At 58.8% G+C, this 57,671-nt stretch carries 52 protein-coding genes and 1 pseudogene (2 of these 53 cut by a window edge); 19 read left to right on the top strand and 34 right to left on the bottom strand.

The window, feature by feature from the left end:
* A protein-coding gene (locus JTJ32_RS11490; protein ID WP_210042089.1) for a TetR/AcrR family transcriptional regulator crosses the window boundary here: on the bottom strand, positions 1-543 show its 5' portion. It extends 114 nt beyond the left edge of the window; only the first 543 of its 657 coding nucleotides appear in the window; the start codon lies at positions 541-543; its stop codon lies off the left edge, out of view.
* Between the two features lie 112 nt (positions 544-655).
* On the opposite strand from JTJ32_RS11490, the gene JTJ32_RS11485 reads away from it, so the two are divergent.
* Both JTJ32_RS11485 and JTJ32_RS11480 read left to right on the top strand, forming a co-directional pair.
* On the top strand, positions 656-1,753 hold the full coding sequence (locus JTJ32_RS11485; protein WP_099228666.1) for an aldo/keto reductase: 1,098 nt from the start codon (positions 656-658) through the stop codon (positions 1,751-1,753).
* Positions 1,754-1,756: 3 nt separating this feature from the next.
* Positions 1,757-2,887 (top strand): metallophosphoesterase, encoded by a 1,131-nt coding sequence (locus JTJ32_RS11480; protein ID WP_099228667.1) that lies wholly within the window; start codon positions 1,757-1,759, stop codon positions 2,885-2,887.
* Positions 2,888-2,969: 82 nt separating this feature from the next.
* On the opposite strand, the gene creC is transcribed toward JTJ32_RS11480, so the two are convergent.
* Genes creC through rloA2 form a run of 3 tightly spaced genes read right to left on the bottom strand, consistent with a single transcriptional unit; the run spans position 2,970 to position 5,640 of the window.
* Positions 2,970-4,397 (bottom strand): two-component system sensor histidine kinase CreC, encoded by a 1,428-nt coding sequence (creC, locus tag JTJ32_RS11475; RefSeq protein ID WP_210042087.1) that lies wholly within the window; start codon positions 4,395-4,397, stop codon positions 2,970-2,972.
* A complete protein-coding gene (gene creB, locus JTJ32_RS11470; RefSeq protein WP_210042086.1) occupies positions 4,397-5,077 on the bottom strand; it encodes a two-component system response regulator CreB in 681 nt (226 codons plus the stop codon). The genes creC and creB overlap by 1 nt, the downstream gene beginning before the upstream one ends.
* A 59-nt stretch (positions 5,078-5,136) precedes the next feature.
* Positions 5,137-5,640 carry a retropepsin-like aspartic peptidase RloA2 gene (gene rloA2, locus JTJ32_RS11465; protein WP_024685145.1) on the bottom strand — a complete coding sequence of 168 codons (504 nt, stop codon included), beginning with the start codon at positions 5,638-5,640 and terminating at the stop codon, positions 5,137-5,139.
* A gap of 192 nt (positions 5,641-5,832) precedes the next feature.
* Between rloA2 and JTJ32_RS11460 the strand changes: the two genes are divergently transcribed.
* A complete protein-coding gene (locus JTJ32_RS11460) occupies positions 5,833-6,726 on the top strand; it encodes a 1-acylglycerol-3-phosphate O-acyltransferase, YihG family (RefSeq protein WP_184322253.1) in 894 nt (297 codons plus the stop codon).
* A gap of 74 nt (positions 6,727-6,800) precedes the next feature.
* On the top strand, positions 6,801-7,865 hold the full coding sequence (locus JTJ32_RS11455; protein ID WP_210042085.1) for an RHS repeat-associated core domain-containing protein: 1,065 nt from the start codon (positions 6,801-6,803) through the stop codon (positions 7,863-7,865).
* On the opposite strand, the gene JTJ32_RS11450 is transcribed toward JTJ32_RS11455, so the two are convergent.
* Positions 7,859-8,425, bottom strand: a complete 567-nt coding sequence (locus JTJ32_RS11450; protein ID WP_099228672.1) for a DUF2780 domain-containing protein — start codon at positions 8,423-8,425, stop codon at positions 7,859-7,861. The genes JTJ32_RS11455 and JTJ32_RS11450 overlap by 7 nt on opposite strands.
* Before the next feature lie 236 nt (positions 8,426-8,661).
* On the opposite strand from JTJ32_RS11450, the gene JTJ32_RS11445 reads away from it, so the two are divergent.
* Together JTJ32_RS11445 and JTJ32_RS11440 are read left to right on the top strand one after the other, a co-directional pair.
* Complete coding sequence (locus JTJ32_RS11445) at positions 8,662-9,693, top strand: RHS repeat-associated core domain-containing protein (RefSeq protein ID WP_210042084.1); 1,032 nt, start codon at positions 8,662-8,664, stop codon at positions 9,691-9,693.
* Positions 9,694-9,717: 24 nt separating this feature from the next.
* Positions 9,718-10,794 carry an RHS repeat-associated core domain-containing protein gene (locus tag JTJ32_RS11440; protein ID WP_210042083.1) on the top strand — a complete coding sequence of 359 codons (1,077 nt, stop codon included), beginning with the start codon at positions 9,718-9,720 and terminating at the stop codon, positions 10,792-10,794.
* Between the two features lie 37 nt (positions 10,795-10,831).
* Here JTJ32_RS11440 and JTJ32_RS26750 read toward each other — a convergent pair.
* Positions 10,832-10,933, bottom strand: a pseudogene (locus tag JTJ32_RS26750) (hypothetical protein); the annotation flags it as partial.
* A 220-nt stretch (positions 10,934-11,153) separates the two neighbouring features.
* Between JTJ32_RS26750 and JTJ32_RS11435 the strand changes: the two are divergent.
* Positions 11,154-12,230 (top strand): RHS repeat-associated core domain-containing protein, encoded by a 1,077-nt coding sequence (locus JTJ32_RS11435; RefSeq protein ID WP_210042082.1) that lies wholly within the window; start codon positions 11,154-11,156, stop codon positions 12,228-12,230.
* Positions 12,231-12,336: 106 nt separating this feature from the next.
* Here the strand turns inward: JTJ32_RS11435 and fdhA are convergent, their stop codons facing one another.
* The 9 genes from fdhA to JTJ32_RS11390 all read right to left on the bottom strand — a co-directional run bounded on the left by fdhA (position 12,337) and on the right by JTJ32_RS11390 (position 23,886).
* Positions 12,337-13,536, bottom strand: a complete 1,200-nt coding sequence (gene fdhA, locus JTJ32_RS11430; RefSeq protein WP_210042081.1) for a formaldehyde dehydrogenase, glutathione-independent — start codon at positions 13,534-13,536, stop codon at positions 12,337-12,339.
* 224 nt (positions 13,537-13,760) lie between these two features.
* Complete coding sequence (purU, locus tag JTJ32_RS11425) at positions 13,761-14,618, bottom strand: formyltetrahydrofolate deformylase (RefSeq protein WP_043305535.1); 858 nt, start codon at positions 14,616-14,618, stop codon at positions 13,761-13,763.
* A 71-nt stretch (positions 14,619-14,689) separates the two neighbouring features.
* Positions 14,690-15,322 (bottom strand): sarcosine oxidase subunit gamma, encoded by a 633-nt coding sequence (locus JTJ32_RS11420; protein WP_099228676.1) that lies wholly within the window; start codon positions 15,320-15,322, stop codon positions 14,690-14,692.
* Between the two features lie 119 nt (positions 15,323-15,441).
* The gene (locus JTJ32_RS11415) at positions 15,442-18,462 is read right to left on the bottom strand and encodes a sarcosine oxidase subunit alpha (protein WP_210042080.1); all 3,021 of its coding nucleotides are present in this window, start codon (positions 18,460-18,462) and stop codon (positions 15,442-15,444) included.
* Positions 18,459-18,755, bottom strand: coding sequence for a sarcosine oxidase subunit delta (locus JTJ32_RS11410; RefSeq protein ID WP_210042078.1), 297 nt, complete (start codon positions 18,753-18,755; stop codon positions 18,459-18,461). Before JTJ32_RS11410 ends, JTJ32_RS11415 begins: the two co-directional genes overlap by 4 nt.
* Positions 18,756-18,770: 15 nt before the next feature.
* Positions 18,771-20,021, bottom strand: coding sequence for a sarcosine oxidase subunit beta family protein (locus JTJ32_RS11405; protein ID WP_002555602.1), 1,251 nt, complete (start codon positions 20,019-20,021; stop codon positions 18,771-18,773).
* Positions 20,022-20,038: 17 nt separating this feature from the next.
* Entirely contained in the window at positions 20,039-21,292 is a 1,254-nt protein-coding gene (glyA, locus tag JTJ32_RS11400; protein ID WP_099228679.1) for a serine hydroxymethyltransferase, read from the bottom strand.
* 398 nt (positions 21,293-21,690) lie between these two features.
* The gene (alaC, locus tag JTJ32_RS11395) at positions 21,691-22,908 is read right to left on the bottom strand and encodes an alanine transaminase (protein ID WP_004880202.1); all 1,218 of its coding nucleotides are present in this window, start codon (positions 22,906-22,908) and stop codon (positions 21,691-21,693) included.
* A 231-nt stretch (positions 22,909-23,139) separates the two neighbouring features.
* Positions 23,140-23,886 (bottom strand): TraX family protein, encoded by a 747-nt coding sequence (locus JTJ32_RS11390; RefSeq protein WP_210042076.1) that lies wholly within the window; start codon positions 23,884-23,886, stop codon positions 23,140-23,142.
* A 98-nt stretch (positions 23,887-23,984) separates the two neighbouring features.
* On the opposite strand from JTJ32_RS11390, the gene JTJ32_RS11385 reads away from it, so the two are divergent.
* A complete protein-coding gene (locus JTJ32_RS11385; protein WP_184322261.1) occupies positions 23,985-25,025 on the top strand; it encodes a threonine aldolase family protein in 1,041 nt (346 codons plus the stop codon).
* Between the two features lie 21 nt (positions 25,026-25,046).
* On the opposite strand, the gene gbcB is transcribed toward JTJ32_RS11385, so the two are convergent.
* Positions 25,047-26,147 (bottom strand): glycine betaine monooxygenase reductase subunit, encoded by a 1,101-nt coding sequence (gene gbcB, locus JTJ32_RS11380; protein ID WP_099228682.1) that lies wholly within the window; start codon positions 26,145-26,147, stop codon positions 25,047-25,049.
* A 310-nt stretch (positions 26,148-26,457) separates the two neighbouring features.
* On the opposite strand from gbcB, the gene gbcA reads away from it, so the two are divergent.
* Positions 26,458-27,756 (top strand): glycine betaine monooxygenase oxygenase subunit, encoded by a 1,299-nt coding sequence (gene gbcA, locus JTJ32_RS11375; RefSeq protein ID WP_184322508.1) that lies wholly within the window; start codon positions 26,458-26,460, stop codon positions 27,754-27,756.
* Between the two features lie 214 nt (positions 27,757-27,970).
* Complete coding sequence (locus JTJ32_RS11370; RefSeq protein WP_210042074.1) at positions 27,971-29,740, top strand: fibronectin type III domain-containing protein; 1,770 nt, start codon at positions 27,971-27,973, stop codon at positions 29,738-29,740.
* Between the two features lie 639 nt (positions 29,741-30,379).
* On the opposite strand, the gene etfB is transcribed toward JTJ32_RS11370, so the two are convergent.
* From etfB to JTJ32_RS11340, 6 genes are all read right to left on the bottom strand, one after another.
* Complete coding sequence (gene etfB / locus JTJ32_RS11365) at positions 30,380-31,186, bottom strand: electron transfer flavoprotein subunit beta (RefSeq protein WP_210042072.1); 807 nt, start codon at positions 31,184-31,186, stop codon at positions 30,380-30,382.
* Positions 31,176-32,396, bottom strand: coding sequence for an electron transfer flavoprotein subunit alpha (gene etfA / locus JTJ32_RS11360; protein WP_210042070.1), 1,221 nt, complete (start codon positions 32,394-32,396; stop codon positions 31,176-31,178). Before etfA ends, etfB begins: the two co-directional genes overlap by 11 nt.
* Positions 32,396-34,360 (bottom strand): dimethylglycine demethylation protein DgcB, encoded by a 1,965-nt coding sequence (gene dgcB / locus JTJ32_RS11355; RefSeq protein WP_210042068.1) that lies wholly within the window; start codon positions 34,358-34,360, stop codon positions 32,396-32,398. Before dgcB ends, etfA begins: the two co-directional genes overlap by 1 nt.
* A gap of 247 nt (positions 34,361-34,607) precedes the next feature.
* Positions 34,608-36,668 carry a dimethylglycine demethylation protein DgcA gene (gene dgcA / locus JTJ32_RS11350; RefSeq protein WP_099228688.1) on the bottom strand — a complete coding sequence of 687 codons (2,061 nt, stop codon included), beginning with the start codon at positions 36,666-36,668 and terminating at the stop codon, positions 34,608-34,610.
* A 15-nt stretch (positions 36,669-36,683) separates the two neighbouring features.
* Positions 36,684-37,214, bottom strand: coding sequence for a DUF5943 domain-containing protein (locus tag JTJ32_RS11345; protein WP_004880220.1), 531 nt, complete (start codon positions 37,212-37,214; stop codon positions 36,684-36,686).
* A gap of 84 nt (positions 37,215-37,298) precedes the next feature.
* Positions 37,299-38,276 carry a dipeptidase gene (locus tag JTJ32_RS11340; protein ID WP_025993273.1) on the bottom strand — a complete coding sequence of 326 codons (978 nt, stop codon included), beginning with the start codon at positions 38,274-38,276 and terminating at the stop codon, positions 37,299-37,301.
* A gap of 227 nt (positions 38,277-38,503) precedes the next feature.
* Between JTJ32_RS11340 and JTJ32_RS11335 the strand changes: the two genes are divergently transcribed.
* Together JTJ32_RS11335 and JTJ32_RS11330 are read left to right on the top strand one after the other, a co-directional pair.
* A complete protein-coding gene (locus JTJ32_RS11335; RefSeq protein ID WP_210042066.1) occupies positions 38,504-38,914 on the top strand; it encodes a lysozyme inhibitor LprI family protein in 411 nt (136 codons plus the stop codon).
* Positions 38,915-38,968: 54 nt separating this feature from the next.
* Positions 38,969-39,388 (top strand): DUF3010 family protein, encoded by a 420-nt coding sequence (locus JTJ32_RS11330; protein WP_210042064.1) that lies wholly within the window; start codon positions 38,969-38,971, stop codon positions 39,386-39,388.
* Between the two features lie 160 nt (positions 39,389-39,548).
* On the opposite strand, the gene fba is transcribed toward JTJ32_RS11330, so the two are convergent.
* The 7 genes from fba to tkt form a co-directional block, all read right to left on the bottom strand.
* Positions 39,549-40,613, bottom strand: coding sequence for a class II fructose-bisphosphate aldolase (gene fba / locus JTJ32_RS11325; RefSeq protein WP_099228692.1), 1,065 nt, complete (start codon positions 40,611-40,613; stop codon positions 39,549-39,551).
* Positions 40,614-40,727: 114 nt separating this feature from the next.
* Positions 40,728-41,054 (bottom strand): MliC family protein, encoded by a 327-nt coding sequence (locus JTJ32_RS11320; protein ID WP_004880229.1) that lies wholly within the window; start codon positions 41,052-41,054, stop codon positions 40,728-40,730.
* 54 nt (positions 41,055-41,108) lie between these two features.
* On the bottom strand, positions 41,109-41,300 hold the full coding sequence (locus JTJ32_RS11315) for a hypothetical protein (RefSeq protein WP_210042061.1): 192 nt from the start codon (positions 41,298-41,300) through the stop codon (positions 41,109-41,111).
* An 86-nt stretch (positions 41,301-41,386) separates the two neighbouring features.
* A complete protein-coding gene (locus JTJ32_RS11310) occupies positions 41,387-41,620 on the bottom strand; it encodes a hypothetical protein (protein WP_004880233.1) in 234 nt (77 codons plus the stop codon).
* A 28-nt stretch (positions 41,621-41,648) separates the two neighbouring features.
* Positions 41,649-42,812 carry a phosphoglycerate kinase gene (locus JTJ32_RS11305; protein ID WP_210042059.1) on the bottom strand — a complete coding sequence of 388 codons (1,164 nt, stop codon included), beginning with the start codon at positions 42,810-42,812 and terminating at the stop codon, positions 41,649-41,651.
* A gap of 16 nt (positions 42,813-42,828) precedes the next feature.
* Positions 42,829-43,878 carry an erythrose-4-phosphate dehydrogenase gene (gene epd / locus JTJ32_RS11300; RefSeq protein ID WP_210042058.1) on the bottom strand — a complete coding sequence of 350 codons (1,050 nt, stop codon included), beginning with the start codon at positions 43,876-43,878 and terminating at the stop codon, positions 42,829-42,831.
* 133 nt (positions 43,879-44,011) lie between these two features.
* Positions 44,012-46,009 carry a transketolase gene (tkt, locus tag JTJ32_RS11295; RefSeq protein WP_210042057.1) on the bottom strand — a complete coding sequence of 666 codons (1,998 nt, stop codon included), beginning with the start codon at positions 46,007-46,009 and terminating at the stop codon, positions 44,012-44,014.
* A 258-nt stretch (positions 46,010-46,267) separates the two neighbouring features.
* Here tkt and JTJ32_RS11290 point away from each other — a divergent pair, with 258 nt between their 5' ends.
* The gene (locus tag JTJ32_RS11290; RefSeq protein WP_099228696.1) at positions 46,268-47,263 is read left to right on the top strand and encodes an ArsR/SmtB family transcription factor; all 996 of its coding nucleotides are present in this window, start codon (positions 46,268-46,270) and stop codon (positions 47,261-47,263) included.
* 20 nt (positions 47,264-47,283) lie between these two features.
* On the top strand, positions 47,284-48,474 hold the full coding sequence (gene metK, locus JTJ32_RS11285) for a methionine adenosyltransferase (protein ID WP_004880242.1): 1,191 nt from the start codon (positions 47,284-47,286) through the stop codon (positions 48,472-48,474).
* Positions 48,475-48,561: 87 nt separating this feature from the next.
* Here metK and JTJ32_RS11280 read toward each other — a convergent pair whose 3' ends face one another.
* On the bottom strand, positions 48,562-48,909 hold the full coding sequence (locus JTJ32_RS11280; RefSeq protein WP_210042213.1) for a type II toxin-antitoxin system ChpB family toxin: 348 nt from the start codon (positions 48,907-48,909) through the stop codon (positions 48,562-48,564).
* Positions 48,906-49,160 carry an AbrB/MazE/SpoVT family DNA-binding domain-containing protein gene (locus tag JTJ32_RS11275; RefSeq protein ID WP_184322268.1) on the bottom strand — a complete coding sequence of 85 codons (255 nt, stop codon included), beginning with the start codon at positions 49,158-49,160 and terminating at the stop codon, positions 48,906-48,908. Before JTJ32_RS11275 ends, JTJ32_RS11280 begins: the two co-directional genes overlap by 4 nt.
* Positions 49,161-49,406: 246 nt before the next feature.
* On the opposite strand from JTJ32_RS11275, the gene ligB reads away from it, so the two are divergent.
* Both ligB and JTJ32_RS11265 read left to right on the top strand, forming a co-directional pair.
* On the top strand, positions 49,407-51,089 hold the full coding sequence (gene ligB, locus JTJ32_RS11270) for an NAD-dependent DNA ligase LigB (protein WP_210042056.1): 1,683 nt from the start codon (positions 49,407-49,409) through the stop codon (positions 51,087-51,089).
* A gap of 54 nt (positions 51,090-51,143) precedes the next feature.
* Positions 51,144-51,551, top strand: a complete 408-nt coding sequence (locus tag JTJ32_RS11265) for a DUF1090 domain-containing protein (protein ID WP_099228700.1) — start codon at positions 51,144-51,146, stop codon at positions 51,549-51,551.
* A gap of 213 nt (positions 51,552-51,764) precedes the next feature.
* Here JTJ32_RS11265 and JTJ32_RS11260 read toward each other — a convergent pair whose 3' ends face one another.
* The 3 genes from JTJ32_RS11260 to JTJ32_RS11250 all read right to left on the bottom strand — a co-directional run bounded on the left by JTJ32_RS11260 (position 51,765) and on the right by JTJ32_RS11250 (position 54,325).
* Positions 51,765-52,166 carry an MAPEG family protein gene (locus tag JTJ32_RS11260; protein WP_099228701.1) on the bottom strand — a complete coding sequence of 134 codons (402 nt, stop codon included), beginning with the start codon at positions 52,164-52,166 and terminating at the stop codon, positions 51,765-51,767.
* A 96-nt stretch (positions 52,167-52,262) separates the two neighbouring features.
* Complete coding sequence (locus JTJ32_RS11255) at positions 52,263-53,654, bottom strand: heavy metal sensor histidine kinase (protein ID WP_210042055.1); 1,392 nt, start codon at positions 53,652-53,654, stop codon at positions 52,263-52,265.
* Positions 53,651-54,325, bottom strand: coding sequence for a heavy metal response regulator transcription factor (locus tag JTJ32_RS11250; RefSeq protein ID WP_099228703.1), 675 nt, complete (start codon positions 54,323-54,325; stop codon positions 53,651-53,653). Before JTJ32_RS11250 ends, JTJ32_RS11255 begins: the two co-directional genes overlap by 4 nt.
* Positions 54,326-54,569: 244 nt before the next feature.
* Here JTJ32_RS11250 and JTJ32_RS11245 point away from each other — a divergent pair, with 244 nt between their 5' ends.
* The 3 genes from JTJ32_RS11245 to JTJ32_RS11235 form a co-directional block, all read left to right on the top strand.
* Positions 54,570-55,793, top strand: coding sequence for a TolC family protein (locus JTJ32_RS11245; protein ID WP_210042212.1), 1,224 nt, complete (start codon positions 54,570-54,572; stop codon positions 55,791-55,793).
* A 69-nt stretch (positions 55,794-55,862) separates the two neighbouring features.
* Positions 55,863-57,140: an efflux RND transporter periplasmic adaptor subunit gene (locus JTJ32_RS11240; protein ID WP_210042054.1), complete on the top strand. Its 1,278-nt coding sequence runs from the start codon at positions 55,863-55,865 to the stop codon at positions 57,138-57,140.
* Between the two features lie 24 nt (positions 57,141-57,164).
* Positions 57,165-57,671, top strand: the beginning of a protein-coding gene (locus JTJ32_RS11235; protein WP_099228705.1) for a CusA/CzcA family heavy metal efflux RND transporter. 2,646 nt of this gene lie beyond the right edge of the window; only the first 507 of its 3,153 coding nucleotides appear in the window; it begins with the start codon at positions 57,165-57,167; its stop codon lies off the right edge, out of view.

Here is a 57,671-nt window from a genome sequence, read left to right as displayed (position 1 = left end):
CGGAAGCACCTGGGACGCGGCCTCAATATCGGCGTTTACCGAGATTTCTCCGCGCTCCAGCGCCCTTCGCATCAACATGCGGTTTACCGCAGCCCAAGGTTCGACAATTGCGGCATCTCCGGCTTCAGCCAATTGCGGATGCAGCAGTAATACAGAGGCCAGTCCAGCCATCACGCGCATTTTTTGCTCACCCTCCTCAGCCGACTGCGGCTTGAAGAGAGCCAGCAGATCGCCTCTCAATGTACCGGTATCAGGAAGGCTTTCGATATCGACCTGACCACGTTTGAGATGGGCAACAGCATCAATAATCAGCTCCGCCTTGGAGCTCCAGCGCCGATAAACAGTTGCTTTTCCGGCTCGTGCTCGCGACGCGACCATATCCATGGTCATACCGTCGTAACCAGATTCAGCCAGTACCTCTATTGCGGCATCGAGAATGGCTGCGTCACGAGCAGGATCGCGCTTGCGACCCCGCGTAGGCAAGGCTCCTGAAGCTGTTTCTTCATCGCCGTTTTGAGTGGCTTTTTGGTCTTTGCGGGTCAACCTGTTTATCCCTTCACTCGATGATTTACCGTACCGAAATAATTCGGAACTTGCCAGTCTCGTATATCTGTGGCCTGATGATTGTAACCGCTCATCACGAAAGGCACTCCCTATGCGCTACAACAGACTCGGCAACACCGGCTTATTCGTATCCGAATTCTGCCTCGGGACAATGACCTTTGGTACGCCTGCGCCGCAATACGCGGCAGCTGGAGGCGTTCAGCAGGAAACGATGGATCAGATTACTGCCAGCGCCTTTGATGCAGGAATCAATTTCATCGACACCGCCAACGTCTACTCGAGCGGACAGGCCGAGACTATGGTTGGGGCGACGCTCAAGAAGCATGGAGTCGCCCGCCACGATGTAGTGCTTTCGACCAAAGCAGGGCATGCCACCGGTAGCGGCCCTAATGACGGCGGCTCATCGCATCGCCATCTGATCCAGCAGGCCAAGGAAAGCCTGAAAAGGCTGGGTACTGATTACATCGACCTTTACCAACTGCACGGCTGGGATCCTGTAACCCCTGTCGAAGAGACGCTACGGGCGCTTGATGATCTCGTACGACAAGGACATGTCCGGTACGTCGGCGTTTCAAACTGGGCGGCCTGGCAGGTCAGCAAAGCGCTGGGCATCTCGGATAAGTTGGGTCTCAGCCGGTTTCAGTCATACCAGGGTTACTACTCATTGATCGGACGCGACGTAGAACGCGAAATCATACCGATGCTTGAATCGGAAGGCCTGGGACTGATTGCTTTCAGCCCGTTAGCTGGCGGCTATCTCACCGGCAAGTATCGCGTCGACGCAAAGACTGGACGACGCGCATCTATCCAATTTCCACCGGTAGATGAAGTGCGAGGTCAGTCTCTGTTGTCGGCAATGGATGCAGTCGCCTCAGCTAGCGATGTGTCGTTGGAATCTGTGGCACTGTCCTGGATGCGTCACAAGCGAAGTGTCACCAGCACGATCCTGGGTGTAAAGAGCGTGGATCAGCTTGAGCGTAATCTTCAGGCCATCGGTCTCAGTCTTTCATACGAAGAGATCAATGCCCTTGAAGCGACGAGCTCATTGGCATTCGAGTATCCGGGCTGGATGATTGCTAACGACAGTGCTGCTCGCCATCGACTACTGGAGACCGGAATCCCGGAACAAACACAGGTGCCGCGCTCTGACGAACCCGCAACGCACGCCCTTTTGTCCGGCGGGAAGTAGTTCATGTTTCATGTCATTTTCAGCATGCCTTGCCTGTATGTCATCACGCGGTTTGTCTGGCCAATGCCGTGGGCACCATCAGCTAAAATTGCGGTGGCGCTCCTAATGCTGCTTGCCTCGCAATACCATTTGTTTGCGCGGATTTCATCGGGGAGCGTCTTCTCTCCGGAGTTTCCACGTTACCTGGTGATGCTTTTCAACTGGGCATTCGGTGCGATCCTGTTGGTCGCCGTACTCCAGCTTGTCGTAGACCTGAGCACCTTGCTGATCGCTCTGATTCGACAGAATTGGGTCACCGTACCGGGATGGCTGCGCTATGGAATAGGCATAATTGCAATGGTACTGGCAGCCATCGGCGTTCAACAGGCGGTGCGCGTGCCGCCGGTTAAAGACGTCGTCATTGCAGTCAAAGGCCTGCCCTCTCAATTCGAAGGGTACAAGGCGCTGCAGCTGACTGACCTGCATATCAGTCGTCTGTATGACGAGACCTGGACGCAGGCAGTCGTGAAGGCTTCGAACGCTCTCGGTGTTGATCTGATTGTGGTGACGGGTGATCTCATTGACGGATCGATTGACGACCGAAGGCAGGATATCGAAGCACTGCGTGAGCTCCGGGCACCCGATGGCGTTTATGTCATTCCCGGGAATCACGAATACTTTTTTGATAACAAGGCTTGGATACAGCACTTTGTCTCTCTGGGGATGATGCCTCTGTCCAATAGTCACACCGTGATAGAACGCCAGGGTGCCCAGGTTGTGTTGGCGGGGGTTACAGATGTAACGGCTCCTGAGACAGGCTTTCCGCCCCCCGATCTGCCGCACGCTCTCGCAGGTGCGCCAAAAGATGCGCCAGTCATTCTGCTTGATCATCAACCCAGGAATGCGCGTGACGCCGCGAGCCATGGAGTAGCACTGCAACTTTCGGGTCATACCCACGGCGGAATGATCCTGGGTCTAGACCGACTTATAGCGCTAGCTAACGGCGGATTCGTTTCGGGGCTCTACACCATTGGAAACATGCAGTTATATGTCAACAACGGCACCGCACTCTGGCCTGGGTTTGCCGTTCGCCTGGGTAAGCCATCGGAACTTACACGTATGACACTTCGACGTGCAGCTGACCTGAGTCCTTGATGAAGCGTCGATTTGCGCTGTCGTTCATCCTGGCCAACCGCAACAATCCACCTGACAGGAGCCCGAAACGTCACATTTGCCCTTACTCAACCGTAGGCAGCAACAGACTCACCTCGACCCCGCCCTCGACATTCCCGATGCGCATTTCCCCTGCATGCAACTGCACGACTTCTTCCACGAAATTCAGCCCCAGCCCGGTGCTTTTCCGACCGTTGTGAGGACGTGGCAAGGAGTAGAAGCGCTCGCAAAGACGCGGCAAGGCGTAGTCGGGAATCGGGGAGGCGTCGTTAAAGAGCGTGAAGCGGATCCGCTCACCCTCAGGCTTGGCGGTCAGGCTCAGCCTTCCATTGACGGGGATGAAGTCCAGAGCGTTATCGATCAGGTTGGCCAGTGCCTGACTCAGCAGAAAGCGCTCACCCAGCAGCCGCAGACCTGGATCGATCTGAATGTCGATGCGTAAACCTTGCCGCTCGATCCGGGTGCTTCTGGTCACCAGCAGTTCATCGATCAGTTCCGTCAGGGCAATTGGAAGCCGTTCTTCCAAGCCCTGGCGCTGTTCGACCATCGCCAGGTTAAGCAAGCGCTCGATCAGTTGCTGCAAACGGGCACTCTCGCCCTCGATGTTGCTGACGAAACGCTGTCGCTGTTCGCGTGGCATTTCATCCTGCAACAGCTCGGCAGCGCCGCGAATGGCCGCCAACGGGCTTTTCAGTTCGTGGGTCAGCGTATACACGTAGCGCTCGACGTAGGCTTTGCCTTCCAGCTGCGTGCGCATGTGTTCGACCGCCGCAGACAGTTGCTCAAGCTCGCCTCCACGGTAATGCGGCAGTTCGACACGGCGCCCTTCGCTGACCGCCTGGGCGTAACCGGTCAGACGCCGCAAGGCCGACCCCAGCCACCAGGAAAACAGCACGCCCAGCAACAGACCCAATCCCATCAGGCCAGCGCCATACCAGAGCAATCGCCGCTCGGCGCGGTCGACATAGGGTTGCAACGAGCTGTTGGGCTTGGCGACCGTGACCACACCAATGATCCGGCCGTTGTCTCGAATCGGCGCGCCAACGTGCATGACGGACGAATTCGGATCGTCGGGATCGCTGCGGGTCGAACGCGCGCCATACTCGCCGCGCAGGGTCAGATACACATCGTTCCAGCGTGAATAGTCCTGCCCCACTGCCTGCCCGCTGGAATCGAGCAGGACGATACCGTTGGCGTCGGTCACGTAAATACGGTTGTTGACCTGATTTTTCGGCAAGCCCCAGATCGTCGCCGCGGGCTGACGCAGACCATAGGCCTTGAGCGCGCCAGGCAGATGACTTTGGTCCAAGGTGCCGTTTCTCACATCATCGTGAATGATCTCGGCCAGCAGATTGGCGGTGTCGACCAGGGTTTCTTCGGTGGACTGACGCACGCCGGGGCGGACTTCCTTCATCACCGTGCTAAGCACGAAATAGCCGGTCAGGGCGATGAACACCGCGTAGACCAGAAAGATCCGGATGCTCAACGGCATCAGCTGTGGCCCGGGCTGAAACTGTAACCCAGCCCGCGATGGGTCTGGATCGGCTCTGCATCCGCCGCCACAATTCGCAGCTTGGCGCGTACGCTCTTGATGTGGCTGTCGATACTGCGCTCGTACCCGGCATCTGCCGACACGCCCATCGCGTCGAGCAACTGTTCACGACTGAACACGCGCTCGGGCTGAGCCAACAGGCATTGCAGCAGGCGGAATTCGTGACGGGTCAGGCTCAAGGGGTGGGCACGGTAGCTGATCTGAAAACGCTCAAGATCGACCGTGAACGGCTGGTTTTCTGAAACAGGTGCAGTACGCGGCTGCATACGCTTGAGAATGGCCCGGACCCGCGCCGCCACCTCTCGCGGGCTGAACGGTTTGACAACGTAGTCGTCGGCTCCGATCTCCAGCCCCACGACCCGGTCGATTTCCCCATCACGCGCACTCAGGAACATGACAGGCACTTCGCTGAAGCGCCGCAGCTGCTTGCACGTCTCGAAACCGGTGATGTCCGGCAGGCCGATATCCAGAATGATCAGGTCGGCGGGCGATGCGCGCTGATGATGGATAGCGTCCTGCCCCAGGCTGAGCCATGACGTGGTAAAGCCCTCGCTTTGCAGCGCATAGACCAGCGTATCGGCAATTGCGGCTTCGTCTTCGACAATCAATATGTGCGGCATGGCATCCGAGCGCTGGGAGAGAGGGCGAAACGTTGCGCGATTTCAGCCCTCTGCGTCAATCAGCAATCGGGCTTGTCGGCGGTATAGCGGCGTGCCGGATTGACGGCTGCGTCGAACTCGCGAAGCGCCTTGGCACCGATCAGCAGCGGGTAGTTGAAGTGACTGCGGTCCACCAGATTGACTTCGACGGTACGCTTCTTGTCGCCCAGGCAAAGCTCCATGTCCACGACAGGACGCTTGGTCGGGTCGATGACTTCATCGTCTTCGTCATCGCCTTCGGAGCGGCCCTTGATCTTGCTGATTCGCGAAACCTTGTGCTCGTAGACCTTGCTGTCGGCGTCCTTGGTCGCCAGACGGAAACGCACCCAGTCATCGCCATCACGCTTGAACAGCTCGATATCTTTGGCCGACAGCGAAGCGGTCAACGCACCGGTGTCCATCTTGGCCTTGAAGGTCTGGCCGACGTCCACCACCTTGATGTTCTCGTAACGACCATACAGCGTCGGTTCGGCTGCCATGACAGGCAGAGCGAGCAGGGACAACAGCGCCAGAATCGGTTTCACGTGCAAGGTTCCTCACAATGGACAACGCCTGATTGGCGCCCGGTTTTAGACAGCGAACCTGCCGTTGGTTCGGCAGCTCGGGGTTTTGTGAGCATAATCCCCCGCACATGAAACATTTGTAAGTACCTGTGTAATTGGCGGCAAACGTGATGATCTTTATCATTGGCGCCCCAGAACGCTCAAGAGTCTCTTATGCGCCGTGTGCTTACCGGCTGTTCAGTCGCCACGCTCCTGCTGATCAACACACTCATATTGATTGGCCCATTGCTGGTTTTTGCTCTGCTCAAACTACTGTTCAGAGGCCGAATGCGTGATCACTGCTCGCATGCGGTCATGTGGATTGCCGAAACCTGGGCCGAGATCGACAAGCTCATCTTCGCGGCCTGCATTCCCACGCAGTGGGATATCCGTGGCGACGAAGGCTTGCGCAATGACACTTCGTATCTGGTGATCAGCAACCATCAGTCCTGGGTCGATATCCCGGCGCTGATTCAGGCACTCAACCGGCGCACCCCGTTCTTCAAGTTTTTTCTGAAAAAAGAACTGATCTGGGTGCCGCTTCTTGGCCTGGCTTGGTGGGGGCTGGATTATCCGTTCATGAAACGCTACACCAAGGCGTTTCTGGCAAAGAACCCGGAACTCAAGGGCAAGGATCTGGAAATCACCAAGGCAGCGTGTGAGTTGTTCAAGCGCCAGCCGGTGACCATCGTCAACTATCTGGAAGGCACGCGCTTCACGCCCGCAAAACATACGGCTCAATCCTCACCCTATACCAGCCTGCTCAAGCCCAAGGCAGGTGGTGTGGCGTTCGTGCTGGCGGCGATGGGTGAACAACTGGATGCGATTCTGGACGTCACGGTCGTGTATCCCGGCTCCAGCATTCCAGGCTTCTGGGACATGCTGTGCGGGCGCGTGCCGAAAGTAATCGTTGATATCAAGACCCGCGAGCTGGAGCCCTGGCTGTGGCAGGGTGACTATGAGAACGATCCAGTGTTTCGCGAGAAGATTCAGGGCTGGGTCAACCAGCTGTGGATCGAGAAGGATGCACGGATTGCGGCGTTAAGGCTGGAAGCGACAAAGCACTGACTAGCAGTTTCGACAGGTAGACGACTTTTCGCGAGCGATTGAGACTGATCCCAAGAGGACAGGAGAGCTCGACCGTGCTGCCACCCACTTATACCCCGCTGGGTACCTATCGCTATGATGCACTGGATCGCCTCGCGGCTTGCACGCCTGAGCTTCAGGCGAGTGTCAAAAAGTTTTACCTGAAAGACCGCCTGCTCACCGAACTGAAAGGGCCTCAGCGACTCACCCTTTTGCAGGCCGAAGAGAGGCTGCTGGCCGTCATGCAAACGAATGACAGCGGACCGCGCAACCACCTGTTGGCCACAGATCGATCAGGCTCGGTACTGTACGGTATCTCTCCTCAGCAGCATCAGGCGTTCAACTACCCTCCTTACGGAGCCCCCGCAAAAGAGCGCTCGGACTACCTTCCGGGTTACACAGGCCAGATACCCGACCCGATCACAGGCCATTATCTGCTGGGTAATGGAGCACGTGTCTTCAACCCGGTACTGATGCACTTCAACAGCGCCGACACTCTAAGCCCCTTCGGTGACGGAGGTCTCAACGCCTACGCCTACTGCAAGGGTGATCCCATCAACCACACGGATCCCACAGGGCACTACTCAATACTGGGAATGGCAGGCATGGCCAGCGTGCGACTCAGACGGTTCAACCGCACCGCCGCCGTCACGTCCAGCCTGATTACCGAAGACGGCATGATTCGGACCGTGGACAGGGCCCTGAGCAGGAATACCCTTTCGTCCGGGACAATGTCCGAATCCAGAAAACATATCGAAGAGACGGTCAAGAACTTCAACAAGGATTCGCCTTTCATCGAGAAACTTGCCTCAGTCAATCGTAACCTTGCCAGCCACGGGGACACCGATCTCACCTTGCCCCATGCGAAATATTACGCGGACCTGGCCGTGAAGGTGCAAGTCGGCGAGTTAAGCAATACAGCAGCACACGTCGAAGCGGCCCTGAAATGGGCCAGCATGGTAAGCGCGCGAGGGGGAAGTTCAACGCCGATAGTTGGCCTGACATTCAACCTGCTTGGAGCGCTGACCTCTGGCACCGCAGACCAGCATCTATATAAAACCGGCAAGGTGTTGCTTCAGAAGAATCAGTCAGTACGCCGAGTTGATCGCCTCAATCAGTGACCCGCGCCCCAGATTCCACTCAGACTCTGCAACGCCGAACCGCCCGCACCTTGTTGACCGAGGTATTGCAGAATCACTGGCACAAACTGGCTGACCATGCTGCTGTCCATGCCCAGTGCCTTGAAGGCATTGTTCACATCGCCCATGCTCTGCACGTTGCCCAAGGCACTGTTGAGCATCGAATTGTCGCCTGCCTTGCTCCCGCCCAACAGCTTGCCCAGGCCGTTGGCACCGCCCAGGCTGTCGAGTGCCGAAGTACCGGAGAGTTGCTCCAGACCGGGAACCGATTTAGCCAGTTGCGAGTAATCATTGCCGGCCAGTTTGTTCTTCGCCAACCCCAGCAACGCACCTGTCCCGCCAACCGCCTGTTCCGGGGTCACGTTGAGCTGAGAGCCCAGCGCGTTGAGCAGGCCTGCGGCTTCAGGCGCAGCGGTGGCTTTCTGATTCCCGCCGGTGGCGTTGGAAACCGCATTCGCTGCGTCATTCAGGTTGAAGGCAAACACCGGGCTTGCCGCCAGGCTCATCAACGTTGCCAGTGCCATCACGCGTGCAGTCTTCATTCGGTCAACCTCATCAAACCTGAACCGCCCGTGAGTGGGCGGTAAAACAGACTTTTTGACTGAATGGACCATGGCTTGTTCCCGAAGCCTCACGGGAGATAGCGGTTATTTCCGATTGCGACGCTTGAGCGTGACGTCCAGACGGGCTTTACCTGACAGTCTTGATAGCTAGGCTGCGAACCGGGCTTCGAGCAGGCTCAAACCTGAGTGATTCACGTCAGAGAAGGTTAAGCCCCATGAGCTCGATCGCACAGGTACAGCTTTGCCGTTATCACTATGACGCGGTAGATCGCTTGGCACGCAGCGAACTTCAAGGTCAAATCAGCCTGAAGCTTTTCTATGAAAAGAACCGTCTGACTACGCACATTCAGGGACACACACAGCGCACACTGCTGCACGCCGATGAACAGTTGTTGGCGCTTCGGGTTGGGCAGAACCAGACGACAACATGTGTGTTGCTAGCGACCGATCAGCAGTCATCGGTCATCGCCACACCCGGGGAGGGGGCTTCATTTACGCCGTACGGTCATCGGCATCCACAAGCCAATTCCATGAGCCTACCCGGCTTCAATGGCCAACCGGCAGATCGGGTAACCGGGCACTATCTTCTGGGCAATGGTTACAGAGCGTTCAATCCGGTATTGATGAGGTTCAACAGCCCGGACCGTTTGAGTCCGTTTGGCGAGGGCGGGTTGAATGCGTATGCGTACTGTGCAGGTGACCCGATCAATTTAGTCGATCCTGAGGGTCACCTGTCATTTCCAGCGGCGGTGTGGGTACTGAGCGCTGTCCAACGGTTCAGGAAACGACCTTACGCTGCTTGGCTAGCTCCTAAAATGAAGTACATCACCACGCCCATTTCCACGGCGTCGGAAACGCTTCCCAGCTTGCAAACATTGAGCTTCAGCGCGGTAAGAGGCGAAACGCTGGATGCACTGAAAAACACAGTGCCTTATAAAAACGTTATAAGAAAATTCAATGCCGAATTCGGACGGGAAAACCTGGAACGCTTCGTCTTGAAAGGTGGTAACGCCAAAGAGTCAGTGGCGCAATGGGTTGAAACCGCTATTGCAGGTAACGGGAAAGGATTTCTCCCTGAAATGGCTTTGCCTTATCGACAGGCCCCCTCTCACTCAACAAACAGTCGCGCGTTCAATGACATTGATCAAGGCATGCTGGAAATTCGAGGCCTGGATTATCTTACCCATTCCCGCAAACGCGCAGTCGGTCGACGGTACGGGCCAAGAGACTCTGATACCTCGGACTGATGCGCTTGTTGGAAAAACAAAACCATGACTTCCCGCAACCCTGTAACGCTGTGCCGTTATCACTATGACGCTCTGGACCAAGTGGCAATCAGCGAATTGGCCAACGATGACCGCGTGCAACGGTTCTATCAAAAGAATCGCCTGACTACGCAGATCCAGGGGCATATCCAACACACGCTGCTTCATGCAAATGATCATTTACTGGCGCTGCAGCGTGCGCATGATCGGGGGCTGAACTGCGCTTTGCTCGCGACCACGCGCCAGGACTCTGTGATTGGAACACCGCAGTTGGCGTTTTCCTACACGCCTTACGGTCATCGGCATCCGCAAGCCAATTCCATGAGCCTACCCGGCTTCAATGGCCAACAGGCAGATCGGGTAACCGGACACTATCTTCTGGGCAACGGTTACAGAGCGTTCAATCCGGTATTGATGAGGTTCAACAGCCCGGACCGTTTGAGCCCGTTTGGCGACGGAGGATTGAATGCGTATGCCTATTGCAAGGGGGACCCGGTTAATCAGGTTGATCCGACAGGGCTCATACCTTCGTTCATGAAGCCGTTTCGCAAATGGCTGGCGCGTGTGAATACACCGCCTTCGGAGGCCAAAGACGCCTTCGTGCGCCTGGAACTAAGTAATAAACGAACCATAAGGAAAGAGATTGATATCTATGACCGCGATATAGGGCCAGGGCAAAAGCAGCTGGTCGTCAACGCACATGGCGCCCTCCCCGGTATTGCCGATAACAGCACACTGTATGCCGACCATCAATACATAGGTGCAGAGCATCTGAGCGCCGAATTAAAGAAACAAGGCACCGTGTTCGAAAACTACAAAAGTGCTCACATCATCGCGTGTCATTCTGCTGACACCCGTATGCCTTTCGCAGAACAATTCTCACGTCAAACGGGCCTCCCCACGCTGGGCTATCAGGGTATTGTAAATGCTGCAGAAAAGCTAAGTGGCGATGCCATCACCATCGAAATCATGCATAAAAATCTTTACGCACGCTCTTCCTCAAAAAAAGATAAAGCGCGTGGTGCAAGATTTAGCTATTCACCCGTCTGGTTTGGCCAACGCGACTCGTCTACTGAGCTGTAATCTGGAGCGGGCAGCCTGAGCTGCCCGCTCACTCACATCACGCCGCGCTGAACAACCTGTGCGGATCGATCACAAACTTCTTCGGCACACCCGCATCGAACTCGCCATAGCCATGCAGCGCATCAGCGATTTTGATCACTACACCACGTCTGACCACTGTATCTAACGACCCTGAAGATACTCACAAAAAATCTGTTTACAACGCTGTCAGCGTTTTCATAACGGTGCTTATTCAGCAACACGATTCTGCCTCACTACATTGAGCACACTCACACCTGACGATTCTGATAGCTAGGCTGCGAACCGGGCTTCGAGCAGGCTCAAACCTGAGTGATTCATGTCAGAGAAGGTTAAGCCCCATGAGCTCGATCGCACAGGTACAGCTTTGCCGTTATCACTATGACGCGGTAGATCGCTTGGCACGCAGCGAACTTCAAGGTCAAATCAGCCTGAAGCTTTTCTATAAAAAGAACCGTCTGACTGCGCACATTCAGGGACACACACAGCGCACACTGCTGCACGCCGATGAACAGTTGTTGGCGCTTCGGGTTGGGCAGAACCAGACGACAACATGTGTGTTGCTAGCGACCGATCAGCAGTCATCGGTCATCGCCACACCCGGGGAGGGGGCTTCATTTATGCCGTACGGTCATCGGCATCCGCAAGCCAATTCAATGAGCCTACCCGGCTTCAATGGCCAACAGGCAGATCGGGTAACCGGACACTATCTTCTGGGCAACGGTTACAGAGCGTTCAATCCGGTATTGATGAGGTTCAACAGCCCGGACCGTTTGAGTCCGTTTGGCGAGGGCGGGTTGAATGCGTATGCGTATTGCGCGGGCGATCCGGTCAATCGAGAGGATTCCACAGGGCACACGCCTGTCTTCATCAAAAGGGCTTTTCGGTTCATGGGGCTCATTAAGAAATCCCCTCGTGCAAGCAATCCAAAGATGAAGAATTTCACCCTTCTGAATAAAGGTGCTTATGCCTTTGATGATGTGATCGAAGGACAGAGGAGGTTGAATATTTCAGCGCATGGGGGACGGTCTGAAGGGTCTGACACTTGGAAAATGGTTGTGGATGACAAGGTCTTCTCAGCAGAACAAGTCCACAGTGCGCTCAAAACAAAGGGCTATGACTTTGAGTCGTATGACCGTATACGTTTGATCTTCTGCCACTCGGCAGATGCAGGCCCGAATTCATTTGCTGCCCAGTTTGCAACGCTCACCCAGAAGCCCGTTACCGGCTTCACGGGTAAAGTTGCAGATAACCGGAGTGTGGAAGGCGTTGCGAAGAAGGTCGCTGATCTTCGAAAAGAATACCCGAAGCAGACAGATCACTATCTGGCCAAGTACTACTCAAAGAGGAAGCAGACCATTCTCCGCCCAACAGATCAAGACGAAATTGTCGATTTCCTTCCGGTGATGAGTCGTTGATCAATGACCCATCAGTGGGAGATGTCACGGCGACCGGACTTGAGAAACACCCACCTTTCTCAAGCCCGGACACAACACATGCATCGCACTCATGCCGCCGTCGAGATCACGCCGCGCTGAACAACCTGTGCGGATCGATCACAAACTTCTTCGGCACACCCGCATCGAACTCGCCATAACCACGCGGCGCATCATCAAGGCTGATGACCTCGACCCCCACCACGTCAGCGATCTTGATGCGGTCCCACATGATGGCTTGCATGAGTTGACGGTTGTACTTCATGACCGGCGTCTGGCCGGTGTGGAAGCTGTGGGATTTCGCCCAGCCCAGGCCAAAGCGAATGCTCAGGCTGCCCATTTTCGCGGCGGCATCCACGGCACCCGGATCTTCGGTGACGTACAAGCCCGGAATGCCGATCTTGCCTGCGACGCGCACCACGCCCATCAACGAGTTGAGCACCGTGGCCGGCGCTTCTGACTGCGCACCGGCATGGCCGTGACCACGCGCCTCGAAACCCACCGCATCAATGGCGCAATCCACTTCAGGCTCGCCCAGCAGCGCAGTGATCTGTTCATGCAAGGGCGTGTCCTGCGACAGGTCGGCAATCTCGAAACCCTGAGCCTTGGCGTGAATCAGACGGGTCGGGTTGACGTCCCCTACGATCACCACCGCAGCGCCCAGCAGACGCGCCGAAGCCGCCGCTGCCAGACCCACCGGCCCGGCACCGGCCACGTACACCGTGCTACCCGGCCCGACACCTGCGGTCACTGCCCCGTGGTAGCCGGTGGGCAGAATGTCGGAGAGGCAGGTCAGGTCGCGGATCTTTTCCATCGCAGCATCGCGATCCGGCAGCTTGAGCAGGTTGAAGTCGGCGTAAGGCACCAGCACGTATTCCGCCTGGCCGCCGACCCAGTCGCCCATGTCGACATAACCGTAGGCACCACCCGCACGAGCGGGGTTTACGGTCAGGCAGACGCCCGTATGCTGTTCCTTGCAGCTACGGCAGCGGCCGCACGCCACGTTGAAGGGCACGGACACAAGATCGCCCACTTTCAGATGTTCCACATCACGACCGGCTTCAAGCACTTCACCGGTGATTTCATGACCGAGTACGAGCCCGGTCTGGGCAGTGGTGCGGCCGCGAACCATGTGCTGGTCCGAGCCGCAGATGTTGGTGGACACCACGCGCAGAATCACGCCGTGTTCGATACGCTTGCCGCGTGGGTCTTCCATTTTGGGGAAAGGAATGCTTTGCACTTCGACCTTGCCAGCGCCGAGATACACTACACCGCGATTACCAGACATGCTTTCACCTCGCTTTTATTGTGTTGTAGCGGAGAAATGCGCTGCTTTGATTGAGTGTTGCGGCAACGCACCGATTGCTCTGGGTTGCTTGTGTCGTACTTGCCGATAAACCATGACTGTGGAAGGCGGCTTGCCCGCGATGCGTGCTTAAGGGCGACTTGTACATAACCGGTCTGACGCCCTCGCCGGCAAGCCGCGCCCACAGTCGTTTGTGGTGTGAAGCCCTACAGGACCACTGTCCTGTTGGCGTTCAGAAATACTCGGCGTTCAATGTGATACCCCACCGCGCGAGCCAGTGTCAGCCCTTCGATGTCCCGACCCTTGGCAATCAGGTCTTCGGGATAGTGACTGTGATCGACCACTTCCACGCCTTGCGCGATGATCGGGCCTTCGTCCAGGTCGTTGTTGATGTAGTGCGCCGTTGCACCCACCAGCTTCACGCCCTTGTTGTAGGCCTGATGATAAGGCTTCGCCCCTTTGAAACCGGGCAGCAACGAGTGGTGAATGTTGATCGCCTTGCCATCGAGCTTGCGGCACAGATCCGGTGACAGCACTTGCATGTAGCGGGCAAGGATCACCAGTTCGGCACCGGACTCTTCGATGACCTTCCAGACCTTGGCCTCCTGCGCGGGTTTGTCGTTGGGGTCGAGGGGGAAATGGTAGTACGCAATACCGTGCCATGCTGCCAACGGCTCAAGATCGGGGTGATTTGACACCACCGCGACCACGTCCATGGACAATTGATTGATGCGCTGGCGGTATAGCAGGTCATTCAGGCAATGATCCGCCTTGGACACCATGATCACGACTTTCGGCCGGTAGTTGGGCGCAGTCAGCTCGAAGATCATGCCGAACGCGCTGCCCCGCTCGGCCAGACCTGCGCGAAAACCCTCTTCGTCGAAGCCGTCGGGCTGGCGAAATTCGACACGAATGAAAAAGCGTCCCGACAGGCGATCATCGAACGAGTGGTGCTCTGTCACGTAGCAACCCTGCTCGAACAGAAAGCGGGTCACGGCATCGACCGTACCTAGGACGCTGGGGCAGTCGGCAGTCAAAATCCATGTATCGGGGGCACGACTCATTAAGCGAATACTCCTGAATCCTTATCGCCTGTCAGGTCTTCGCGAAGACGCTGGATCAGACACCATTCACTTCAAGCCTGAACACTCAAACCATACTCGGCTGACGCATCCTGCAGCCACAGCCACCAGTAATCGGCGAAGCTGCGACGGATCAGCAGTTCCCAGGTTTCTTCGCCTGTTCGACGGATCACCAGTTGCGACTTGGCGAACACCGTGCCGACGGCCTTGCCCACTGGAAAGTTGTCCGGGTGCACGTCGTAGCTGGTGGATTTCATCAGGACCTGACGAACCCTGGGACCGGTCAGCTCGAGAATCGACTGGCCGCCGCTGACGTTGACGATTGCGATGTGCAAGCCCGCCAATGCTTCACGCAGTTGTTGCTCCGCAGCGAGTTCTTCGCCGCTTGGCACGATCAGCAGCCACTCGTCCGGGCCCATCCACTGCAGCGAACGTTCGCCACTGATAACCAGCATCAGTGCTGCGGGCAATTCCATGCCAAGCGCCTTGTGCACGCCAGCAGCAAACGCCGGATCGTGGGCATCACCACGAAGAGTCAGGTGGCCCAGCAGCTTCTTCTCGCGCAAGAACACGCCCGGACTGGCGCGGCCTTTGCCGACAAGGCTTTCCAGACTCGCGTGAAACAACGGCGACTCGGCTTTCACGTCGGTGGTCGGGCGTTGTGGGTAAACATTGACTGTGGTCATGGATCACCTGTTTTGAATTCTGTTGTAAGGCACGGCGTACATATCGTTCCTGCGTCGGATGCGTAGCGTCCAGAGAGGCATTCCCCACGCCGGAGCGCGGGGACCATCCGATCACGCATTCACTCCACGTTCTGCTGCTCGCCCTTCGGATCGAAGAACACCGATGAAACGATCTCGGCCTCGATCACGCTGCCATCGGCCAACGGTGCAAACACGCGCTCGCCCATGCGGTTCAAGCCACCCTTGACCACACCCATTGCAAATGAATAACCCAGCGAATTGTGCGCATAGCTGGAGGTCACGTGACCAACCATGCTCATCGGAATCGCCTGCTTTGTGTCGAATACCAGTTGCGCACCTTCCGGGAGCCATTGGTTCGGATCAATCGGCTTGAGGCCGACCAGTTGCTTGCGCTGTTCACGCACGCAATCTTCGCGGTTCATACCGCGCCAGCCGATCCACGAAAACGGTTTGGTACGACCAACGCACCAGCCCATGTTCAGGTCATCCGGGGTCATCGAGCCGTCTGTGTCCTGACCGACGATGATGAAACCTTTCTCGGCTCGCAGAACGTGCATGGTTTCGGTGCCGTAGGGCGTCAGGTTGTACTGCTTGCCCGCTTCGACGATCTTCTCCAGCACGCCCATCGCATAGTCGGCCTGAATGTTGACCTCGTAGGAAAGTTCGCCAGTGAAGGAGATACGGAACACCCGGGCCGGTACGCCAGCCACCAGACCTTCTTTCCAGGTCATGAACGGGAAGGCTTCACGGCCAAGATCGATGTCGGTGACTTCGCTGAGCAGCTTGCGGCTGTTGGGGCCGGACAGCGTCAGGGTCGCCCAGTGGTCGGTCACAGAAGTGAAGTACACCTTCAGGTCCGGCCACTCGGTCTGCTGATAGATTTCCAGCCATTGCAGAACGCGTGCAGCGCCGCCGGTAGTGGTGGTCATCAGGAAATGGTTGTCGGCGATGCAGGCAGTCACACCGTCATCGAAGACCATGCCGTCTTCCTTGCACATCAGCCCATAACGCGCCTTGCCCACGTCCAGTTTGGTCCAGGCGTTGGTGTAGATGCGGTTCAGGAATTCACGGGCGTCTGGCCCTTGAATGTCGATCTTGCCAAGGGTGGAGGCGTCCAGCAGCCCCACGCTGGCCCGCACGGCCTTGCATTCGCGGGCGACAGCGGCGTGCATGTCTTCGCCGTTTTTCGGGAAGTACCACGGACGTTTCCACTGACCGACGTCTTCGAATTCCGCACCGTTTCGCACATGCCACGCGTGCAGCGCGGTAAAACGCACCGGCTCGAAAACATGGCCGCAATGCCGACCGGCAATGGCACCGAAGGTCACCGGCGTGTAGTTGGGGCGGAACATGGTAGTGCCCATTTCCGGGATCGACACGTTCAGCGAGCGCGCCGCAATGGCCAGACCGTTGACGTTGCCCAGCTTGCCCTGATCGGTGCCGAAGCCCAGCGCGGTGTAGCGCTTGACGTGCTCGACCGACTCGAAGCCCTCACGGGTCGCCAGCTCGATAGCCGCAGCGGTGACATCGTTCTGCAGATCCACGAATTGCTTCGGTGCACGAGCAGTGCCTTTTTCGTGCGGCACCTGGAACAGCGCCAGGGTCGGCTCTTCAGCGCGGCTGAGGGCTTTAGGCATGACGCCTTCGACCAGCTTGAAGCCCGCTTCGCTGGCAGCGCGCACGCCACCTTCGAAACCATCGGCCAGGCTGTCCGCCAGGCTGTAAACACCATTCACGCCGCCGACACAAACGCGTTTCTGCGGTGCTTCGCCCGGCACGAAACCGAGAATATCTTCGCGCCAGACCGGCTTGCCGCCCAAGTGCGACGCCAGGTGAACAATCGGGCTGTAACCGCCGGAGCTGGCAACCAGATCGCACTCCAGCCACTCGCCGGGGCTGGTCACGCTGTGTGACTTGACGTCGATCGCGGCGACACGTGCAGCCGTCACGCGCTTGGTGCCACGGGCTTCGATAACAGCGCTGCCGGTCAGAATACGGATGCCTTTGGCACGCGCCTCTTCCACCAGCGGACCGCGCGGGTTGTGGCGCGCATCGGCGATCGCCACCACTGGCAGACTGGCATCCAGCCAATCCAGTGCAACGCGATAGGCATGATCGTTGTTGGTGGACAGCACAAGCTTCTTGCCCGGCGCCACACCGTAGCGACGCACATAGGTAGAGACGGCACCGGCCAGCATGTTGCCCGGCACATCGTTGTTGCCGTAGACCAATGGACGCTCGTGAGTACCGGTCGCCAGCACCACCCGTTTGGCGCGCACACGGTGCATACGCTGACGCACCATGCCGATGGGCGCACGGTCGCCGAGGTGATCGGTCAGGCGCTCATGAATCGTCAGGAAGTTGTGATCGTGATAGCCGTTGACCGTGGCGCGAGGCAGCAGGGTCACGTTGCGCAGACTTTTCAGCTCGTCAATGACAGTAGCCACCCATTCGATGGCCGGCTTGCCATCCAGGCTTTCGCGGCTGTCGAGCAGACTGCCGCCGAACTCTTCCTGCTCGTCGGCCAGAATCACGCGGGCACCACTGCGCGCCGCGGCCAGAGCTGCCGCGAGCCCCGCAGGACCAGCGCCGACAATCAGCACGTCACAGTGCTGGTTCATTGCATCGTAGCTGTCCGGGTCGTTCTCGGTCGGCGAGCGCCCCAGACCTGCCGCCTTGCGGATGTACTTTTCGTACGTCATCCAGAAGGACTGCGGGTACATGAACGTCTTGTAATAGAAGCCCGGCGGCATCAACTTGCCGCCGACCTTGCCGAGGATGCCCATCACGTCGTTGTTCACGCTCGGCCAGCCGTTGGTGCTGGTCGCGACCAGTCCCGAATACAGGGCTTGCTGAGTGGCACGTACGTTGGGGATCTGCGTGGCTTCGGTCGCACCGATCTGCAACACGGCGTTCGGCTCTTCGGAACCTGCCGCAAAAATGCCGCGTGGACGCGAGTACTTGAAGCTTCGGCCGATGATGTCGACGCCATTGGCCAGCAATGCGGACGCCAGGGAGTCGCCCTCAAATCCTTGATAGGTCTGACCGTTGAAGGTGAAATTCAGCACCTTGCTACGGTTGATACGGCCGCCGTTGGGCAGTCGATTGCTCTGGCTCATACCTTGTCTCCCTTGTCCGTGAACTGCGGCTTCGCGCCAATCGGATAGGTTTCGAGAATTTCATAGGTCACGGTGTTGCGCGTGGTATTGAAGTACTGACGGCAACCGGCGGCGTGAATCCACAGCTCGTGGTGCAGGCCGCGCGGGTTGTCGCGGAAGAACATGTAATCGCCCCACTGCTCGTCGGTGCAGGCACCCGGATCGAGCGGGCGCGGAATGTGCGCCTGGCCCGATGCGTGGAATTCCTCTTCGGAGCGCAGTTCGCCACAGTGAGGACAGAAGATATGCAACATGGGTGTTTCTCCTGTTTAGTGGGCGACTGCCGCTGCGCCGTGTTCGTCAATGAGTGCGCCGTTGTGGAAACGGTCGATGGAAAACGGCTTGGCCAACGGATGCATTTCACCTTTGGCCAGGCTTGCGGCAAACACGTTGCCCGAGCCGGGTGTGGCCTTGAAGCCGCCCGTGCCCCAACCGCAGTTGAAGAACATGTTCGGGACTGGTGTCTTGGAGATGATCGGGCAGGCGTCCGGCGTGGTGTCGACGATGCCGCCCCACTGACGGTTCATGCGTACGCGGGACAGCACTGGAAACATCTCGACGATGGCCTGGATGGTGTGTTCGATGACCGGGTACGAACCGCGCTGGCCGTAGCCGACCCAGCTGTCGATGCCGGCACCGATCACCAGATCGCCCTTGTCGGACTGGCTGATGTAGCCATGAACGGCGTTGGACATGATCACGCTGTCGATGATGGGTTTGATCGGCTCGGACACGAGCGCTTGCAGCGGATGGGACTCGATCGGCAGACGAAAGCCCGCCAGTTTGGCCATGTGGCCGGAGTTGCCTGCGGTCACAACGCCGACGCGCTTGGCACCGATGAAACCTTTATTGGTTTCGACACCGATGCACACACCGTTTTCCTTGCGGAAACCGATGACTTCGGTCTGCTGGATCAGGTCCACGCCCAGTGCATCGGCAGCACGGGCGAAGCCCCAGGCCACGGCATCGTGACGGGCAACGCCACCGCGGCGCTGAACGGTCGCGCCGATGATCGGGTAACGGGTGTTCTTCGAGCAGTCCAGATAAGGAATTTCTTCCGCCACCTGCTTGCCGTTGAGCAACTCGCCATCCACGCCATTGAGACGGTTGGCGCTGACACGACGCTCAGAATCACGCATGTCCTGCAAGGTATGGCAAAGGTTATAGACGCCTCGCTGGGAGAACATGACGTTGTAGTTCAGATCCTGTGACAGCCCTTCCCACAATTTCATCGCGTGCTCATACAAGTGAGCCGATTCGTCCCAAAGGTAGTTGGAGCGCACGATGGTGGTGTTACGAGCGGTGTTACCACCGCCCAGCCAGCCCTTTTCGACCACGGCCACATTAGTGATGCCGTGCTCTTTGGCCAGATAGTAGGCAGTCGCCAGACCATGCCCGCCGCCGCCGACAATGACCACGTCGTAGACCTTTTTAGGGGTTGGCGTGCGCCACATGCGCTGCCAGTTCTCGTGGTGGCTGAGGGAGTGCTTGAGAAGGCCGAAGCCTGAGTAATGCTGCATGTAGGGCTACTCCTGACTCAGCGATAAACCGGGAAATCGGAACACAGTGCGGCAACCTGACTCGCAACGTTGGCCTCGACATCGGCGTCGCCGAGATTGTCGAGAATGTCGCAGATCCAGCCCGCCAGCTCGACGCACTGAGTCACCTTGAAGCCGCGACTGGTCACAGCCGGGGTGCCGATGCGCAGACCGGACGTCACGAACGGCGATTGCGGATCGTTGGGTACCGAGTTCTTGTTGACGGTGATGTGCGCACGACCCAGTGCCGCGTCGGCGTCCTTGCCGGTCAGGCCCTGACGGATCAGGCTGACCAGAAACAGGTGATTGTCGGTGCCGCCGGAAACGACATCGAAGCCGCGATCAATGAACACCTGTGCCATGGCCTGGGCGTTATCGATCACTTGTTGTTGATAGGCTTTGAAATCTGGCTCCATGGCTTCTTTGAAGCACACAGCCTTGGCGGCGATGACGTGCATCAGCGGGCCGCCCTGACCGCCGGGGAACACGGCGGAGTTGAGTTTCTTTTCCAGCTCCTCGTTGGCCCTGGCCAGAATCAGCCCGCCACGTGGACCGCGCAGGGTCTTGTGGGTCGTGGTGGTGACCACGTCGGCGTAAGGCAGAGGGTTCGGGTACAGACCTGCGGCGACCAGACCGGCTACATGGGCCATGTCGACGAACAGGTAGGCACCGACCTTGTCGGCGATTTCGCGGAAACGCGGAAAATCCAGCGTCTTGGAGTAGGCCGAGAAACCGGCAATGATCATCTTCGGTTTGCTTTCCAGCGCGATGCGCTCGACTTCGTCGTAGTCGATCAGGCCGGTGTTGGTGTCGATGCCGTACTGCACGGCGTTGTACAACTTGCCAGAAAAGCTGACCTTCGCACCGTGGGTCAGGTGGCCGCCATGGGCCAGGCTCATGCCCAGCACCGTGTCGCCTGCCTGCAGCAGTGCCAGATAGACAGCCGCGTTGGCCTGACTGCCGGAGTGCGGCTGGACGTTGGCGTAACCGGCACCGAACAGCTGTTTGGCGCGCTCGATGGCCAGTTGTTCGACCTTGTCGACATGCTCGCAACCGCCGTAATAGCGCTTGCCGGGATAGCCTTCGGCGTACTTGTTGGTCAAGCCGCTGCCCTGAGCCTGCATGACGCGCTTGCTGGTGTAGTTCTCCGAGGCGATCAGCTCGATATGGTCTTCCTGACGCTGCTCCTCGGCATTCATCGCTGCCAACAGTGCGTCGTCATAACCCTGGATCTGGTCTTGCTTGCTGAACATCGCGGTTCTCCCAGCGGCGGCGCTGCGCCTGTCTTATCGGTCGGGCATGAGGATTGCCCCTTGCAAGCGATGGTATGGCCGACGCTGCCCGCCCAGATGCCTACGGACGCCACACAAAGGTGCGTTTACGACATGGCTGTGCGAGAGGCCGAATATCCACACCCGGACGGACTTGCGATGCCGCGTCCAGGCACGCTCGTGAGGTGGACGCGGGCATGGACACGATCAGGACGGCTGGCCCCTGCGCCACTGTGGAAGTGGGCTTGCCTGCGAAAACGGGCTGACCGGTTCCGACACCCTCTCCAGCCTGACCACACCCGACAACCCGGACCACATTCCGGCAGGCAAAAAAAATCCCCCGAGTTCACTCGAGGGATTCCTGTTCAGCCGTGTCGCAATCAGACAGCCTTGCCTGACACAAATCCGTCCGCCCGGAACATCGTACGAATCCCGCGCACGGCCTGACGAATCCGGTCCTGATTCTCGATCAGCGCGAAGCGCACGTGATCGTCGCCGTATTCACCAAACCCCACGCCGGGCGATACACACACCTTGGCTTCGAGCAGCAACTTCTTGGCAAACTCCAGCGAGCCCAGGTGCGCATACGCTTCGGGAATCTTCGCCCACACGTACATGGACGCCTTGGGGTTCTCGACCATCCAGCCCAGTTCATGCAGGCCTTTGACCAGCACATTGCGACGCTGGCGATACTGCTCGGCGATGTCGAGCACGCATTGCTGATCGCCTTCCAGCGCCGCGATGGCCGCGACCTGCAGCGGCGTGAAGGTGCCGTAGTCGTGGTAGCTCTTGATCCGCGCCAGGGCATTCACCAGCTCGGGATTGCCGACCATGAAACCGATTCGCCAACCCGCCATGTTGTAGCTCTTGGACAGGGTGAAGAACTCAACCGCAATGTCCTTGGCACCGGGCACCTGCATGATCGACGGCGCTTTCCAGCCGTCATAGACGATGTCGGCGTAGGCCAGGTCATGAACCACCAGCACGTCATACTGTTTGGCCAATGCCACGACGCGCTCGAAGAAGTCCAGTTCTACACACTGTGCGGTAGGGTTGGACGGAAAGCCGAGGATCATCATCTTCGGCTTGGGAATCGAGCCGCGAATGGCCTTTTCCAGCTCGGCGAAGAAATCTACACCCGGCACCAACGGCACCGAGCGCACCTGGGCGCCGGCAATCACCGCACCATAGATGTGGATCGGGTAGCTGGGGTTGGGCACTAGCACAGTGTCGCCCTGATCCAGCGTGGCGAGCATCAAGTGCGCCAGGCCCTCTTTGGAGCCGATGGTGACGATGGCTTCGCTCTCGGGATCGATATCGACCTCATAGCGCTTTTTGTACCAGTTGGAAATCGCCCGACGCAGACGCGGAATGCCACGCGAAGTCGAGTAGCCGTGCGTGTCTTCACGTTGGGCGACGGTGACCAGTTTTTCGACGATGTGCGGCGGCGTAGCCCCGTCGGGGTTACCCATGCTCAGGTCGATGATGTCCTCACCTCGACGGCGGGCAGCCATCTTCAGCTCGGCGGTGATATTGAACACGTAAGGGGGGAGTCGATCGATGCGCGCAAAGCGGCGCGGCGAACCTTGGTCAGCCATGAGAATCTCGCAGACGTAAGCGCCCGGAACCGTCCGAGCGACGTTGGCCACATGAGGCGGCCTGCTGCGGAAGATAAATGCAGTGCTGGCGTTTTGTCTAGCGACAATCACCGTGCCTTATCTCCTCAGCTGCTTGCGTTGAGCCGGAGCTTCTCTGAACGAATGCGAACAGGTGGGCGGCGTTTGCTGCGAGAAAGCACTGTGTCAGGGACAAACAGCAATTCCGAATGTTCAGACCACCCTCAGCAGTTCCCGCAACCCCAGCAGTACCAGAAAATGCAACGGGTAGATCGCATACGCCCAGCGCCGCATCGGCACGACCCTGAATCGCGGTTTGGCACGAAGCAACGCCAGACCCAGCACCGGCGCGAGCAGACAGGCAATCAGCGATCCGATGGAAATCGGATCGCCCCACGCTGCACCTGCAAACATCTCGGGCCACGCATTGCCCGCTATGCAGAACACTGCCGGAAAAATCGCATAGCCGAGCGATCTGTTCAGCACCAGAAGAAACACCAGCGGCAATAACACACCTGCAAACCCGAACATCAGGTATTTCTGAAACATCACCCCCAGCAGCAATGCGACAAGCGCCATTACCCGTGTTACGGGTGTTTGATGCTGCCAACCCTGCGCAATCAGCAAACCGAGCAGCAAGGTCGGCATCACATTGAGCACGGTCGCATCAGCCATGAACAGCCGATAGGGAATCTCCGACAGCGCGGCGAATGCCAGCAGCCACAAGAGGTATCGCCATTGCACACGCGGCGCAATCACCGCTGCGCTGCGCCGTGAAAGATTCACCGCGATGGCCAGACAGAAAAAGGGAAAGGCAAAACGGCCCGGCACGTACAGCTCGTTGATCGACCAGCCCACGTAGCGCAGATGATCAAGCACCATGCTCAGCATCGCCAGCCACTTGAGCAGGTCCAGCGCCTTGTTGCGTCCCGGCAGAAAAGGCGGGTTGGAAAGATCCATATCGCTCCTGATGTTATCAGCGTGTCACGTCGTCGAGACATGACCGCAACCCTCATTATTCGGTACAGTGCGCACCATAAGCCCATAAGGAATCGGCCATGACAGACCAAAGCCAACAGTTCGCCAGTGACAACTATTCCGGTATCTGCCCCGAAGCCTGGGCAGCCATGGAACAGGCGAACAAGGGTCATCAACGGGCCTACGGCGACGATCAATGGACTGCGCGGGCGTCGGATGATTTCCGCCGTTTGTTCGAAACCGACTGCGAGGTGTTCTTCGCTTTCAACGGAACAGCCGCCAACTCGCTGGCGCTCTCATCGTTGTGCCAGAGTTACCACAGTGTCATCTGTTCGGAAACGGCTCACGTCGAAACCGACGAATGCGGTGCGCCGGAATTTTTCTCCAACGGGTCCAAGCTGCTGACCGCCCGCAGCGCAGGCGGCAAACTGACCCCTGAATCGATCCGTGAAGTGGCCCTCAAGCGTCAGGACATTCACTACCCCAAGCCTCGGGTTGTGACCATCACCCAGGCAACTGAAGTCGGCGGCGTCTATCAACCCGAAGAACTCAAGGCAATCAGCGCAACCTGCAAGGAACTGGGCCTGCACCTGCATATGGACGGCGCGCGCTTCTCCAACGCCTGCGCATTTCTGGACTGCTCTCCGGCCGAACTGACCTGGAAGTCGGGCGTTGACGTGCTGTGTTTCGGCGGCACCAAAAACGGCATGGCGGTGGGTGAAGCAATCCTGTTCTTCAACCATGACCTGGCTGAGGACTTCGATTACCGCTGCAAGCAGGCCGGGCAACTGGCGTCGAAGATGCGTTTTCTGTCAGCGCCCTGGGTCGGTCTGTTGGAGAACGACGCGTGGCTCAACCACGCCCGTCACGCCAACCGTTGCGCACAGCTGCTGGCGGATCTGGTCAAGGATATTCCAGGCGTGGAACTGATGTTCCCGGTAGAGGCAAACGGCGTATTCCTGCAACTGTCCGAACCTGCGATTGCGGCACTGACGGCCAGGGGCTGGCGTTTCTACACCTTCATCGGCAACGGCGGCGCACGCTTCATGTGCTCGTGGGACACCGAAGAAGAGCGCGTCCGCGAGCTGGCAGCCGACATCCGGCAGGTGATGCAGGGCTGACCTGCCTCACCTGAGCAGACCTCAATACTCGATCCGCACGTCCCCTTTCGGCACGCTGCAGCAAGAGAGGATGTAGCCTTCTGCGACGTCCTCGTCGGTGATGCCGCCGTTGTGCTCCATCTCCACTTCGCCGCTGATTTTCATCACCTTGCAGGTACCGCAGATCCCCATGCCACAGGCCTTGGGGATCATCAGGCCCAGCTTGGCGGCAGCGGCGTGGACGGTTTCACCCGGTCCCACCCGAATGCTCTTGCCGGTGTCAGTGAACTCGACCTGATGCAGATCGGCAATATCGATGTCCGGTGCATCCGCAGCGATTTCCGCCTGCTCGACTGCATCGGCGCGCGCCTCAGGCGGTGTCGCACCAAAGGACTCCTCATGGTACTGCGCCATGTTGAAGCCGTTTTCCTGCAGCAGACGCTTGACCGCCGACATGTAGGGCGTGGGTCCGCAGCAGAACACCTCGCGGTCCATGAAGTCCGGAGCCATCAACTCAAGCATCTTCTGATTCAGATAGCCGCGGTAACCGGCCCACGGCTCACCCAGACCGTGTTTTTCACAGACCAGGTGCAAGCTGAAATTGTCGATCCGCGACGCCATGTGTTCCAGCTCGCGGTGATAGATGATGTCCTTCGGCGAGCGGGCGCTATGCACGAACACCATGTCGACGTTGGCGTTGGTGTCGTAGAACCAGCGCGCCATGGACATCACCGGCGTGATGCCGACACCGCCGCTGAGGTAGAGAACCTTCGGGCTGGGAAAATCGATGGCGTTGAACAGACCGACCGGCCCGTGCACGGCCAGCTCCTGGCCTTCGTGCAATGTGTCGTGCAGGTAGTTGGAGACCTTGCCGCCCGGCACACGCTTGACGGTGATCGAGAAACTGTAGGGCACCGACGGCGAACTGGAGATGGTGTAGGAGCGCATGATAGGCACGCCGTCGATTTCCAACTCCAGGGTCACGAACTGACCGGGCTTGAAAAAGAACAGGATCGGCTGGTCGGCCATGAAGCAGAAAGTGCGTACATCCCAGGTTTCCTGGATGACTTTGACGACACGTACCAGGTGGCGCCCGTTGGCCCATGTCTGGGTTGTGACCGGGCTGAGGAAACTTTGGGACATACAGTATCTCCACGGCCGCCTGTCGGCCTCTTATGGTGCGGATTCTGCTTAACCGAAGACGTCGTCACTTATCCATCAACGACATTCACGTACTTACGGCGACCAGCCCCCAACGACAAGGTGTTTCGCGTCGGGAACGGATTCGGCCATGTCGCGCATGGATAAGGTTCACCGCGCGCCCGCCTCCACACTCGCCACCAAGGGCAATCAAGCAAGGACGACTGATCCGTCGCCCTGCGTGCAGCGCTACAACAACCGTATCAGCCACATTCGCAGGCCGCCTTCAGACGCGGTCATGAGGGATTTAACGATGGACGTCACCGCAACCCTGAGCCTGGGCGACTTGCTGGAACCTGCACGCAAGGCCACTGCCGAGATGCTGCAGAATCGTGAACGCACGTATTCATTGCCGCAGCCTTTCTACAGTGATGAGCGGCTGTTTGAAATCGACATGCAGGAGATTTTCCAGAAGGAGTGGCTCATTGCGGGGATGACCTGTGAAATCCCGGCCAAGGGCAATTACCTGACACTGCAGATCGGCAAGAATCCGATCCTGGTCGTGCGCGGCCCGGATGGAGCGGTCAACGCGTTCCACAACGTCTGCCGTCACCGAGGCTCGCGTCTGTGCACCGCCGAGAAAGGCAAAGTGGCCAAACTGGTCTGCCACTATCACCAGTGGACCTACGAGCTGGATGGCCGCCTGTTGTATGCCGGCAGCGAGATGGGTGCCGACTTCGACATGACGCAGTTCGGCCTGAAGCCGGTGAACGTGAAAACCGCCGGCGGTTACATTTTCATCAGCCTGGCGGAAAACCCGCCGGCCATCGACGAGTTCCTGTCGACCCTGCGCCATTACATGGAACCCTACGACATGGAGAACACCAAGGTGGCGGTGCAGACCACCTTGATGGAAAAGGCCAACTGGAAGCTGGTGCTCGAAAACAATCGCGAGTGCTATCACTGCAACGCTTCCCACCCCGAACTGCTCAAGACTCTGCTGGAGTGGGACGACGTAACCGACCCGCGTGCCGATCAGGCCTTCAAGGACCACGTGGCCGCCTCTGCCGCCGCCTGGGAAGCCGAGAAGATTCCCTACGCCCACGCCAGCTTCGGCCTGCGTAACCGCATCGTGCGCATGCCACTGCTCAAAGGCACCGTGTCGATGACCCTGGACGGCAAGGTCGGCTGCAAGAAACTGATGGGCCGTATCCAGAACCCGGACCTGGGCTCGATGCGCATCCTGCACCTGCCTCACTCCTGGAACCACTGCATGGGCGATCACATCATTGTGTTCACCGTATGGCCGATCAGCGCGCAGGAAACCATGGTTACCACCAAGTGGATCGTCCACAAGGACGCGGTCGAAGGTGTGGACTACGACGTCGAGCGCATGCGTCAGGTCTGGGATGCCACCAACGATCAGGACCGTCGTCTGGCCGAAGAAAACCAGCGTGGCATCAACTCCACAGCCTATCAGCCAGGTCCTTATTCAAAGACCTATGAGTTTGGGGTCGTCAACTTCGTCGACTGGTACAGCTCGCGCATGCTGGAAAACCTGGGGGCCGAACCTGCGCCGTATCTGAAAGGCGTGGCGGTCAATCACGAATAAAGGCTCGGCACATAAACCCACGAAGTTCAGGTCATACCTGAACTTCGTACTCAAAACGCTCTACCATCCGTCTTGAATCCTTTAAATATGCACCGCCCCTCTCATGACCCGGCGTTGCACAGCTTTTTCTCCGACTAAACTTGGTTGACGTTCCAACGGAATGGAAACGTACGACGCACCTCATGCGTACGTTATTTAGTGCACGGAGAAAAACATGTTCACTCGCTACTTATTCAAAAAATATATACACCGCTATATCTCGAACTTCAGAAAGCGGAGTGCCGATGCGGCCTCCAACATGCCGGATATGTCCCAAAAAAATATCCTCATGGGTTTCTGGCATAACTGGGGGCCGGAACCAGGTCAGGGTTACCGGCAGGGCATGTTCAAGGAAATGCTCCTGAGCGAGGTTCCGGAGGCCTACAACGTGGTGGCAGTGGCCTTTATGAAAGGCAACGGCATCCCGACCTTCAAACCTTACAAAGGGACCGATTCAGAGTTTCGTGCCGAGGTCGCCAAGCTGAACGCACAAGGCAGAGCGGTGCTGATCTCACTGGGTGGCGCCGATGCCCACATTGAATTGCATGCGGGTCAGGAAGCCGCGCTGGCCGCTGAAATCTGCCGGCTGGTCGAGGTCTACGGCTTTGACGGCCTGGACATCGATCTTGAACAGACCGCAATCACCTTTGCCGATAACGCTACGGTATTACCTGCTGCACTGAAACTGGTGCGCGACCACTACAAAACCGAAGGTCAGCATTTCATTATCAGCATGGCACCAGAGTTTCCTTATCTCCGGGAATCCGGGCCTTACCTTGCCTACATTTCAGCTCTTGAAAATTACTATGACTTCATTGCACCGCAGTATTATAACCAAGGCGGTGATGGCATATGGGTTGATGAACTGAATGCCTGGATCACTCAAAACAATGATGACCAGAAAAAGGACTTTCTTTATTACCTTACCGACAGCCTGATCAATGGCACACGGGGGTTTTCATCTATTCCTGCCGACCGTCTCGCCATCGGCTTGCCAAGCAACAATGACGGGGCAGCTACCGGCTATGTGATTGACCCTCAGGATATAAAAGACGCAATGGCAGACCTGGAAAGCGACGGCAATCCGATTCGCGGCCTGATGACGTGGTCCATCAATTGGGATGACGGCAAAGACAAGGACGGCAAGCCCTATGACTGGGAGTTCGTTACTCGTTATGGCTATCTGACTGAAGGCGAACAACCTGGGCCGGACAAACCGCCAGCACCCGCTCACTTCAGGTCAACGACACAAACCACCGACTCCATCACGCTGCTATGGGATCTCGTGGAGTGGAATAAGCCAGTCCTGAGATATGACGTGTATCGTAACGGCGTTCACCTGCCTGAAACGACACATCCTCCGTTCATGGATACTGGTCTTGAGCCGGGCAAAGCCTACGATTACCAGATCACAGCGACTGACACAGATAACGTCACCTCAGATAAATCCGCCGTCATCAGTGTCAGTACCAAGGTAGAAGGTGGAGGCGAGCGGCCGACCGCCCCGACGGATCTGCACACGACAGAGATAACGACAACAAGCATTTCGCTGCTGTGGAACCCATCGTCCGTCGGCCTGCACCCGCTGATGGAATACGATTTGATTCGAAATGGAGACCAGATTGCCGAGATCGAAGCACCCGCTACCAGCTTCACAGACAGCGGGCTGACCGCCAACACCCAATATGAGTATGTGGTCTTCGCAAGGGACACCGGCAACGTGTTTTCCGGCCCCAGCAATATATTGAAAACCGCCACCAAAGGTGAGGACGGCGGTGATGTGCACGAATGGGTGTTGGACCACAGCTACAAAGTGGACGATCGGGTGAGTTATGAGGGCATTGTGTACATCTGCATCGTGGCTCACGTTTCAAACTCAGGCTGGACGCCCCCGGAAGCCTTCACGCTTTGGGTGCCTTATGCACTGAGAGCCAAACGGCGCTAGTCCCTGACGCGCTATGCCAGTAGAACTCACTTGGAGCAGGCGTTACACGGCAAGATTGAAATGACTTACCCACAGGACCCGTTCGAGACCTCTGGGTAAGTCGTTTTCAAGCCAGACATACTGAAACCTGAAGAGCTGAAAGAGAGCCGCCTCAGGAGCTGTCTATTTTTTGACCAAATCGCTACAGTCCCCGTCAGTCAAGGGACGCAGCCGATCGCGAACATGTTATCCACAGAAGCACCAACAGACTTTGGGTACAACTTGGCGTTGCGTGACGCAGATTGTGGAAAACCTGCTAAAAATCAAAATTTGCAACGTAAATCGAGCAAAGCAGCGCTGGCATGCGTTAATTGACTATTTTTTGTACAAACCCTTGAAAGCCTTATAAAACGGGGCTTTCAGCGAATCACGAACAACTTGCCCACAGGGACGCCAACAGAGATTGTGGGTAGTTATTAGAACAGGCAATGGCCGGTGGACTGTTTACCCACATGGAAAAGTCTTGGAAAAACCGTGACTTAAGCTGATCAATATTTGACCACACCTGTGTAAGCCACAGTTTACAAGGCGTTCAGCAAAGCGCGAACACGTTATCCACAGGCGAACGCACAGGGATTGTGTGTAAGTAGACGTCCTGCCTTAGCGCACGACGCCCTCTTCCACCAACAGTTTCAGAATCGCGGCTGCGCCCTCCTCCGGGCTCAGCCCCTTGAGCACTTGCCCACCGCCACCACTGGCCTTGGCTGTCGCGGCTTTCATTCGATCAGCACCACTCTTGGCCTTGATCACTTTCAGGCGCTTGGGTCTTGGCTTGGCGGGCTGCAGCGCCGGACCTGTGAGTAACTCATCGGTCACCACCTCAACCTCATCAACGCCTAGTACCCCGCGTTGCGCCGGGCCATAAGCGCTCTGGCGCGGTTTGGGTGCCGCGTTATCCACAGTCGCGAGAAAGGGCAGACGTACCTTGAGACGGCGACGCTGCCCACGAGGCAGCGCCTGCAGAATCAGCGCAATACCGCTATCCAGCGACTCGACCTCGGCAAGCCCGGTCACCAGTGGCCAGCCGAGCTTTTCGGCCAGCAGGAACGGCAACATGCCTGACCCCTCGCCGGTTTCCGCCTGACTGCCGGTCAGCACAACTTGCGCGGCTGAATCTCGAATGTAGTCAGTCAACGCCGCCAGCGCGTCGGCACCTTGCGGCTGTTCCAGCACATGCAGTTCGCTCAGTCCCATGCCCAGATAAGCGCGCAACGCAGGCTCCTGTGCATCGCCTGCATGCAGCACCCGCAAGTTATCCCCAACCAGCTGCAAGCCGAGTTCAACTGCGCGTGCATCCTGTTCAGCGCGGCGCGCACGGCCTGAGGTCGGGTGAGCTCCTACAGACACAAGGCTGATGATCTGCACCTCAGACTTATCCACTACCGCTTTACTCTGTTCAGGCCGCATCTCGTTTCTCCCCATTGCGCCAGGCCTCAACCGCCGCAATCAGCGCGTCGAGAATGGCCGCGCTCTCACCAATTACTGACAGATCGGCGCGCTTGACCATGTCGCAGCCTGCATCGAGGTTAATGGCAACGACCTTGTCGCAGGCGCCAATGCCCTGCAAATGCTGGATGGCACCAGAAATACCCACGGCCACATAAACCCGCGCAGTCACCCAGGTGCCGCTGGCACCGACCTGGCGCTCACGGCCCATGAATCCGTCATCGACTGCAACGCGCGACGCACCTTCGGTCGCGCCCAGGGCCATCGCTGTACGGTGGAACAACGCCCAGTCCTTGACCCCGTTACCGCCGGACAGAATGAACTCGGCTTCCGCCATGGGGATAACTGCGGGATCGACTGTGACTGCCCCCAGATCTTCAATGCGAGACAAGCTGCGTGCCACCGTTGTGGATAACTCCACGACAGCAGCTTCATGTCGTGTCTCGCTCACGGGTTCTGCACATTCAGCCGCCGCCAGGATGAGCCTTGCGACGGGCCGGATCAGATCTTCCCGTCCAGCACCGGCCCTGCCGATGCACTGCTCGTCCTTGACCTGCCAGACACGGGTCGCTGGGCGCTCGCCGATACTGGCCGCAAACCGACGTCCGAGTTCGCCACCACCGGTGCGGCTGTCGGGCAGCAACCAGTGGCGAGGGTTGAACTGGTTATCCACAGCACGCAGCCCCTGCACGCGCTGCTCGGGTGAGTAACCGTTGAACTGACTGCCGTCCAGGATCAGCAAGCGGTCAACGCCCGCTGTCTCGAACGTGGTTTCCTTGTGTTCGCCGAACACCACGGCCAGAACAGCGCCTTGCGTGCCTGCCAATTGACGAGCGAGGCCCAGCAGGTCACGGTCGTGGCTACTCAGGCGGCCACCCACCATGTCCGGCACAACGCTGATGTAAAACGCCGGATCGAGAACCTGATGCAACGGCAGCTGCACTTCAGAAGCAGCCGAGCGCTTGACCGCGCCACCCTGTTGCGCACCGCTGCGGTCAATGCGCTTGATGCCATTAGGTCCGATAAAGCCCGCGCCGTGCACGTTCTTGCGCATCAGGCCGTTAGGCCCCATCCAGCTGGCCTGCGAGGGTTGCATCGCCGCATGCAGCGGGTGCAGGCGGTTACGGGCGATCCACTCGGCACGTGGGTCTCGGCGGATAATGTCGCTCATCAGTGCACCTCCGCAGGTTCACGTTTTGCCGGGACAGGCTTGCTGGGGATAACGTCATCTTCCAGCAGTGCATCGGCCACCAGTTCGGCAATGTCCTTGATCAGCGGCCGAGGCTCGACCACGCCTTCGAGCATGGCCGTGCATTGTGGACAACCCACCGCCACCAGCTCGGCACCTGTCTCGCGAATATCATCCATGCGCATGTCAGGAATACGCTGCTTGCCCGGAATGTCAGTGATCGGCGCGCCGCCACCGCCGCCGCAGCAACGCGAGCGGAAGCCCGAGCGCTGCATTTCCTTTATCTCGATACCCAGCGCACGCAGCACGTCGCGAGGTGCTTCGTATTCGCCGTTGTAGCGGCCCAGGTAGCACGGATCGTGATACGTCACGCTGGTGCCTTTGTGCTGCCCCAATCTCACGGATCCGTTCTGAATCAGCTCGGCCATATACGTGCTGTGATGCTGCACCTGATAGTCGCCACCGAACGCGCCGTATTCGTTTTTGAGTACGTGAAAGCTGTGCGGATCGCAGGTCACGATGCGCTTGAAGCTGTACTTGGCCAAGGTCTGGATATTGCGTCGGGCCAGCATCTGGAAAGTCGCTTCATCACCCAGACGACGCGCCACATCACCACTGTCGCGTTCTTCCAGCCCCAGCACAGCGAAGTCGACGCCGGCGGCTTTGAGGACTTTGACGAAGGCACGCAATGTGCGCTGGTTGCGCATGTCGAACGCGCCGTCACCGACCCAGAACACGACGTCCACGGCCTTTTTCTCACTGAGCAGGCTCAGATTCAGATCCGCCGCCCAGTTCATGCGTCCGCCCGGTGCAAAACCGCCGGGGTTGTCGGTGGCGATCAGGTTGTCCAGCACTTCGGCGCCCTTGTTCGGTGTCGCGCCTTTTTCCAGGGTCAGGTGACGACGCATGTCGACGATGGCATCGACGTGCTCGATCATCATCGGGCATTCCTCGACGCACGCCCGGCAGGTGGTGCACGACCACAGTGTCTCGGCGTCCACCAGACCGTTGACGATCGGCTGATGCGGGTTGCCGCCGTGCTCGCCGATCGGCTTGCCTTTACCATCCAGCGACGGATACGGACTGCCCGCAAAATGGGCATCGGTGCCGCCTGCCAGACCCACGACCATGTCCTGAATGAGCTTTTTCGGATTGAGCGGCTGGCCTGCCGCGAACGCCGGGCATGCCGCTTCGCACTTGCCGCACTGGACGCAGGCGTCAAAACCCAGCAATTGATTCCAGGTGAAATCCGCAGGCTTTTCCACACCCAGCGGCGCGCTCGTATCCTTGAGGTCCAGTGGTTTGAGACCGGTGGAACGACCACCGCCGAAGCGCTCGGCGCGACGGTGCCAGGCCAGGTGCAGCGCACCGGCGAAAGCGTGCTTCATCGGCCCGCCCCAGGTCATGCCGAAGAACAGTTCGCTCACACCCCACAGCACACCCAGCCCCAGGATCACGGCCAGCACCCAGCCGCCGAAGTGTTCGGGCAAGATGCCCGCCACCGGCAGCGTGACCAGGAAGAAGCTCGCGGAAAACGCCATCAGGCTTTTCGGCAGGCGCATCCATGGCCCTTTGGACAAGCGTGCGGGCGGATTCAGGCGACGTCGATAAACAAAGATTGCGCCCACGAACATGACAGCCGTCATCAACAGCAACGCGTAGCCGAGCAGGCGGTTATGCAGACCGAAGCCATGCACCAGAATCGCCAGAATGATGGACGCTACCGCACCGCCTGCCGTGGCGACGTGGGTGTTGGCGATGTATTTGTCACGGGCGACCACATGGTGCAGATCGACCATGTAACGCTTGGGCATGGCCAGCAGCCCGCCCAGCCAAGCGACGTCGGAGGCCCGCCCGTTGCGCCACATTTTTACCCGCCGCATCGCGCCCAGCACTGCAAGGGCCAGGGCGCAGAACAGCAGGATGGGAAGAAGAGTGTCTAGCATCTGAAGCTCCCGAAAGCCAAGCGGTCTTGCAGGCCAAATCGTCTGATTGCCGCAACGTACTGAATGAAAGCTATGCCTTGTGGGTGGGGGCTTGCCCGCGATGAACGATTACAACGCACTCCTGATGCACCGCGTCGACCGCATCGCTGGCAAGCCGCCTCCCACAGTCCAGTGCTTACTGCGCGACAGCGCTGTGTCATGGACATAGCGATAGCTCCCACAAGACCGTGACACCTCAAAAAAACCCTCAGAAATCCTTACAAAGGCGCAAGCCGTCGTAGATCGCTGCGTGGGTGTTGCGTTGCGCCACGCAATCGCCAATGCGGAACAGCAGGTAACCGTCGCCCGGCTCGCTCAACGAAGGCTGCGGCTGAATGGCGAATAGCGCGTCAATGTCGATCTGGCCCTTGTTGCGCGAACCGTCCTTGAGCGCGTAGTAAATCGCCTCGTCGGGACGCACACCGTTCTCCACCACCACCTGATCCACGACCCGCTCTTCCTTGGCCCCGGTGTACTCGTTCTCCAGCACGGCCACCAGCTTGTCGCCCTCGCGATAGACCTTTTCCAGCATCATGTCGCCGGTCATGATCACTTCCTTGGGGTACATGCTGCGGTAGTAGGTCGGGAACGACGTACCACCAATCGCCACGCCGGGCTTGATGTCGTCGGTGACGATTTCGACCTGGCAGCCCTTGTCGGCCAGGAAGTCGGCCACGGACATGCCGGTGAATTCGCAGATGGTGTCGTAGACCAGTACGTTCTTGCCCGGTGCAACCTTGCCATCGAGCACGTCCCAACTGCTGACCACCAGCCCTTCGGCAGCGCCCCAGTGCTCGTTCTGCTCCAGAAATGGATGACCGCCCACCGCCAGCACCACGATATCGGGACGCAGGTCGAGGATGGTGGCCGCGTCGGCAGCGGTACCCAGACGCAGGTCGACTTTCAGGCGCGCCAGTTCCAGCTGGAACCAGCGGGTGATACCGGCAATCTGGTCACGTTGCGGCGCTTTGGAAGCTGTGGTGATCTGCCCGCCGATGAACTCTTTTTTCTCGAACAGCGTCACATCGTGCCCACGCTCGGCAGACACCCGCGCCGCTTCCATTCCGGCAGGCCCGGCACCCACCACCACGACCTTGCGTTTCGGCCCGGTGGATTTTTCGATGATGTGTGGCACGCCCATGTATTCACGCGACGTGGCGGCATTCTGGATGCACAGTACGTCCAGCCCTTGGTACTGGCGGTCGATGCAGTAGTTGGCACCCACGCACTGTTTGATCTGGTCGATCTGGCCCATTTTGATCTTGGCGATCAGGTGCGGATCGGCAATGTGCGCACGCGTCATGCCGACCATGTCGACATAGCCGCCTTCCAGAATCCGTGTGGCCTGATTCGGGTCCTTGATGTTCTGCGCATGCAGCACAGGTGCCTTGACCACTTCCTTGATACCGGCCGCAAGATGCAGAAACGGCTCCGGTGGATAACTCATGTTGGGGATCACGTTGGCCAGCGTGTTGTGGGTGTCACAGCCGGAACCCACGACACCGATGAAATCGATCATGCCGGTATCATCGTAATACTTGGCGATCTGTTTCATGTCCTCGTGACTGAGGCCGTCAGGGTGAAACTCGTCGCCACAGATACGCAGCCCCACACAGAAGTCAGGACCCACTTCCTTGCGCACGGCTTTGATCACTTCCAGGCCGAAGCGCATGCGGTTTTCGAAACTGCCGCCCCATTCATCCGTGCGCTTGTTGACGCGCGGGCTCCAGAACTGGTCGATCATGTGCTGGTGCACGGCTGACAGCTCCACACCGTCCAGGCCACCGGCCTTGGCTCGTGCTGCGGCGCTGGCGTAATTGCCGATCACGCGCCAGATTTCCTCGGGTTCGATGGTCTTGCAGGTGGCGCGGTGCACCGGCTCACGAATGCCCGAGGGCGACATCAGGGTCGGCCAGTGATCGCCGTCCCAGCGAGAGCGGCGCCCCATGTGGGTAATCTGAATCATGATCTTGGCGCCGTGCTTGTGCATGGCGTCGGCCAGATTCTGGAAATGCGGGATGATCCGGTCAGTGGCCAGGTTGACCGACTTCCACCAGCCTTGCGGGCTGTCGATCGCAACACTGGACGAGCCGCCGCAGATGGCCAGACCGATACCGCCCTTGGCCTTCTCTTCGTAATACTTCACGTAACGGTCGGTGGTCATGCCACCATCGGTCGCATAAACCTCGGCATGCGCAGTGCTCAGCACGCGGTTGCGGATGGTGAGCTTGCCGATCTGGATCGGCTGGAACATCGCTTCGAAAGCCATAACGCGATCCTCGATTTACAGCGGTTTGACGACAAAGAGTCCGTCGTCATGACCTTCTTCCGAACCACCGTAGACCTGCTCGGCCACCGTGCGGATCGAGCTGCCGCTGGCGGCCAGGATCTGATCCATGGCACCTGCGAACCAGCCGGTGAACATGTAGTCGACCTTGCGTCCGACCTTGCCGTAAACATAGACAAAACAGGAGTGCTCGAGCTTGACGCTGGCCGTACCCTTTTCGAGGTCGATGTCCTGAATCTTGAACAGTCCCCAACCGCGCTGCGAGAGGCGTTTCATGTAATGTTCGAACACGGCGACGCCTTCAATGCCGTGGCATTCGGCCTCTTTCTCGCACCAGTGCCAGGCCGACTTGTAGCCCGCCTTGTAGAGAATCTCGGCGTAAGCGTCGGCGCCCAGTACTTCTTCGATGCCCATGTGGTTATTGACGAAAAAGTGGCGAGGCACGTAAAGCATCGGCAGTGCATCAGAGGTCCAGACACCGGTTTCGCTGTCGACTTCGATGGGCAGTTGCGGGGCGATTTTGGCCATGGGGAACAAACTCCAGATGATTCGGGTTACACCCACCGCAATCAGGGCCGTGGGCGTGTAATGGGTTCAGGTGTAACAGGCGGTTTATTCGCCCCAGACGTCGGCGAGAACGTTTACCCAGTTCTCGCCCATGATCTTGCGCACTACGCGCTCTGGATGGCCGCGTTTGAGCAGCGTTTCGGTGAGGTTGGGAAACTCACCCACGGTACGGATGCCCAGCGGGTTGATGATCTTGCCGAAGTTGGTGAGGCGGCGGGCGTAGCCCTTGTCGTGGGTCAGGTACTCGAAGAAGTCCTGGCCGTGCCCCTGAGTAAAATCGGTGCCGATGCCGATGGCGTCCTCGCCGACGATGTTCATCACGTACTCGATGGCTTCGGCGTAATCGTCGATGGTCGACTCGATGCCCTTGGCCAGAAACGGCGCGAACATGGTTACGCCCACGAAGCCGCCATGATCGGCAATGAACTTCAGTTCGGCATCGGACTTGTTACGCGGGTGTTCTTTAAGACCGGACGGCAGGCAGTGGGAGTAGCAGACCGGCTTTTTCGATTCGAGAATGACTTCTTCGGAAGTCTTGGAGCCCACGTGGGACAGGTCGCACATCACGCCGACGCGGTTCATCTCGGCCACGATTTCGCGACCAAAGCCCGACAGCCCGCCGTCCCGCTCGTAGCAGCCGGTACCGACCAGATTCTGGGTGTTGTAGCACATCTGCACGATGCCGACGCCGAGCTTCTTGAAGATCTCGACATAGCCAATCTGGTCTTCATAGGCATGGGCGTTCTGGAAGCCGAAGAGGATACCGGTCTTGCCCAGTTCCTTGGCCTTGCGGATATCGGCGGTGGTGTGGACCGGCATCACCAGGTCGCTGTTTTCCCGCATCAGCTTCAGGCTGGTGCAGATACTGTCGATGGTGGCCTGAAAGCCTTCCCATACCGACACGGTGCAGTTGGCCATGGTCAGGCCGCCCTTGCGCATGTCTTCAAACAGTTCACGGTTCCACTTGGCGATGATCAGCCCGTCAATAACGATGCTGTCGGCGTGCAGTTCGGCTGGGCTCATCAGGCTGTCCCCATTCAGGTTCTTGCGCACCGAATCGGCTGTCGGCGCTATTGGGGTCAGCATATGCCGGAGGGTTGGCCGAGCCGGGTGCAAAAACGACAAGGGGCTTGCCGAAAGCGTCAAGAAACGACAAAGGGTGACAGCACTTCGTCACACCCTGCCGTAAACCTGTTCATTGTCACGCGGTTAGGACAGAATTCGTTACATCAATGGATCGGAGCGACTCAATGAGAACGATTTTCCTGACCATGGCCCTGATGGCCACGGCCGTGACAGGCGCACACGCTGCTCAGAATCCGGACAGCACGCCTTGCGATGGGGTCGACGCTGACAATCAGACGCTGGAGTGCTCGGCCTATAGCCGACACACCGCGGAAGAACTGCTCAAGGAAAACTTCCACAACCTGCTTCAGCGGGTCCAGTCGCAGTTCGTCGCCAACAAAACTCAATTCAACGACTTCACCAGCAAACTCAAGACTGCTCAGGCAGCCTGGGAAAAACTGCGTGATGCCGATTGCGCGGTCGAGGTGTTTCCATCGGCAGCAGGCAGCAAGGCGTTCACCATCAGTGAAAACGACTGCGTGGCACGCATGAGTGATGAACGGTCGGAGTATCTGGAGTCGATTGCACAGGAATAACGCCAGCGATGAGATAACCTGTTTCTTTTATGAATCACTTCATCAGGTTTTCTCATGATTATTTGCGGTGTAGAAATCAAAGGCAGTGAAGCCATCTTTGCTCTGGCCACACGTCAGCAAGGCGGCATCGCACATCTGTCACTGGCGACGAAAAAAATTGCGCTGGAAGATGACGACGAGTGTGCCAACGTCAAAGCCTTCGCCACTCGGATCGCCAGCTTTGTTCGCGAGAACGGCATCAGCCATGTTGCGATCAAGAAGCGCAGCAAGAAAGGCGAATTCGCCGGCGGCCCGACCACGTTCAAGATCGAAACGGTATTCCAGTTGCTGGCCGATTGCGACGTGACGCTCGTTTCCCCGCAAACCATCAACGCCCAGAACAAGAAACACGGCTTCGCCCTGCCCGACACACTGAACAAGTATCAGCATGAGGCTTACAAAACGGCGTGTGCGGGGTTGATGAAGTCGGTTTAGGAAACGCCGCGGGCTGGACGAAGAATGCCCTGAGAAGCGTTACCCCGCTGGAGCGCGGGCATGCAGCCCGTGACGTTCTGCATCACATTCCAGCAGCACCATAGGTTTCTGAAGACACAAAAAACCCGCATCGCTGCGGGTTTTTCAATGCTTGATCAACTCAGTTGATCTTGGCATCCAGCTCGCCGCGGGCGTAGCGTTCGAACATGGCGTCCAGGGAGATCGGTTTGATCTTCGAGGCGTTGCCAGCAGTGCCGAAGGCTTCGTAGCGGGCGATGCAGACGTCGCGCATGGCGACGACGGTCTTGGCCAGGTACTTGCGCGGGTCGAACTCGCTGCGGTTCTTGGCCATGAATTCGCGGATGGCACCGGTGGACGCCAGACGCAGGTCAGTGTCGATGTTGACCTTGCGCACGCCGTGCTTGATGCCTTCAACGATTTCTTCCACCGGCACACCGTAAGTCTCTTTGATGTCGCCGCCGTATTCGTTGATGATTTTCAGCCATTCCTGAGGAACGGACGAAGAACCGTGCATCACCAGGTGGGTGTTGGGAATACGCTTGTGAATCTCTTTGATGCGCTCGATTGCCAGGATGTCGCCGGTAGGCGGCTTGGTGAACTTGTACGCGCCATGGCTGGTGCCGATAGCGATGGCCAGGGCATCGACCTGAGTCTTCTTGACGAAGTCGGCCGCTTCTTCCGGGTCGGTCAGCATCTGGCTGTGATCCAGGACACCTTCAGCGCCGACGCCATCTTCTTCACCGGCCATACCGGTTTCCAGCGAACCAAGAACACCCAGCTCACCTTCCACCGACACGCCACAGGCGTGAGCAAAGGCAACCACGCGACGGGTCACGTCAACGTTGTATTCGTAATCGGCCGGAGACTTGCCGTCTTCCTTCAGCGAGCCGTCCATCATGACCGAGCTGAAGCCCAGCTGGATCGAACGCTGGCAGATGTCAGGGCTGGTGCCATGGTCCTGGTGCATGACCACTGGAATGTGCGGGAACTCTTCGATTGCCGCGAGAATCAGGTGACGCAGGAACGGGGCACCAGCGTATTTACGGGCGCCGGCCGAAGCCTGAACGATCACCGGGGAGTCGGTCTTGTCGGCCGCTTCCATAATGGCGCGCATTTGTTCCAGGTTGTTTACGTTGAAAGCTGGAACGCCGTAGCCGAACTCGGCTGCGTGGTCCAACATCTGGCGCATGCTGATAAGTGCCATTGTCTGTGTCTCTCCCGGTAGGGTCGTTAATCGTGCAAGCCTGCCGTAGTGGCGGCTGCTATTCAAGTTATACGCATAGGCCGCGAGCCCTGCGAATGGTGCACCGGCTACGGCTTATCTGGCTTTGCAGCCGCGACCGATCAAATCATTGGTGGCATCCCAATACACAAGGCCTTCGCTGCCCTTGTTGTCGAACGCCAGCACATTATTACTGTAAAGCGTGCCACTGGAAGCTCCCGGTTCGGCCTTTAGCCTGAAAACCTGATCGCTCTGATTCAGGCGCGCATCCACTTCTTTTTTAGCTGAATCGATATAGCGCCAATGAATCTCGGCACCGCTGTCGCAGACCCAGTGATTCCACGGGTCATTCTGTTGTGGCTTGCTCATCATCGAGCAACCGCCCAGCACCGCCAATGTTCCGAGGGCAATCAAGCCTTTCATGACTTCTCCTGGCCTGCCCTGCAAAACCCGGCGTGTGCCTGTGGCTTCGTGATGTCAGGGGCAGTTCTGTTCCTGTTTACCGTCATCGGCCGGCTCACCCGTGGCGCGCGCCTCGACCCGCTGACTGTTCTCGGTTGTCGGCACATCCACAGAGGCCGGGCTGAATACTTTGCAGGCATGTGAGCCCGAACCGGCACAACCGGCCAATGCAACGCAACTCACAAGCGCCAGGGCAGCGATCTTCATGGCAAAACTCCTTCTTCATAAAAAGATGTCCACCCACTAATGACCGCTGAAGCCTGCCGTGGTTGCCGCAAAAGCCTCAACCCGGTTCACGGACAGCCTGGCAACCCTGTTGCCTTGGGCATGAATTCATAACGATCCCATACCTCCTGGCCGCCGCGCTTGTAGATCACCGGCACCGTCTCGGCCTGCCAGCCCGCCTGATAACAACTCAAATGCAGCACATCGGTCCGGGAAGCGCTCTCGGCCTCTTCGGCTTCAGGCTTGCCTGCACAACCGCCCAGCAACCCTGCGATGAGGAACCACGGTAACGCCCTGACCATGTACGACTCCTTGTCCAAATGCCTGGATTCAGGCCTTGGCGCGTTGTTCAAGCACTTCAACTGCAGGCAAAACCTTGCCTTCCACGAATTCGAGGAACGCGCCGCCGCCTGTGGAAATATAGGAAATCTGTTCGGCCACACCGTATTTGTCGATGGCTGCCAGTGTGTCGCCACCGCCCGCAATGGAGAACGCAGAGCTTTCGGCAATGGCTTTGGCCAGCGTCTTGGTGCCTTCGCCGAACTGATCGAATTCAAACACACCGACCGGACCGTTCCACAGGATAGTCTTCGAAGATTTCAACAAGTCGGCGAAGTGCGCTGCGGTCTGCGGACCAATGTCCAGAATCATGTCGTCATCGGCCACATCGGCAATCAGCTTGACGGTTGCAGTGGCGCTTTCAGCGAATTCCTTGGCGACCACAACATCGGTCGGCAATGGCACACTGACCTTGGCGGCGATTTCGCGCGCAGTGTCCAGCAGGTCCGGCTCGTAGAGGGACTTGCCGACCTTGTGACCGGCTGCGGCCAGAAAGGTGTTGGCGATGCCACCGCCGACGATCAACTGATTGCAGATCGCGCTCAGACTGTTAAGCACGTCCAGCTTGGTGGACACCTTTGAACCGGCGACGATGGCCGCCATCGGCTGGGCCGGAGCGCCGAGTGCCTTGCCCAGTGCATCCAGCTCGGCAGCCAGCAGCGGACCTGCCGCAGCGACCTTGGCGAACCTGGCCACGCCGTGAGTCGAGCCCTCGGCGCGGTGTGCGGTGCCGAAAGCATCCATCACGAACACGTCGCACAGGGCAGCGTATTTCTGCGCCAGTTCGTCGGCGTTCTTTTTCTCGCCCTTGTTGAAACGCACGTTCTCGAACAACACGATATCGCCCGGCTTGACGTCAACGCCGTCCAGGTAATCGGCAACCAGCGGAACGTCACGACCCAGCGCCTTGCTCAGGTAGTCGGCAACCGGCTTGAGGCTGTTCTCGGCCGAGAACTCGCCCTCGGTCGGACGGCCCAGGTGCGAGCAGACCATCACGGCCGCCCCCTTTTCCAGCGCCAGCTTGATGGTCGGCAGCGAAGCAAGGATGCGTGCATCGCTGCTGACAACGCCGTCCTTCACAGGAACGTTGAGGTCTTCACGAATCAGTACACGTTTACCTTGCAGATCGAGGTCGGTCATCTTCAACACGGTCATGAGGCGTTCCTGTTTTTTACTGTTGTTGGTCAGCGACGCGCAGAAAGTGCTCTGCAACGTCGAGCATTCGATTGGCAAAGCCCCACTCGTTATCGAACCAGGCCAGCAGATTTACCAGCCGGGGTCCCGAAACGCGGGTCTGACTCGCATCAACAATCGCCGAATGCGGGTCATGATTGAAATCGCAGCTGGCGTGCGGCAACTCAGTGTAGGCCAGCAGACCCTTCAACGGGCCACTGGTGGCGGCCTCGCGCAGGATTCGGTTGATCTCTAGTGCATCGGTGTCACGAGCCGTCTGCAACGTGATGTCCAGACAGGACACATTGACGGTCGGCACGCGAACAGCTTTGGCCTGAATTCGGCCGGCAAGTTCCGGAAGCAGCCTTTCGATTCCGCGAGCAAGGCCCGTGGAGACCGGAATGATCGACTGAAACGCCGAGCGCGTGCGGCGCAGATCTTCGTGATGGTAGGCGTCGATCACCGGCTGGTCGTTCATGGCCGAGTGGATCGTGGTGATGGTGACGTACTCCAGCCCGACAGCCTGATCCAGCAGGCGCAGCAGCGGCACGCTGCAGTTGGTGGTACAGGAGGCGGCCGACACCAGCAGTTCGTTACCGGTCAATTTTTGCTGGTTGATGCCGAACACCACTGTGGCATCGACATCACCCTCGCTGGCCATCGGCTGCGAGAACAGCACGCGGGGCGCGCCAGCGTCCAGAAAGCGCTGCCCGTCTTCACGGGTGTTGTACACACCGGAGCATTCGAGCACCAGATCGACGTCCAGCGCCGCCCAGTCAATCTCTTCAGGCGTCGAGCTGCGCAGAACCTTGATCCGGTGATCATTGATGTGCAGATACTGCCCTTCGACCCTGACCTGACCGGGGAACCGGCCGTGGGTGGAATCGAAGCGCGTCAGGTATTCGAGACTGGCCATGTCGGCCAGATCATTTATTGCAACCACTTCAAACCCGGCTTTGACCCCTCGCTCACACAGCGCACGCACGACACAACGACCGATGCGGCCGTAACCGTTCAGGGCAACTTTGTAAGCACGGGGCTGAGGCATGAGGTTCTCTCGGATTTAAGCTGAACCCGCAAAAATGCGCCTGCCAGCTAATGCAACGGTCCAGACAACGAGTTGTCGTCCGAACCGTTCATTCGCGGGCAGGCGCGCTCCTGCGAGGAGACACACGTCTTGCTTAGTCTTCGAGCAGCTCTTCGGCGGTGCTCAGGACATTTTCCAGCGTGAAGCCGAACTCTTCGAACAGCGCAGGCGCAGGCGCCGACTCGCCGAAGGTGGTCATGCCAATCACGCGACCTTCCAGACCGACGTACTTGTACCAATAGTCGGCATGCGCGGCCTCGATGGCGATACGTGCGCTGACTTGCAGCGGCAGAACGCTCTGCTTGTACCCGGCGTCCTGAGCTTCGAACACGCTGGTGCATGGCATGGAGACTACGCGCACCTTGCGGCCCTGCTCGATCAGTTTGTCGTAAGCCTGAACGGCCAGACCGATTTCCGAGCCGGTGGCGATCAGGATCAGCTCAGGCTCGCCGACGCAGTCGCGCAGCACGTAGCCACCGCGAGCGATACCAGCCAGTTGGGCTTCGTCACGCGCCTGGTGAGGCAGGTTCTGACGCGAGAAGATCAGCGCCGAAGGACCGTCGTTACGCTCGATGGCGTATTTCCAGGCCACGGCGGATTCCACCGCATCGGCTGGACGCCAGGTGTCCAGATTCGGCGTGGTGCGCAGGCTGGTCAGCTGTTCGACCGGCTGGTGAGTCGGCCCGTCTTCGCCCAGACCGATAGAGTCGTGGGTGAACACATAGATCACGCGCTTCTTCATCAGCGAAGCCATGCGCACTGCGTTACGGGCGTATTCCATGAAGATCAGGAAGGTGGCGCCGTAGGGCACGAAACCGCCGTGCAACGCGATGCCGTTCATCATTGCGCCCATGCCGAACTCACGCACACCGTAGTGCAGGTAGTTGCCGTTAGGGTCTTCGCCGGTGATGCTCTTGCAGCCTTTCCAGATGGTCAGGTTGGACCCGGCCAGGTCAGCCGAACCGCCGAGGATCTCAGGCAGCAAAGGCCCCAGCGCGCTCAGGGCGTTCTGGCTGGCTTTACGGCTGGCGATGGTTTCGCCCTTGGCGTTGACTTCAGCCACGTAAGCTGCGGACTTCTCGGCGAAGTCAGCCGGCAGTTCGCCGCTCATGCGACGGATGAAATCGTTGGCCAGTTCAGGATGCGCAGCGGAGTAGGCCGCGAAACGCTGATCCCACTCGGCTTCGGCAGCCAGACCTTTTTCTTTCGCGTTCCACTCGGCATAGATGTCAGCCGGGATGTCGAAAGGACCGTGGTTCCATTTCAGGGCGGCACGGGTCAGGGCGATTTCGTCAGCGCCCAGCGGAGCACCGTGGGACTCTTCCTTGCCCTGCTTGTTCGGCGAACCGAAACCAATGGTGGTCTTGCAGCAGATCAGGGTCGGCTGATCGCTCTTGCGAGCGGTGTCGATGGCCGTCTTGATCTCGTCGGAATCGTGACCGTCGACATTGCGGATGACCTGCCAGCCGTAGGACTCGAAACGCTTCGGGGTGTCGTCGGTGAACCAGCCTTCGACTTCGCCGTCGATGGAGATACCGTTGTCATCGTAGAACGCGATCAGCTTGCCCAGTTGCAGCGTGCCAGCCAGCGAAGCGACTTCGTGCGAGATACCTTCCATCATGCAGCCGTCACCCATGAACACGTAGGTGTGGTGATCGACGATGGAATGGCCCGGACGGTTGAACTGCGCCGCCAGTGTCTTCTCGGCAGCGGCGAAACCGACTGCATTGGCAAAACCCTGACCCAGCGGACCCGTGGTGGTTTCAACGCCCGGGGTGTAACCGTACTCGGGGTGACCCGGCGTGCGGCTGTGCAACTGGCGGAAATTCTTCAGGTCGTCGATGGACAGGTCGTAGCCGGTCAGGTGCAGCAACGAATAGACCAGCATCGAGCCATGACCGTTGGACATGATGAAACGGTCACGGTCGGCGAACGCAGGGTTGGCCGGGTTGTGCTTCAGATAATCACGCCAAAGAACCTCGGCGATATCCGCCATGCCCATGGGGGCACCCGGATGGCCGCTGTTGGCTTTTTGCACGGCATCCATGCTGAGTGCACGAATAGCGTTGGCACGCTCACGACGGCTTGGCATCGCTGATCTCCTGGGAATAAAGGATTGGGATCTTAAAAAGGTGGCCATTTTCCCTCAGGGACCGGCCGGGGGCAATCACAGATAGTAGACCTTAGGCTTTTTTCCTGTGTTGTGGACATTAATTAGCCTGTCACTACTGGATAGCGCCAGCTTGTGACAAGTTCAGCAGGATCGACAGACGCCACCCATCGAGCAATATCAAAACTTTTTGATATTGGCCTTGCGACCTTATGAATCGATCACTAGACTGCGGACCCTATGAACCTGCGCGTGCCTGCAATCCGCCATGATGCATGCGACGACCTCTCTGCATTGTGCAAGGCCGGCGGCGATCCGTTGCGACTCAACGTTCTGCGTGCCCTGACCAACGACTCGTTCGGCGTGCTGGAACTGGCGCAGATTTTCGCGATTGGCCAGTCGGGCATGAGCCATCACCTGAAAGTGTTGGCGCAGGCCGATCTGGTCGCGACGCGGCGTGAAGGTAACGCGATTTTTTACCGTCGCGCCCTGCCCCATACCGACTTGCCCGGTGGCAGGTTGCACGCCGCCCTGCTCGATGAAGTGGACACGCTGGCATTGCCGGATGACGTTCAGGGGCGTATTGGTCTGGTGCATCGTCAACGCGCCTTGGCCAGTCAGGATTTCTTTGCCCGGACAGCGGAAAAGTTTCGTGCTCAGCAGGACCTGATCGCCGGCCTCGCCCAGTACAGTGAAAGCCTGCTGACACTGCTGGACAAGCTCAGCTTCGGCAACGAGGCAACAGCTCTGGAAGTAGGCCCCGGCGACGGCGGCTTTCTCCCGGAGCTGGCAAGACGTTTCAGGCATGTGGTCGCGATGGACAACAGCCCGGCGATGCTGGAACTGGCCCGCGACCTTTGTCAGCGCAAGGCACTGCTTAATGTCGAGCTGAAGCTGGCCGATGCACTGACCGACAGTAAAGTGCGCGCCGACTGCGTCGTCGTGAACATGGTGCTCCATCATTTCGCCGCACCGGCCGAAGCGCTGGCGCAACTGGCCGAATGCGTGCAACCCGGCGGTAGCTTGCTGGTAACAGAATTGTGTAGTCATGACCAGAGCTGGGCCAGGGAGGCCTGTGGCGATCTCTGGTTAGGTTTCGAGCAGGAAGACCTGGCCCGTTGGGCCATCGCTGCGGGGCTAGTTCCCGGGGAAAGCCTCTATGTAGGCTTACGTAATGGTTTCCAGATCCAGGTTCGCCATTTTCAGCGACCGGCTGGCGACACTCACCATCGGTAAAATGAAGGAAACCCGTAGAGATGAGCGAATACTCACTTTTCACCTCCGAGTCCGTGTCCGAAGGGCATCCGGACAAGATCGCCGACCAGATTTCCGATGCGGTTCTGGACGCCATCATCGCTGAAGACAAATACGCCCGTGTGGCGTGCGAAACACTGGTCAAGACCGGTGTGGCGATCATCGCTGGCGAAGTGTCGACGTCGGCCTGGGTCGATCTGGAAGACATCGTGCGTAACGTCATCCTCGACATCGGCTACAACAGCTCCGACGTCGGCTTCGACGGCGCGACCTGTGGCGTGATGAACATCATCGGCAAGCAGTCGGTAGACATCGCCCAGGGCGTTGACCGCAGCAAGCCTGAAGATCAGGGCGCCGGCGACCAGGGCCTGATGTTCGGCTACGCCAGCAACGAAACCGATGTACTGATGCCTGCTCCGATCACCTTCTCGCACCAACTGGTCGAGCGTCAGGCCCAGGCCCGTAAATCCGGCCTGCTGCCCTGGCTGCGCCCGGATGCGAAATCCCAGGTCACCTGCCGTTACGAAAACGGCAAGGTCGTGGGCGTCGACGCTATCGTTCTGTCGACCCAGCACAACCCGGACGTTTCCTACAAAGACCTGCGCGAAGGCGTGATGGAACTGATCGTCAAGCACGTCATTCCAGCGCACCTGCTGCACAAGGACACCCAGTTCCACATCAACCCGACCGGCAACTTCATCATCGGTGGCCCGGTGGGCGACTGCGGCCTGACCGGCCGCAAGATCATCGTCGACACCTACGGCGGCATGGCCCGTCACGGCGGCGGCGCGTTCTCCGGCAAGGACCCATCGAAGGTTGACCGTTCAGCTGCGTACGCCGGCCGTTACGTTGCCAAGAACATCGTCGCTGCAGGCCTGGCCGAGCGTTGCGAGATTCAGGTGTCCTACGCCATCGGCGTCGCACAACCGACCTCGATCTCGCTGAACACCTTTGGTACCGGCAAGCTGTCCGACGACAAGATCATCAGCCTGGTTCGCGAGCACTTCGACCTGCGTCCATACGCGATCACCACCATGCTGGATCTGCTGCACCCGATGTACAAGGCCACTGCGGCCTACGGCCACTTCGGTCGTACCCCGGTCGAAATGACCGTTGGCGATGACACCTTCACCGCCTTCACCTGGGAAAAAACCGACCGCGCCGACGCCCTGCGCGCTGCTGCCGGTTTGTAATTCTCCTGCGGTCATCAAAAGCCCCCGGCGACGTGAGTCTCCGGGGGCTTTTGTTTAGGGGGTGTCGCGCTCACTCAGTCAGTATTTTTACTCAAAGAGGGCGTGTATTCGGGCAAGCACATCGTTGATCACAACATCGGGAGCGGCCTCGATACACTTTGCCCCGCGAGCCTCCAGGTCAACCGTGCGAATCTGGTTACATAGAACCACACCCTGCGTCTCGGTGCCTGAACCGCTCAACGGGACTGCAAATCCGGCATAACGGGCGAAATCACCGTCTTGCGTTATCGGCGCGACGATTGCCAGGCCCGAGACGTTATACGCGGCGGGAGTAAGAACAAGCGCAGGGCGAAAATCGTCCTGCTGCTCCCGGCCAGCGGTCGGATTCAAATTAATGCGGACGATATCCGCACGATTGAATCTGGGCCGCCTCACACTTCGCGCCCTGTCGGCTGCATGGCGTTCCAATCAGACAATTCCTCAGGCTCGGCTGCGTCCAGATCGCACTGAGCCATCAGGTCGGACAGGCGATAATGCAGCTTGGCCCTGACAGGTTTGAGCGTTATCACTTCGGTAGAAACATCGAGCACCAGCACGTCGCCGCTGACAAGGCTCATCTGCTTGAGAACATTGGCTGGCAATCGTATTGCTGCGCTATTGCCCCATTGCTGAATTTTGACTTCCATACATCACCCCGCCAAATAGTAGATACATTGCAGAAACGTCACACCCTCTGCGCAAACAGTTATTTACACGAACACCGGCGCTCATCATCGACCCTTTTTTGTAACAGCGAACGAACCTTCCCGAGTGGATACAAGCGCCATCACGTGCAATGCACCAGGATCGCAAAACCCGGTAACCATGCCGACAAGCCTCACCGTCAGGCGACAGCTAGCCTTCCCCGGCCAATCCCAAGCAAGGATGCTTCGATGCTGTCTGTTAAACGCCTGATGAGTTTTGCCCTCCTGATCGTTCTATCCCCCTTCACCGGCGCCAGCCAATGTCCGAACTGGGCTGCCAGCAAGGCACAGGCAGAAATGCTGTCGCTTCAACAACAGATCGCCGCGTGGGACGACAGCTATCACCGCCTGGGCATCTCACGAATTCCCGACGAGCTTTACGATCAGTCCCGCCAGAAACTGGAGACCTGGCGTGGATGCTTTGCCGTTTCGACGCCGAGCGACAACCCATTGAAGACCGCAGGCGGCTCTGTGACGCACCCGGTTGCGCACACGGGTGTGAACAAGCTGGCTGACGAGGCGGATGTCAAAGACTGGCTGCAAGGCCGGACCGACCTGTGGATTCAACCCAAAGTCGATGGGGTGGCCGTCACGCTGGTTTACGCCAAAGGCAGACTGACACAGGCCATCAGCCGAGGTGATGGTGTGAAGGGGCAGGACTGGACGTCTCAGGCGCTGCTGATCAAGGCCATTCCCGATCAATTGCCGTGGCCGGACGACCTCATCCTGCAAGGCGAGTTGTACGAGCGATTGCCTGACCATGTTCAAGCATCATCAGGCAGCGTCAATGCCCGCAGCAAGGTCGCAGGCCTGCTCGCACGCAAGACACTGAGCCCTGCACAAGCCGACACCATCGGGCTGTTCGTCTGGGACTGGCCCAACGGGCCGATCACCATGAGCGAGCGTCTGGCCGGACTCAAGGCACTGGGGTTTGCCGACAGCGCCGCCTACACGCTGCCGCTCACAGATCCCACTCAGGCCGCACAATGGCGCGAGCACTGGTTTCGCAACCCGTTACCCTTCGCCACCGATGGCGTCATCATGCGTCAGGGCGAACGCCCCTCTTCCGAACGCTGGCAAGCGAAAGCGCCTTACTGGATCGCCGCCTGGAAGCACCCTTATGCGCAAGCGCTGGCCGAGGTGCGCAAGGTGAATTTCACGATTGGTCGCAGCGGCAGGATCACACCGATGCTTGAGCTGGTGCCGATCCGTCTGGACGACCGGACCGTCAGTCGCATCAGCACCGGCTCGCTGCAACGCTGGCAGACGCTGGACATCCGCCCCGGCGATCAGGTGGCAATCAGTCTGGCCGGGCTGACCATTCCACGCCTCGACGGTGTCATTACACGCAGTGTCGAGCGGGTGCAGGTGAGCGTTCCGCAGGCCAGTGACTTTCATGAACTCAGTTGCTGGCAACCGACTCAGGGCTGCGAAAGTCAGTTCCGGGCGCGGCTGATCTGGCTCAGCGGCAAGAAGGGGCTGGCCCTGAATGGCGTAGGCCCGGGGACTTGGGACAAGCTCATCGAAAGCGGGAAAATCAACGGACTGGTCGATTGGATGACCCTCGATCAGGCTGAGCTTGTTAACATTCCCGGTCTTGCCGAGCGTAGCAGCGCTAAACTGTTCGCCAGCCTGCAGACGGCGCGTCAAAAGCCGTTCAAGACATGGCTCAAGGCTATCGGCCTGCCGCCTGCCGGAAGCGCTCGACTGGATGCCGATTGGGATCAGTTGGCAGCGCGCAGTGTTGAACAGTGGCAGGCCGAGCCCGGCGTCGGTCCGGGACGAGCGGCAAAACTCACTGCGTTTTTCAACGACCCGCACGTGCGGGCATTAAGCCAGCAATTGCGTGTTTCGGGTATTTCAGGTTTCTAGAGTCCGGGTTTCACTTTTTATGCCCGGACGTTGTTGTGTTCAAAAGGAGTTCATATGAAGTTTCTATCACCGCTGGTTCTTTTCACCAGCTGCACGTTACTGGTTACACCGCTGTTCGCCACCGAACAGGCGCCCCCTTCCGAGTGCCTGCTCAAGAGCCAGGAAATCAATAACAAGATTCAGGAAGCCAAGACCGAGGGCAACAAGGCTCAGCAGGCTGGCCTGGAAACGGCACTGGCTGAGGTCAATGCCAACTGCACCGAGGCGTCACTGGTCAAGCAGCGTGAACAAAAGGTATTGGACGCCAAACGTGAAGTCAGCCGCCGCCAGTCCGACCTGAACAAGGCGATGGACAAAGGCGATCCGGAGAAGATCAACAAGCGCAAGGACAAGCTGGCAGAGTCGCGCAAGGAATTGCAGGATGCGCAGGCAGAACTTGAGAAGGTGCAGCCGGACGAGTAAGCGGCAGATCACTTCCGCTGAGTCACATCACCTGATGAGCAGCCACAGCGTTCAGCTGATGCAGCGAGTCTGCCGGCTCCCGGCAGATCGCCAGCAAGCCGCCCCCCACAGCCCCGTATTGGCTGCCAGACTGCGCTTTCTCACGGATGCCGGGTGGAATCCGTCAGAAAGCTTGTTCCAGGCGGAGCCTGCAGTCGACGGTGTTTCAGCCGGTCACGCCGCAGCCGGGAATGCCGACACACCGAACAGGGCAATGATCAGCCCCATCCCGACCAGCCAGGCAAGGGAGCGCAACGCTGCCAGATCGGCCAGATAGAAGATGATGTAGAGCAGGCGGCTGGTGATGAACAACACCGCAAGCACGTCGATGGTTACTAGCTGCGCGTTACCCGCAATATGCGCAATGATCACTGCCGCAGCAAACGAAGGTGTCACTTCATAACTGTTCAGTTGCGCTGCGTGCGCGCGCTTCGGAAACCCTTCCAGATTGTCGAGAAAAGCGCGAGGGTCATGATTATCGCCTCGCTTGAATTTGCCGCTGCCGATCTTGGCGATGCCTGCACAGGCGATCGGCAAAAGGATCGCCACCAGCACACACCAGAAAGCTACTGTCATACATCCATCCTTTGTTTTTTGGCTTCATCTAGAAGCATGCCAGGCACGAGCAGCCTTAAAGCTCAGAGCCGGATGCGGCCCAAAGGTTCTTACGGCTTACACCAGTCTGGGAAAAATCAAGCTGAACGTCGTGAACTGCCCTGGCTCACTTTCGACTTTAACCTGCCCTTCATGCAGGCTCATGATCGACCGGACGATGGCCAGCCCCAGGCCCGTGCCGCCCTGCTGCCGGGCGCGACTGACGTGAACCCGGTAAAAACGGTCGAACAGACGCGGCAGGTGCTCGGCATCTATGCCTTCCCCGGCATTGCGCACCGCCAGCGTGATGTCTTCGGCGCGTGTGGTAATACTGATCATGATGGCGCTGCCACTCGACCCATGGCGGATCGCATTGGACAGCAGGTTGGAGATCGCCCGCTGAATCATCAGGCGGTCGCCCATGGCTTTCCCGCTGCCTTCGATCTGCAAGGTAATGTCACGCTCTTCAGCCGATGCCGAAAACAGCTCGGCCACTTTTTCCGACTCTTCACGCAGATCGATGGGTTCGAGCGCCAACGGTGCCGAGGGCTGGCTGACGCTTGCGAGAAACAGCATCTGGGCGATCATGCGCGACATGCGTTCCAGCTCTTCGGTACAGGACTCAAGCGCCTGTCTGTACTCCTCAGGCGGACGGGGTCGTGACAATGTCACCTGCGCCTTGCCCATCAGGTTATTCATGGGCGAGCGCATCTCGTGGGCCAGATCGTCCGAGAACTGCGACAGTTGCTGAACATCGCCGTCCAGCCGGTGCAGCATGAAGTTCACGGCGTGGGCCAGGTCGCGCAGTTCGTCCGGCAGGCCGGTCACTTTCATGCGGTGCGACAGGTCGCGGGCCGAAATCAGCGCGGTCACTTTCCGGAACGCGCCCAACGGCCTGAGCCCGCGGCGCACGATCCACCACGCCCCCAGCCCGACCAGCAAAAGGATCACCGGCAGAATCATGAAGGTGGACATCATGTAAGCGTGCAGCAGCGAAGAGTCGTTCTTCCGGTCAAGCGTCAGCATGACCAGGATGTTTTCATCCGTCTTGAGACGAATGTTCTTGTAGCCCACCAGCAGCTTGTGACCTTCGCTGGATTCCAGCTCATGAAAACCTTCAGCCTGACCGTCGGCCGCGGGCGGTGGCAGGTTCCGACCCTCCTTGTTGCCGATATTCATGAGGGGCTGGCGCGGCATGCTGGAGTCGAAGATGCTCAGCGCAAAACTGTCGTGACCCACAATCTGATCCCGCAGCGTGTGCGGGTACTGGACGATGTCGCCAACGGACAGGAATCCCTCACTGAGCCCGTGTTCGATTTGCTCGAACTTCTCCCGAAGGCTGTCTGCAGCACGCAGATCAAGCTGATGGGAAATGGCCGCGTAGGCGAACAACTCCATGATCACCACCAGAAACGCACTCAACGCGGTGACTGTCAGGCCCAGCCGCGTCGAGAGGCGTGTGGGTTTCATTCGCGCACTTCCAGCACATAACCGACGCCACGCAAGGTGTGGATCAGCTTGGTCTCGAACGGGTCATCGATCTTGGCGCGCAGGCGGCGGATCGAAACCTCGACCACATTGGTGTCGCAATCGAAGTTCATGTCCCAGACCAGCGAAATGATCTGGGTACGCGACATCACCTCTCCGGTGTGGCGCATCAGCAGGTGCAGGAGGGCGAATTCCTTGGTGGTCAGGTCGATGCGCTGCTTGCCACGAAATGCCCGGTGGCGCCCCTGATCCAGCTCCAGGTCACCGACCTGCAGGACCTGCGGCGTGCTCGGCTGTTCGGAGCGACGCATCAGGGTCCGGACTCTTGCCAGCAACTCGGGAAACTCGAAAGGCTTGACCAGGTAGTCGTCGGCGCCCATTTCCAGGCCCTTGACCTTCTCTTCAAGACGCCCCCGCGCGGTGACCATCATGATGCGGGTGTTGACGGTTTTCCTGAGCCGGGCCAGGACCTCCCAGCCATCCATTTCAGGCAGGTTCACATCCAGAATGACGATGTCATACGCCTGGTGCTGCGCGAGGTAAAGACCGTCGAGTCCGGTGGCGGCGATATCGACGACATAGCCACTTTCGGTCAGCCCCTGATGCATGTACTCGGCAGTTTTCGGCTCGTCCTCCACTACAAGGATTCGCATGGATAAATGTCCTGTCTGATGTCGGTTGATCCGCAGTGTACGGGCAAACAGCCAGCCTCCACAGCAGATAACGGAATTGTAATTTTGCAGCAATCCCTCTGATACCTCCGGTTACATAAAGTCCTCCCCATTCAGGTTCAACAGGCCTTTTGGCGCGGTTGTTCTTTCCACTGACGGGGGTGTTGTATGCAACTGGAGAGCCACGATCGTGCTCGGGTTTAAGCTGGCGTCCAGGTGGACGCACATCAGAACGGGTGCACTGTGCGTGCTGTTGTTTCCATCGATGGCACCTGTCGCAATCGCCCAGGGTCTGAGCCTGCCACAGGCCATCGAAGCGGCGTTTGCCGAAAACCCTGATCTGGCGGCAGCCCGCCGGGAAATCGGGGTGGCTGAAGGCGAGCGCCAGCAGGCGGGCTTGATACCTAACCCGGTCGCGTCCTGGGAAGCGGAGGACACACGCAGCGAGACCCGAACCACCACCGTGATGCTCAGCCAGGCGCTGGAACTGGGCGGCAAGCGCGGTGCGCGAATCGAAGCGGCCAACCGTGGACAGGACGCCGCCCGGATCGAGCTTGAACGGCGCGGCAACGAATTGCGCGCCGAGGTTGTTCAGGCGTTCTATGCCGCAGCCCGGGCGCAGGCCGGTCTGGATCTGGCGCGACAATCAAGGTCACTGGCCGAGCGTGGCCTGCAAGTGGCCGAAGGTCGCGTTCAGGCGGGCAAGACTTCACCGGTCGAAGCGACACGCGCTCAGGTGCAACTGGCCGAAACCGATCTGCTGGTACGCCGCGCCGAGACCCTGAAAATCAACAGCTACCGCGAGCTGGCACGCACGACAGGCTCACCGACCGCCTCGTTCGACCGGCTGGACTACACCGACCTGTCGCCCGGCAAAGTACCGCCTTCAGCCAGATTACTGACCGCCCTCAACGAAACCGCCGAACTGCGACTTGCTCAGGCCCAGATCGACCAACGCGAAGCCGCGCTGGGTTCGGAGCGCGCCAAGCGAGTTCCAGACCTGACAGTCAGTGTCGGCAGCCAGTACAGCCGTGAAGATCGCGAGCGCATCAATGTGGTCGGCCTGTCGATGCCGATTCCCTTGTTCGATCGCAATCAGGGCAATGTGCTTTCTGCTGCCAGACGTTCGGATCAGGCACGCGATCTGCGCAATGCCGTGGAGCTGAAGCTGCGCACCCAGATCCAGTCGGCACTCGATCAATGGGCCACTGCATCGCGCGAAGTCGAGTCGTTCAACCGGGTCATCCTGCCTGCGGCGCAGCGCGCGGTGGACACGGCAACCCGTGGCTTCGAGATGGGCAAGTTCGGGTTCCTCGAAGTCCTGGATGCCCAGCGCACACTGATTTCCGCCCGTAGCCAGTACCTGGAATCGCTGGCAACGGCCACCGATGCCAGCGTCAGCGTCGAACGCATCTATGGCGATCTCGACCGGTTCAGCCTCAAACCCTGATTTCTCTTTTGCGCACCTATCGAGCGCACCGCAGCGTGCGCAGCACCTACATGATTGCCGGGAGCATCCATGGACAACAAACGAAGCATTGGCATCGCCCTGGCGGTGGTGGTCATCATTGGCCTGGGCAGCCTGACCGTGAACCCTGGCCTGCTGCCCTTCAGCGCCCAGGCTGAATCGGACAAGCACGCCAACGAATCGGCAGACGCCCACGCTGGAGAAGAAGCCCACGCCGACGAGGAACATGGCGAGGAAGGCCATGGCAGCGAGCCAGAACAGCACGGCGCCGCGAAAGCGGAACCCGCGCACGAGGAAGAAGAAGGTCACCTTGAACTCAGTGCCGAACAGATCAAGGCCGCCGGCATTGAACTGGTCGCTGCCGAATCGCGGCCGATGAGCACCTCGGTCACCTTCCCTGGCGAAATCCGCTTCGATGAAGACCGCACCGCCCATGTAGTGCCTCGGGTCGGAGGCGTGGTCGAATCGGTCAAGGTCGAGCTGGGGCAGAGCGTCAAAAAAGGCCAGGTGCTGGCGGTCATCGCCAGTCAGCAGATTTCCGATCAACGCAGTGAATTGAGCGCGGCACAGCGCCGTCAGGAGCTGGCGCGACTGACCCTGCAACGCGAGAAGAAGCTCTGGGAAGACCGGATCTCGGCCGAACAGGATTACCAGCAGGCGCGTCAGGCGTTTCAGGAAGCGGACATCAGCCTGTCCAACGCCCGGCAGAAGCTCAGCGCCATCGGGGCAAGTGTCAGCCCTACCGCAGGCAATCGTTACGAGCTGATCGCCCCGTTCGACGCCATGGTCGTGGAAAAACACCTGGCCATCGGCGAAGTGGTCAGCGACGCGAGCAACGCGTTCACGCTGTCAGACCTGTCCCGCGTCTGGGCCACCTTCGGCGTCGCGCCAAAGGATCTGGACAAGGTGATCGTGGGTCGTCCCGTCACCGTCAGCGCACCCGACCTCAACGCTCGCGTTGAGGGGCGCATTGGTTATGTCGGCAGCTTGTTGGGTGAGCAGACACGTGCCGCGACTGTTCGCGTCACCCTCGCCAACCCGAATGGCGCCTGGCGACCGGGGCTGTTCGTCTCGGTCGATGTGGCGGCAGAACAGAGCCAGGTCGCAGTCAGCCTGCCCGAGTCAGCGATCCAGACCGTCGAAGACAAGCCTTCGGTGTTCGTGCGCAACGACGAAGGCTTTCAGCTGACGCCCGTCACGCTCGGCCGCAGCGATGGCGGCTACGTGGAAATCGTCCAAGGCCTGGCCGCAGGCACTCAAGTGGCCGCCACCGGCAGTTTCATTCTCAAGTCGGAGCTGGGCAAAGGCTCCGCCGAGCACGCCCATTGACCTGCGTCGTACGAGTACTCCCCCATGTTTGAACGGTTGATCAAATTCGCGATTGAACAGCGCATCGTGGTGATGCTCGCGGTCCTGCTGATGGCAGGACTGGGCATCGCCAGCTACCAGAAACTGCCCATCGATGCGGTCCCCGACATCACCAACGTACAGGTGCAGATCAATACCTCGGCACCCGGCTTCTCACCGCTGGAAACCGAGCAACGCATCACCTTTGCCATCGAAACCAACATGGCCGGCCTGCCCGGCCTGCAGCAGACGCGTTCCTTGTCGCGCTCGGGCCTGTCGCAGGTCACGGTAATCTTCGAGGACGGCACCGACCTGTTCTTCGCCCGCCAGCAAGTGAACGAACGGCTGCAGATTGCCAAGGACCAGTTGCCCGAAGGTGTCGAGACCATGATGGGGCCGGTCTCTACCGGTCTTGGCGAGATTTTCCTGTGGACCGTCGAAGCCCGTGAAGGCGCACGCAAGGAGGACGGCACGCCGTACACGCCGACCGACCTGCGGGTGATTCAGGACTGG

It is taken from the genome of Pseudomonas alliivorans, assembly GCF_017826695.1.
Classification (GTDB): domain Bacteria; phylum Pseudomonadota; class Gammaproteobacteria; order Pseudomonadales; family Pseudomonadaceae; genus Aquipseudomonas; species Aquipseudomonas alliivorans.
This window is presented reverse-complemented; position numbering and strand designations above follow the sequence as displayed.

Coding starts and splice junctions, on each gene's coding strand:
- JTJ32_RS11485 (WP_099228666.1), top strand. CDS start 656: ATGCGCTACAACAGACTCGGCAACACCGGCTTATTCGTATCCGAATTC.
- JTJ32_RS11480 (WP_099228667.1), top strand. CDS start 1,757: ATGTTTCATGTCATTTTCAGCATGCCTTGCCTGTATGTCATCACGCGG.
- creC (WP_210042087.1), bottom strand. CDS start 4,397: ATGCCGTTGAGCATCCGGATCTTTCTGGTCTACGCGGTGTTCATCGCC.
- creB (WP_210042086.1), bottom strand. CDS start 5,077: ATGCCGCACATATTGATTGTCGAAGACGAAGCCGCAATTGCCGATACG.
- JTJ32_RS11460 (WP_184322253.1), top strand. CDS start 5,833: ATGCGCCGTGTGCTTACCGGCTGTTCAGTCGCCACGCTCCTGCTGATC.
- JTJ32_RS11450 (WP_099228672.1), bottom strand. CDS start 8,425: ATGAAGACTGCACGCGTGATGGCACTGGCAACGTTGATGAGCCTGGCG.
- JTJ32_RS11445 (WP_210042084.1), top strand. CDS start 8,662: ATGAGCTCGATCGCACAGGTACAGCTTTGCCGTTATCACTATGACGCG.
- JTJ32_RS11440 (WP_210042083.1), top strand. CDS start 9,718: ATGACTTCCCGCAACCCTGTAACGCTGTGCCGTTATCACTATGACGCT.
- JTJ32_RS11435 (WP_210042082.1), top strand. CDS start 11,154: ATGAGCTCGATCGCACAGGTACAGCTTTGCCGTTATCACTATGACGCG.
- fdhA (WP_210042081.1), bottom strand. CDS start 13,536: ATGTCTGGTAATCGCGGTGTAGTGTATCTCGGCGCTGGCAAGGTCGAA.
- purU (WP_043305535.1), bottom strand. CDS start 14,618: ATGAGTCGTGCCCCCGATACATGGATTTTGACTGCCGACTGCCCCAGC.
- JTJ32_RS11420 (WP_099228676.1), bottom strand. CDS start 15,322: ATGACCACAGTCAATGTTTACCCACAACGCCCGACCACCGACGTGAAA.
- JTJ32_RS11415 (WP_210042080.1), bottom strand. CDS start 18,462: ATGAGCCAGAGCAATCGACTGCCCAACGGCGGCCGTATCAACCGTAGC.
- JTJ32_RS11410 (WP_210042078.1), bottom strand. CDS start 18,755: ATGTTGCATATCTTCTGTCCTCACTGTGGCGAACTGCGCTCCGAAGAG.
- JTJ32_RS11405 (WP_002555602.1), bottom strand. CDS start 20,021: ATGCAGCATTACTCAGGCTTCGGCCTTCTCAAGCACTCCCTCAGCCAC.
- glyA (WP_099228679.1), bottom strand. CDS start 21,292: ATGTTCAGCAAGCAAGACCAGATCCAGGGTTATGACGACGCACTGTTG.
- alaC (WP_004880202.1), bottom strand. CDS start 22,908: ATGGCTGACCAAGGTTCGCCGCGCCGCTTTGCGCGCATCGATCGACTC.
- JTJ32_RS11390 (WP_210042076.1), bottom strand. CDS start 23,886: ATGGATCTTTCCAACCCGCCTTTTCTGCCGGGACGCAACAAGGCGCTG.
- JTJ32_RS11385 (WP_184322261.1), top strand. CDS start 23,985: ATGACAGACCAAAGCCAACAGTTCGCCAGTGACAACTATTCCGGTATC.
- gbcB (WP_099228682.1), bottom strand. CDS start 26,147: ATGTCCCAAAGTTTCCTCAGCCCGGTCACAACCCAGACATGGGCCAAC.
- gbcA (WP_184322508.1), top strand. CDS start 26,458: ATGGACGTCACCGCAACCCTGAGCCTGGGCGACTTGCTGGAACCTGCA.
- JTJ32_RS11370 (WP_210042074.1), top strand. CDS start 27,971: ATGTTCACTCGCTACTTATTCAAAAAATATATACACCGCTATATCTCG.
- etfB (WP_210042072.1), bottom strand. CDS start 31,186: ATGCGGCCTGAACAGAGTAAAGCGGTAGTGGATAAGTCTGAGGTGCAG.
- etfA (WP_210042070.1), bottom strand. CDS start 32,396: ATGAGCGACATTATCCGCCGAGACCCACGTGCCGAGTGGATCGCCCGT.
- dgcB (WP_210042068.1), bottom strand. CDS start 34,360: ATGCTAGACACTCTTCTTCCCATCCTGCTGTTCTGCGCCCTGGCCCTT.
- dgcA (WP_099228688.1), bottom strand. CDS start 36,668: ATGGCTTTCGAAGCGATGTTCCAGCCGATCCAGATCGGCAAGCTCACC.
- JTJ32_RS11345 (WP_004880220.1), bottom strand. CDS start 37,214: ATGGCCAAAATCGCCCCGCAACTGCCCATCGAAGTCGACAGCGAAACC.
- JTJ32_RS11340 (WP_025993273.1), bottom strand. CDS start 38,276: ATGAGCCCAGCCGAACTGCACGCCGACAGCATCGTTATTGACGGGCTG.
- JTJ32_RS11335 (WP_210042066.1), top strand. CDS start 38,504: ATGAGAACGATTTTCCTGACCATGGCCCTGATGGCCACGGCCGTGACA.
- JTJ32_RS11330 (WP_210042064.1), top strand. CDS start 38,969: ATGATTATTTGCGGTGTAGAAATCAAAGGCAGTGAAGCCATCTTTGCT.
- fba (WP_099228692.1), bottom strand. CDS start 40,613: ATGGCACTTATCAGCATGCGCCAGATGTTGGACCACGCAGCCGAGTTC.
- JTJ32_RS11320 (WP_004880229.1), bottom strand. CDS start 41,054: ATGAAAGGCTTGATTGCCCTCGGAACATTGGCGGTGCTGGGCGGTTGC.
- JTJ32_RS11315 (WP_210042061.1), bottom strand. CDS start 41,300: ATGAAGATCGCTGCCCTGGCGCTTGTGAGTTGCGTTGCATTGGCCGGT.
- JTJ32_RS11310 (WP_004880233.1), bottom strand. CDS start 41,620: ATGGTCAGGGCGTTACCGTGGTTCCTCATCGCAGGGTTGCTGGGCGGT.
- JTJ32_RS11305 (WP_210042059.1), bottom strand. CDS start 42,812: ATGACCGTGTTGAAGATGACCGACCTCGATCTGCAAGGTAAACGTGTA.
- epd (WP_210042058.1), bottom strand. CDS start 43,878: ATGCCTCAGCCCCGTGCTTACAAAGTTGCCCTGAACGGTTACGGCCGC.
- tkt (WP_210042057.1), bottom strand. CDS start 46,009: ATGCCAAGCCGTCGTGAGCGTGCCAACGCTATTCGTGCACTCAGCATG.
- JTJ32_RS11290 (WP_099228696.1), top strand. CDS start 46,268: ATGAACCTGCGCGTGCCTGCAATCCGCCATGATGCATGCGACGACCTC.
- metK (WP_004880242.1), top strand. CDS start 47,284: ATGAGCGAATACTCACTTTTCACCTCCGAGTCCGTGTCCGAAGGGCAT.
- JTJ32_RS11275 (WP_184322268.1), bottom strand. CDS start 49,160: ATGGAAGTCAAAATTCAGCAATGGGGCAATAGCGCAGCAATACGATTG.
- ligB (WP_210042056.1), top strand. CDS start 49,407: ATGCTGTCTGTTAAACGCCTGATGAGTTTTGCCCTCCTGATCGTTCTA.
- JTJ32_RS11265 (WP_099228700.1), top strand. CDS start 51,144: ATGAAGTTTCTATCACCGCTGGTTCTTTTCACCAGCTGCACGTTACTG.
- JTJ32_RS11260 (WP_099228701.1), bottom strand. CDS start 52,166: ATGACAGTAGCTTTCTGGTGTGTGCTGGTGGCGATCCTTTTGCCGATC.
- JTJ32_RS11255 (WP_210042055.1), bottom strand. CDS start 53,654: ATGAAACCCACACGCCTCTCGACGCGGCTGGGCCTGACAGTCACCGCG.
- JTJ32_RS11250 (WP_099228703.1), bottom strand. CDS start 54,325: ATGCGAATCCTTGTAGTGGAGGACGAGCCGAAAACTGCCGAGTACATG.
- JTJ32_RS11240 (WP_210042054.1), top strand. CDS start 55,863: ATGGACAACAAACGAAGCATTGGCATCGCCCTGGCGGTGGTGGTCATC.